This window comes from Streptomyces alboflavus (assembly GCF_000716675.1).
Lineage (GTDB): Bacteria > Actinomycetota > Actinomycetes > Streptomycetales > Streptomycetaceae > Streptomyces > Streptomyces alboflavus.
Window position 1 is genome coordinate 1 of record NZ_JNXT01000010.1, and the last position, 54,359, is coordinate 54,359.

Here is a 54,359-nt window from a genome sequence, read left to right on the forward strand (position 1 = left end):
CATCCAGCCCGTCCGACCCTTGACGACGAACCACGGAGCAGCGACCGGCGGCGACCTGTCCCACCCACCCGGAACCACCACCCCCCTCCCCCACCCCCTCCCAGCCCGTCCGGCGCTTGAGGACGAGGCCGTTCAGGCCGAAAGCGGGGGTCCAGGGGGCGGCAGCCCCCTGGTTACGGGAAGGGGCGGGATCGGGGAGCCCCCGGCAGGGCCCGCCCACCCGCCACGGATTCGGCACCCCCGACCGAAGGACCCGGCACGGACGGCGGCAACACAGCACCCCGGCGGCGCCCAGCGACGGCACACCACCAGAACACCACCCCCGCCAGCACACACAGCGTGAACGCGTCCTTGAAGGCCCGCTGCGGCAACGCCTCCACCCCCACCCACACGAACCCCGGCACCTGCGGCACCAGCGCCACCCAGAACCACGGCACCCGCACCAGGGAAGCCCCCGCCCCGAGCCCCCCGGCCAGCAGCAGCGGCAGCACGACCAGCAGATAGTGGTCGTACGAAGGCCGCGACACGAGAAACGCGGCCAGCATCAACGCGGCCGCGGTCTCGACGACCCGCCCCGCCCCGGGCTCACCACCCCCCGACCGAGCCCCCGCCCGAGCCCCCGCCCAAGGCCCAGGGGCCAGCCACCGCCGCCACGCACACCACACCCCCACACACGCACCCCCACCCGCAAGCACCGAGGCCACCACGGCGGGCACCCCCACCCGCGGCAGCACAGCGGCGGGCGACGCCTCGTAGAGACGCACGAACCGGTCCTCGCCCCGCAGCAGGAACGGCAGGGTCCGGGTGAAGAACGCCCCCGGATCCGGCAGGACGAGCGCGGCGAGCACCGACACGACCACCGGCACAAGCACCGCCACCCCCAGCGCCCGCCACTTCCGCGCGAAGACGAAGAGCAGCAGCACCGGCACGAGCAGCGGCTTCACGGCGACCGCCACCCCGATCACCGCCCCGGCCGTCCCCCACCGCCCCCGGCAGACGCACAGCAGCGCCACCGGCAGCGCGAGCGCGGACGCCACCGTCCAGTTGCCCAGCTCCACGAGGTGCACGAAGGGCGCGAAGCCCAGGACGAGCCCGAGAAGCCCGAGCACCGCGAACCGGCTGCGCAGGGCCACGCCACGGATCCGCAGCGCACAGAACCACCCGGAGGCCAGCGCCCCCACCACCCCCACGGGCACGACCACCCGCGCCACCTCCGGGAACACCGCCTGCGGCACCGCCGCGAGCACGGCCCCCGGCAGATAGAGGAAGTGCCGGTCGGCGTACGGCGAGCGCCCGTCCAGCCAGGCCTCCGCGGCCCGCACGACGATCGCGTTGTCCATGCCGCCGTCCGGCACCCGGTAGACGATCCGCAGCGCCGCCGCCCCGAGGACGATCCCGAGCACGGCCCACGCCCACCACCCGGCGGGCCGGGCCAGCCACCCGGCCGGACCAGAAAAGCCGCCACCATCCGATTTGCCCGAATCCATGCCGGTCAGGCTAGGGCGAGATCGGCCCACAGCCCCGGCTCAACATCCCCACCGCCCCGTCTAAGATGCGGCCCATGAGCTTTGGGCAAGGGGGACCCCAGTGGGGTCCGGGGGGCTCGCAGACCCCCGACTGGGCGGCGCTCGCCGAAGCGTCCGAGGCACGTGCCCGCCGCCGCAAGTGGCTGATGATCGGCGGCGGCGCGCTCGCCACGATCGGCGTCGCCGCGGCCGTCGCCGTCGCCGTCGTCTCCGCGAACAGCGACGACGCCACGGCCTCGAACAAGCCCGCGAGCGAGCTGCCCACCAGCGCGGACATCCCCGGCGCCAGCGACTCCCCCGAGCCGTCCTTCGAGGCGACCACGCCCCCGCCCCCGCCGGACCCGAAGGACTACATCTCCAGCGCGAAGAAGGACAAGGCCCCGCTGAGCCCGGAGTCCTTCTTCCCGGGCACGAAGCTGACCTCCGGCGAGCGCGTCTACAAGAAGGGCGCGACGGCGAGCACCAAGAAGTGCGCCTCCGTCGCCCAGCCGGTCCTTGCCAACGTCCTGACGAAGAACAAGTGCACCGAGGTGCTGCGCGCCACCTACGCCCGCAAGGGCATCGCGGTCACCGTCGGCGTCGCCGTCTTCGACACCGAGGCACAGGCCAAGAAGGTCAAGCGGCAGGCCGACAAGGGCCTGATCACGTCCCTGCCCGGCAAGGGCGTGTCCGGCTTCTGCCGTACGACGGTCTGCCGCGGCACGTACAACGCGTACGGCCGCTACGCGTACTTCACGACGACGGGCTTCCTGAACGGCAAGGACGTCACGGAGAAGGACCGCAAGGCGTACGAGGTCGGCGACGACCTCGCCCGCTTCACCTTCCACCAGATCAACCGCCGCGGCGAGGCCCAGGCCTCGGCGGCGGCGAACAACCCGGAGTAGCCCCGCCCGCCGCGCGGGCCCTCAGCAGCACCCCGCCGAGCCCGCGGCCCCGGGCAGCGTCCGCTTGTTCCGCGCCTGGACGCTCCGCTCCGCAAGCAGCTCGTCGGCCGGATAGCCGACCTCCTCGAGGGTCAGCCCGTGCGGCCGCACCACGTGCACGGCGGAGTCCCGCACCCCGGCGGCGAGCACCTTGCCCGGCCAGTCCGTCGGCCGGTGCCCGTCCCCCACGAACAGCATCGCGCCGACCAGCGACCGCACCATGTTGTGGCAGAAGGCGTCGGCCTTCACGGTCGCCTCGATGATCCCGTCCGGACGCCGCTCCCAGCGCAGCTCCTGGAGCGTACGGATGGTCGTCGCCCCCTCGCGCCGCTTGCAGTACGCGGCGAAGTCGTGCTCCCCGAGCAGCGCCTGTGCCGCCGTGTTCATGGCGTCGACGTCGAGCGTCCAGTCGTGCCACAGCACGTGCCCGCGCAGCAGCGGGTCGACGCCCCCGGGGTGATCGGTCACCCGGTACGCGTACCGCCGCCAGATCGCCGCGAACCGCGCGTTGAACCCGGCCGGCGCCTCCTCGACCTTCCACACCCGCACGTCGTGCGGCAGCCGCCCGGCGAGCCGCCGCAGCAGCTTCTCCCGGTGCTCGGCCCACAGCCCCTCCGGCAGGTCGACGTGCGCCACCTGCCCGCGCGCGTGCACCCCGCTGTCGGTCCGCCCGGCCACCGTCAGCTCGTACGTCTCCTTGGACCGCGTGACCGTACGCAGGGCGTCCTCGATCTCGCCCTGGACCGTCCGCTGCCCGTCGCGCTGCTTGGCCCACCCGGAGAAGTCCCGGCCGTCGTACGACAGGTCCAACCGCACCCGGACGAAACCGGGCTCCACTTCGTCACTCACACCGCAATCCTCTCAGGCATGCGAAAGCGGGCCCGCCCCGAAGGGCGGACCCGCTTCACGAAGGCTCAGCCTCAGGCGTCCTTCGACTCCTCGGCCGGGGCCTCGACAGCCTCGTCGGACTTGGCCTCGACGGCCTCGTCCTTCTTCAGGGCGTCTTCCTTGACGGCACGCTTGGTCGCCGCCTCGGCCTCACCGACAGCGTTCTGCTGCACGGTCAGGGCCTCCACCAGCTCGATGACGGCCATGGGCGCGTTGTCGCCACGGCGGTTACCGATCTTGGTGATGCGGGTGTAGCCACCCGGGCGGTTCTCGTAGCGCGGGCCGATCTCCGTGAAGAGCGTGTGCACGATGCTCTTGTCGGTGATGACCTGGAGGACCTGGCGGCGGTTGTGAAGGTCGCCCTTCTTCGCCTTGGTGACCAGACGCTCCGCGTAGGGACGCAGACGACGGGCCTTGGCCTCGGTGGTGGTGATGCGGCCGTGCTCGAAGAGCTGCTTGGCGAGGTTCGCCAGCAGAAGCTTCTCGTGCGCGGCGCTGCCGCCCAGACGGGCACCCTTGGCGGGCTTCGGCATGGTGTTTCTCCTTGTGATCTGCCCCGGCCGTATCAGGTACCGGGGTCAGTGGACCGAGCCCCGTAAGGGGCGCGGGGAACTGCGCGCGCAATCAAGACGCACGCGCAGCCAAAATCAATCCGCCAGTCCCGAGCTCTCAGTACTGCTCGGTCTCGACGAAGCCCGCGTCCGCGTCGTCGTCGGCGCCAAAGGCGTCCGCGGCGGCGGTCGGGTCGAAGCCGGGAGGCGAGTCCTTCAGCGCAAGACCCATCCCGTTGAGCTTCATCTTGACCTCGTCGATCGACTTCGCACCGAAGTTGCGAATGTCGAGCAGGTCCGCCTCGGAGCGGGCGACGAGCTCACCCACGGAGTGGATGCCCTCGCGCTTGAGGCAGTTGTACGACCGAACGGTGAGCTCGAGCTCCTCGATCGGCAGCGCCAGATCAGCGGCGAGCGCGGCGTCCGTCGGGGACGGACCCATGTCGATGCCCTCGGCGTCGATGTTGAGCTCGCGGGCCAGACCGAACAGCTCGACCAGCGTCTTGCCCGCGGACGCCATGGCGTCACGCGGCCGCATGGCCTGCTTGGTCTCGACGTCGACGATCAGCTTGTCGAAGTCGGTGCGCTGCTCGACTCGGGTGGCCTCGACCTTGTAGGTCACCTTGAGGACGGGCGAGTAGATCGAGTCGACCGGGATCCGGCCGATCTCCTGGCCGACCTGCTTGTTCTGCACGGCGGAGACGTAGCCGCGACCGCGCTCGACGGTCAGCTCCATCTCCAGCTTGCCCTTGCCGTTCAGCGTGGCGAGGACGAGGTCGGGGTTGTGCACCTCGACACCGGCCGGGGGCGCGATGTCGGCGGCGGTGACCAGACCCGGGCCCTGCTTGCGCAGGTACATCACGACCGGCTCGTCGTGCTCCGAGGAGACGACCAGCTGCTTGATGTTCAGGATGAGGTCGGTGACGTCTTCCTTGACGCCCGGCACGGTGGTGAACTCGTGCAGGACACCGTCGATGCGGATGGACGTGACCGCCGCACCCGGGATCGAGGAGAGCAGGGTCCGGCGCAGGGAGTTGCCGAGGGTGTAGCCGAAGCCCGGCTCCAGCGGCTCGATGACGAACCGGGAGCGGAACTCGTCGACGACCTCTTCGGTCAACGAGGGACGCTGAGCGATCAGCATGAAGTGATTCCTTCAGTCAGGGGCACCCACTATTTGATGCCCTGAGTAGTACAAGGGTACGGGCGGCACGGCTCCGGAGAGCCGTACCGCCCGAAAACCTAAGACAACCGTGCGTCAGACGCGGCGGCGCTTGGGCGGACGGCAGCCGTTGTGCGGCGTGGGGGTGACGTCCTGGATCGAGCCGACCTCGAGGCCCGTGGCCTGGAGGGAGCGGATCGCGGTCTCACGGCCGGAGCCGGGACCCTTGACGAAGACGTCGACCTTGCGCATGCCGTGCTCCTGCGCGCGACGGGCAGCCGACTCGGCGGCCATCTGCGCGGCGAACGGCGTGGACTTGCGCGAGCCCTTGAAGCCGACGTGGCCGGCGGAGGCCCAGGAGATCACGTTGCCGGTCGGGTCCGTGATGGACACGATCGTGTTGTTGAACGTGCTCTTGATGTGGGCGTGCCCGTGAGCGACGTTCTTCTTTTCCTTGCGGCGCACCTTCTTGGCAGCGCCCTGACGACCCTTGGGGGGCATCTATTACTCCTACGGGAGGTGGTCGGTCCTGCAGCGTCAGCTGTCGATAGACCGCTGAGCGAGGACTACTTCTTGCCCGGCTTCTTCTTGCCGGCGATGGCGCGACGCGGGCCCTTGCGGGTGCGAGCGTTGGTGCTGGTGCGCTGACCGCGGACGGGCAGGCCACGGCGGTGACGCAGACCCTGGTAGCAGCCGATCTCGACCTTGCGGCGGATGTCGGCCTGAATCTCGCGACGGAGGTCACCCTCGGTCTTGATGTTCTGGTCCACGTACTCGCGGATCTTGACCAGGTCCTCTTCGGACAGGTCGCGAACGCGGGTGTTGCGGTCGATACCAGTGGCGTCCAGCGTCTGCTGGGACAGCGTCCGGCCGATGCCGAACACGTAGGTGAGCGCGACCTCGATGCGCTTGTCGCGCGGGAGGTCAACGCCTTCAACGCGTGCCATTCATGGCTCCTGTTAATACTCGGAGGTCTTCAGCAGAACCGCTCCCAACCGCCGTTCCCCTCCGGGTGGAAATTCACCGGGAAGAGTCGGTACGAACTGGGTCCCCGGCCTCCGACCGGGGGTGTCGCCCTCCATTACCGCTGTGGACCTGAAGAGGGACGGGTCCTGCACATGTGCTGTTACGTGCGTCGCGCGAAAATCTGCGAGTGCAGTACGTGCGTCAGCCCTGGCGCTGCTTGTGGCGCGGGTTGTCGCAAATGATCATGACCCGGCCGTGACGGCGGATCACCCTGCACTTGTCGCAGATCTTCTTGACGCTCGGCTTGACCTTCATGGGTGTGAGGTTCTCCGGGTCAGTGCCACCACCCCGCCGGAGCGGAGTGCGGGCAAGATCTACTTGTACCGGTAGACGATCCGGCCACGCGTCAGGTCGTACGGAGACAGCTCCACCACGACCCGGTCGTCAGGGAGGATGCGGATGTAGTGCATGCGCATCTTGCCGCTGATGTGTGCCAGGACCTGGTGGCCGTTCTGGAGCTCCACCTTGAACATGGCGTTCGGAAGAGACTCGACGACAGTGCCTTCGATCTCGATGGCACCTTGCTTCTTGGCCACGCTTCGCCCTTCGAATCGACTACCTTGATCGACTCTGTGAGCGTTACGCAGACATGCGAATGCACGAGAGCCGACGCGTCAGTCTACGTCAGTGCACTCGGAAAGACGAATCGGGTATGACTGCCCGCCAACGAAGATCCTTAAGCAAGGGCACGGTCAGGGGGCCGACGCGACCGGCGAGCTCAGGCCAGCGGGTCCGGCGCCGCCGTGATCCCGTACTCCGCCAGCTTCGCCTTGCCGCCGTCGGGGGCCGTCAGCACCAGCGGGCCCTGCTCGGTCAGCGCGACGGAGTGCTCCCAGTGCGAGGACCAGGTGCCGTCCGTCGTGATGACCGTCCAGTCGTCCTCGAGGACCTCGGTCTTGGCGGTGCCGAGGGAGACCATCGGCTCGATGGCCAGGCACAGGCCGGGGACCAGCTTGGGGCCGCGGCCGCGGCGGCGCTCGACGTAGTTCAGGAGGTGCGGGTCCATGTGCATCTCGGTGCCGATGCCGTGGCCGCCGTAGTCCTCGACGATGCCGTACTTGCCGCGGGCCGGGCGGGGCTGGCGGCGGATGTAGGTCTCGATGGCGCGGGAGATGTCGACGAGCCGGTTGCCCTGCTTCATGGCCGCGATCCCGGCCCACATCGACTCCTCGGTCACCCGGGAGAGCTCGACGAGCTCGGGCGCGTGCCCACTGCCCACGAAGGCGGTGAAGGCCGCGTCGCCGTGCCAGCCGTCGATGATCGCGCCGGCGTCGATCGAGATGATGTCGCCGTCCTTGAGGACCACGTCCTCACTCGGGATGCCGTGGACGACGACCTCGTTCTTCGAGGTGCAGATGGTCGCGGGGAAGCCGCCGTACCCGAGGAAGTTCGACTTGGCGCCGTGCTCGGCGAGGACCTTGCGGGCCACGTCGTCCAGGTCCTTGGTGGTCGCACCCGGGACCGCGGCGGCACGCGTCGCCTGGTGGATGGCGGCGACGACAAGCCCCGCCGCCCGCATCTTCGCGATCTGCTCGGGAGTCTTGATCTGCACCATCGCGCTTCCGCTCTCCGTCTTCCTGCAACCGTTGGATACAACAACACTACGGCCGCGGCGCCCGGGACGGGCACCGCGGCCGAAGCGACGTACTGATGACTACTTGTCGCCCTTGAGGGCGTCCATCGCGCGCTTCGTGACCTCGTCCACCTTGCCGAGCGCGGAGATCGTGACGACCAGACCCTGGGTCCGGTAGTAGTCGATGATCGGCTCGGTCTGCGTGTGGTAGACCTCGAGGCGCTTGCGGACGGTGTCCTCGCTGTCGTCCTCGCGCTGGTACAGCTGGCCGCCGCAGACGTCACAGACGCCTTCCTGCTTCGGCTGGGAGTACGTCACGTGGAAGACGTGGCTGGAGTCCTTGCGGCAGATCCGACGGCCCGCGATCCGCTTGACGACCTCGTCCTCGGGGACCTCGAGGTCCAGGACGGCGTCGAGCTTCACGTCGTCGGCCTTGAGCGCCACGTCCAGCGCCTCGGCCTGCGACACGTTCCGCGGGAAGCCGTCGAGCAGGAAGCCGTTCTCCGCGTCGGGCTGCGCCATCCGGTCCTTGGCCATCCCGATGGTGACCTCGTCGGGGACCAGGTTGCCCGCGTCCATGTAGGACTTGGCCAGCTTGCCGAGCTCGGTCTGCTTACTGATGTTGGCCCTGAAGAGGTCGCCCGTGGAGATGTGCGGGATCGACAGGTTCTTGGCAAGGAACGCAGCCTGCGTTCCCTTGCCGGCACCGGGCGGCCCGACTAGGACGATACGCATCAGCGGAGGAACCCTTCGTAGTTGCGCTGCTGGAGCTGGCTCTCGATCTGCTTCACGGTCTCCAGACCCACACCCACGATGATGAGGATGCTTGTCCCGCCGAAGGGGAAGTTCTGGTTCGCGCCGAAGCCCACCAACGCCATCGTTGGCACAAGAGCGATCAGACCCAGATACAGCGAGCCCGGCCATGTGATCCGGTTGAGTACGTAACTCAGGTACTCAGCGGTCGGTCGGCCAGCCCGGATGCCCGGGATGAAGCCACCATACTTCTTCATGTTGTCCGCGACTTCCTCCGGGTTGAAGGAGATCGCCACGTAGAAGAAGGCGAAGAAGACGATCAGGACGAAGTAGGTGACGATGTAAATCGGGTGGTCACCCTTGGTCAGGTTCTGCTCGATCCACGTCTTCCAGCTCGACTGACCACCCGCGAACTGGGCGACCAGGGCCGGGATGTAGAGCAGTGACGAGGCGAAGATCACAGGGATGATGCCCGCCTGGTTGACCTTCAGCGGGATGTACGTCGACGTACCCCCGTAGGACCGGCGGCCGATCATGCGCTTCGCGTACTGCACCGGGATGCGCCGCTGTGCCTGCTCGACGAAGACGACCAGGCCGACCATGAACAGACCGACCAGGATCACAGTGCCGAACTCGATCCAGCCACCGGCCAGGTCGCCCGACTTCTTGATGCCCCACAGGGCGGCGGGGAAGGTCGCGGCGATCGAGATGAACATCAGGATCGACATGCCGTTGCCGATGCCGCGGTCGGTGATGAGCTCACCGAGCCACATCACACAGGCGGTGCCCGCGGTCATGGTGAGCACCATCGTGATGGTCACGAAGATCGACTGGTCGGGGACGATCTCGCTGGCGACCGGGCAGCCGCTGAACAGCGTGCCGGTGCGGGCGGTGGCGACGAGGCCGGTGCCCTGCAGGACGGCGAGCGCGATGGTCAGGTACCGCGTGTACTGCGTGATCTTGGCCGTACCGGCCTGGCCCTCCTTCTTGAGGGCTTCCAGACGCGGGATCACCACGGTCAACAGCTGCAGAATGATGCTCGCCGTGATGTACGGCATGATGCCGAGCGCGAAGATCGTGATCTGAAGAAGCGCGCCACCGCTGAACATATTGACCAGACCGAACAGGCCCTGGTTGGCATTGGCCGCATCGATACAGGTCTGGACGTTCTTGTAGTTGATGCCCGGAATCGGTACGTGCGTACCGAGCCGGTAGATCACGATGATGCCGAGCGTAAAGAGCAGCTTCTTGCGCAGGTCGGGCGTCTTGAACGCCCGGGCGAACGCGGTGAGCACGGTGCCTCCTGCGACCCCCGCGCTACTGCGTCAGAGGTGACGGTGGTGAGTCCGACGGATAAGTACGTAACTTGCAACGAGTCAAACAGGCAAGAACCGCACGCCCTGTCGCGAGGACAGACCGCGCGGAAAGTAACAGTGCACGCCACCTTACCGGCGACCGTGCCCCCCTTGGAACGACCAACCGGGGATGCCCCTTTTGTGGGGCATCCCCGGTCGGGATCGCTCAAGTCATCGAGACGCCTGGGAAATTCAGACGAGCTCGGTGACGGTACCGCCGGCGGCGGTGATCTTCTCCTTGGCGGAGCCGGAGACGGCGTCAACCGTCACCTGCAGCGCCACGGAGATCTCGCCCTGGCCGAGGACCTTGACAAGGCTGTTCTTGCGAACGGCGCCCTTGGCGACCAGGTCGGCCACCGTGACCTCGCCACCCTCGGGGTAGAGGGAGGCGAGCTTGTCCAGGTTGACGACCTGGAACTCGGTCTTGAACGGGTTCTTGAAGCCCTTGAGCTTCGGGAGACGCATGTGGAGGGGCATCTGCCCACCCTCGAAGCGCTCCGGAACCTGGTAACGGGCCTTGGTGCCCTTGGTACCACGACCGGCCGTCTTACCCTTCGACGCCTCACCACGACCGACACGGGTCTTCGCGGTCTTGGCACCGGGGGCGGGACGGAGGTTGTGGATCTTGAGCGGGTTGTTCTCCGCCATGATCAGTCGACCTCCTCGACCGTCACGAGGTGGCGGACGGTGTGCACCATGCCGCGGAACTCGGGACGATCCTCCTTGACGACCTGCGTGTTGATGCCCTTGAGACCAAGGGAGCGCAGGGTGTCGCGGTGGTTCTGCTTGCTACCGATGTACGACTTCGTCTGCGTGATCTTGAGCTGAGCCATGATTACGCACCCGCTCCCGCACGCGCACGCAGGAGAGCCGCGGGGGCGACGTCCTCGAGCGGCAGACCACGGCGAGCCGCGATCTCCTCGGGACGCTGCAGGCCCTTGAGGGCCGCCACGGTCGCGTGCACGATGTTGATCGCGTTGTCGGAGCCCAGGGACTTCGACAGGATGTCGTGAACGCCGGCGCACTCGAGCACGGCACGCACCGGGCCACCGGCGATAACACCGGTACCGGGGGAAGCAGGCTTCAGCAGGACGACGCCCGCGGCCTTCTCACCCTGGATGGGGTGCGGGATGGTGCCCTGGATACGGGGGACCTTGAAGAAGTGCTTCTTGGCCTCCTCAACACCCTTGGCGATGGCGGCCGGCACCTCCTTGGCCTTGCCGTAACCGACACCCACGGTGCCGTCACCGTCACCCACCACGACGAGCGCGGTGAAGCTGAAGCGACGACCACCCTTCACAACCTTGGCGACGCGGTTGATCGCGACAACGCGCTCAACGTATGCGGTCTTCTCGGCGGCGGCAGCGCCACCGTCACGGCCCTTCCGGTCCCGCCGCTCGCCGCCACCGGCACCGCTTCCACGGCGCTGGGGTCCAGCCATTGGATTACCTCTCTCTTTCCGCTAGCTACGGAAGCGGCTCAGAACTTGAGCCCGGCTTCGCGGGCGGCGTCCGCCAGGGCGGCGATGCGCCCGGCGTACTGGTTACCACCACGGTCGAACACGACAGTCTCGACGCCGGCGGCCTTGGCGCGCTCGGCGACCAGGGCGCCGACCTGCTTGGCCTGCGCGGACTTGTCGCCCTCGCCACCGCGGATCGAAGCGTCCAGGGTGGACGCCGACGCCAGGGTGTGACCCTTCACGTCGTCGATCACCTGGGCGACGATGTTGCGGTTGGAGCGCGTCACGACCAGGCGCGGACGCTCGGCCGTACCGGAGATGTGCTTCCGGATACGAATGTGACGGCGCTTGATGGCAGCACGCTTGTAAGCGTCGCCCTTAGCAATCTTGACACCGTATGCCATGGCTTACTTACCCGCCTTTCCGACCTTGCGGCGGATGACTTCGCCCTCGTACTTGACGCCCTTGGCCTTGTACGGGTCAGGCTTGCGCAGCTTGCGGATGTTGGCCGCAACCTCGCCGACCTTCTGCTTGTCGATGCCCTCGACCGAGAACTTGGTCGGCGACTCGACCTTGAACGAGATGCCCTCGGGCGCCTCGATCAGGATCGGGTGGCTGTAGCCGAGCGAGAACTCCAGGTTGGAGCCCTTCGCCAGGACGCGGTAACCGACACCGCTGATCTCGAGCTTCTTCACGTAACCCTGGGTCACACCGGTGATCATGTTCGCCACCAGCGTGCGGGACAGGCCGTGCAGGGCCTTGTTCTGACGCTCGTCGTTGGGACGGGTGACGTTCAGAACGCCGTCCTCGCCCTTAGCGATCTCGATCGGCGCGACAACGGTGTGGTTCAGGGTGCCCTTGGGGCCCTTCACCGAGACCGTCTGCCCGTCGATGGTGACGTCCACGCCGGCGGGAACCGTGATGGGGAGCTTGCCAATACGCGACATAGCTGTTTCCTCCGTTCCCTTCCGCTACCAGACGTAGGCGAGGACTTCCCCACCCACGCCCTTCTTGCCCGCCTGCTGGCCGGTGAGCAGACCGTGCGACGTGGAGATGATCGCCACGCCCAGGCCGCCGAGCACCTTCGGCAGGTTGGTGGACTTCGCGTACACGCGCAGACCCGGCTTCGAGATCCGCTTGATGCCCGCGATGGAGCGCTCACGGTTCGGACCGAACTTGAGCTCGAGAACGAGGTTCTTGCCGACCTCGGCGTCCTCGACCTTCCAGCCCGTGATGAAGCCCTCCTGCTGGAGGATCTCCGCGATGTGCGACTTGATCTTGCTGTGCGGCATCGCCACGGAGTCGTGGTACGCCGAGTTCGCGTTCCGCAGACGCGTAAGCATGTCTGCGATCGGATCAGTCATGGTCATGAATTGGCCTTCGGCCTCTCTCGCCGGGGTTTCCTGTATGCGCCATCCCTCTCCCCACTCAGTGGCGGGACGGGTGCGGCACGGGGACCTACGGCGTAGTAAGTCGTACGAGGGCGGCAGGCGCCCAACCACACAAGCCTAAGGCATGTGCGGTGGGCCACCCACCAACCTCATTGCTTACCGAGAGCCTCTGGTAATCCCTAATGTCCCAAGGACAGAGGGGAGTTACCAGGAGCTCTTGGTCACGCCCGGCAGCTCGCCACGGTGAGCCATCTCACGAAGGCACACGCGGCAGAGGCCGAACTTGCGGTACACGGAGTGCGGACGGCCGCAGCGCTGGCAGCGGGTGTACGCACGCACACCGAACTTGGGCTTACGAGCAGCCTTGGCAATCAGAGCCTTCTTCGCCATCTCGCTTACGCCTCCTTGAACGGGAAGCCGAGGTGACGGAGAAGGGCACGGCCCTCAGCGTCGTTGGTCGCCGTGGTCACCACGGTGATGTCCATACCCCGGACGCGGTCGATCTTGTCCTGGTCGATCTCGTGGAACATGACCTGCTCCGTGAGACCGAAGGTGTAGTTGCCACGGCCGTCGAACTGCTTGGGGGACAGGCCGCGGAAGTCGCGGATGCGCGGCAGCGCGAGCGACAGGGTGCGGTCCAGGAACTCCCACATGCGGTCGCCACGGAGCGTGACGTGGGCACCGATCGGCTGACCCTCGCGCAGCTTGAACTGCGCGATGGACTTCCGGGCCTTGGTGATGGCCGGCTTCTGACCGGTGATCGTGGTCAGGTCACGGACGGCACCGTCCATGAGCTTGGAGTCACGGGCGGCGTCGCCGACACCCATGTTGACCACGATCTTGACGAGGCCGGGAACCTGCATGACGTTCTCGTACTTGAACTCGTCACGCAGCTTGCCCGCGATCTCCTCGCGGTACTTCGTCTTGAGACGCGGAGTCGTGGTGGTAGCCATCAGATGTCCTCACCCGTCCGCTTGGCAACGCGGATCTTGTTGCCCTCGTCGTCGAAGCGGTAACCGACACGCGTGACGACCTTGTTGCCGTCCTTCTCCACGACCAGCTGGACGTTGGAGACGTGGACGGGGGCCTCGGTGGTCACGATGCCGCCGGCCTGCGAACCGCTGGCGGTCGGGCCGGCCTTCGTGTGCTTCTTGACCCGGTTGACACCCTCGACCAGGACGCGCTCGTCGCGCGGGTAAGCGGCAATGACCTTGCCCTGCTTGCCCTTGTCCTTACCGGTGATGACCTGGACCAGGTCGCCCTTCTTGATCTTCATGCTTACAGCACCTCCGGCGCGAGCGAGATGATCTTCATGAACTTCTTCTCGCGCAGCTCACGGCCGACCGGGCCGAAGATGCGGGTGCCGCGAGGGTCGCCGTCGTTCTTCAGAATGACGGCGGCGTTCTCGTCGAAGCGGATGTACGAGCCGTCCGGACGGCGGCGCTCCTTGACGGTGCGAACGATGACCGCCTTGACGACGTCACCCTTCTTCACGTTGCCACCGGGGATTGCGTCCTTGACGGTGGCGACGATGACGTCACCGATGCCCGCGTAGCGGCGACCCGAGCCACCGAGAACACGGATGGTGAGGATTTCCTTCGCACCCGTGTTGTCGGCGACGCGAAGTCGCGACTCCTGCTGGATCACGTCTATCTCCTGTTTGTCTGCCGGTTCCCGGCAGGGGCTTCACTCTTACGAGGTCGGCCCCTGCCGAGCCTGGCGGAACTGATCCGAGGGGAAACCCCCTCGGACGGAACTATGGAATTCCCTTGCGGGAATTACCTACTTGGCCTTCTCGAGGATCTCGACGACGCGCCAGCGCTTGGTCGCCGACAGCGGACGCGTCTCCATCAGGAGGACGCGGTCGCCGACGCCGGCAGCGTTCTGCTCGTCGTGCGCCTTGAGCTTGTTCGTACGACGGATGACCTTGCCGTACAGCGCGTGCTTGACGCGGTCCTCGACGGCGACGACGACGGTCTTGTCCATCTTGTCGCTGACGACCAGACCCTCACGGGTCTTGCGGAAGCCGCGCGCGGCCTTCGTCTCTTCAGTCACGTTGCTCTCGCTCATCAGGCGCTCTCCACCGTCTCGATGCCCAGCTCGCGCTCACGCATCAGGGTGTAGATCCGCGCGATGTCCTTACGGACGGCCTTCAGCCGACCGTGGTTCTCGAGCTGACCCGTCGCCGCCTGGAAGCGGAGGTTGAACAGCTCTTCCTTGGCCTCGCGGAGCTTGTTGAGGAGCTCCTCGTTGCCCAGCTCGCGCAGCTCGGACGCCTTGGTACCGGCCGACATCACGCTTCACCTGCCTCGCGCTTGACGATCCGGCACTTCATCGGCAGCTTGTGGGCCGCACGAGTCAGAGCCTCACGGGCGATCTTCTCGTTGGGGTAGGACAGCTCGAACATGACCCGACCCGGGTGCACGTTCGCGACCCACCACTCGGGCGAACCCTTACCGGAACCCATGCGGGTCTCGGCGGGCTTCTTCGTCAGCGGGCGGTCCGGGTAGATGTTGATCCAGACCTTGCCGCCACGCTTGATGTGGCGGGTCATCGCGATACGAGCCGCCTCGATCTGGCGGTTGGTCACGTACGCCGGAGTCATGGCCTGGATGCCGTACTCGCCGAACGCAACCGTCGTACCACCCTTGGCCATACCGCGGCGCTTGGGGTGGTGCTGCTTGCGGTGCTTGACCCTACGGGGGATCAGCATTTCGGTCAGGCCTCCGTTCCGGTGCTCTCAGCCGGAGCGGCAGCGGCGGCGGGAGCCTCGGCCTTGGGGGCCTCGACAGCCGGCGCGGACTGCTGCTGCGGCTTGCGACCGCGACCGCCACGCTCGCCACCGCGGCCACCACGGGCCGGGCGGTCGTTGCCACCACGGGCCGGGCGGTTGCCGGCGCGGGCAGCGGCGTTCTCGGCGCGGACCTCGGCGATGTTCTTGACGTCGCCCTTGTAGATCCAGACCTTCACGCCGATGCGGCCGAAGGTCGTCTTGGCCTCGAAGAAGCCGTAGTCCACGTTCGCGCGGAGCGTGTGCAGGGGCACACGGCCCTCGCGGTAGAACTCCGAGCGGGACATCTCGGCGCCGCCGAGACGGCCACCGCACTGGATCTTGATGCCCTTGGCGCCCGCCTTCATCGCCGACTGCATGCTCTTGCGCATGGCACGACGGAAGGAGACACGGGAGGACAGCTGCTCCGCGACGGCCTGGGCCACGAGCTGAGCGTCCGTCTCGGGGTTCTTGACCTCGAGGATGTTCAGCTGGACCTGCTTGCCCGTGAGCTTCTCGAGGTCACCGCGGATGCGGTCGGCCTCGGCGCCACGGCGGCCGATGACGATGCCGGGACGGGCGGTGTGGATGTCCACACGCACGCGGTCACGGGTGCGCTCGATCTCCACCTTCGAGATGCCGGCGCGCTCCATGCCGGACGTCATCATCCGACGGATGGCGACGTCTTCCTTGACGTAGTCCTTGTACAGCTTGTCGGCGTACCAACGCGACTTGAAGTCGGTCGTGACACCGAGCCGGAACCCGTGCGGGTTTACCTTCTGGCCCATTACCGGGTTCCTTCCTTGCTGCTGACGACCACGGTGATGTGGCTGGTCCGCTTACGGATCCGGTAGGCACGGCCCTGGGCGCGCGGACGGAACCGCTTCAGGGTCGGGCCCTCATCGACGAACGCCTCGCTGATGAACAGCGACGAGGCGTCCGTGTGGTCGTAGTTGTGTGCAGCGTTGGCGATGGCGCTGTCCAGCACCTTGCCAACCGGCACGCTCGCGGCCTGCGGGGCGAAACGCAGGACCGCCTGAGCCTCCGTGGCGTCCATGCCACGGATGAGGTCCACCACGCGGCGGGCCTTCATGGGCGTGACGCGGATGTACCGCGCCTGGGCCCTGGCTTCCATGGTTGTCCCTTCGGTGTTAGTCACAGTCGTTCACACCCCGCTTAGCGGCGCTTCGACTTGCGGTCGTCCTTGACGTGGCCGCGGAAGGTGCGGGTCGGCGAGAACTCGCCGAGCTTGTGGCCGACCATCGACTCGGTGACGAACACCGGGATGTGGGTCTTGCCGTTGTGCACCGCGAGCGTGTGGCCAAGCATGGCCGGCACGATCATCGAGCGTCGGGACCAGGTCTTGATGACGTTTTTGGTGCCTGCTTCGTTCTGGGCGTCCACCTTCTTGATCAGGTGGTCGTCGACGAAGGGCCCCTTCTTCAGACTACGAGGCATCTCAACCCGTCCTTAGCGCTTCTTGTTCGTCTTGCGGCGGCGGACGATGTACTTGTTGCTCGCCTTGTTGCGATCACGAGTACGCATTTCCTTCTTGCCCCAGGGCGACACCGGGTGACGACCACCCGAGGTCTTGCCCTCGCCACCACCGTGGGGGTGGTCAACCGGGTTCATGACGACACCACGCACGGTCGGGCGGACGCCCTTCCAGCGCATGCGGCCGGCCTTGCCCCAGTTGATGTTCGACTGCTCGGCGTTGCCGACCTCGCCGACCGTGGCGCGGCAGCGCACGTCGACCAGGCGGATCTCACCGGACGGCATACGAAGGTGGGCCATCGAGCCCTCCTTCGCCAGCAGCTGCACGGAGGCACCCGCGGAGCGGGCGAACTTGGCGCCGCCGCCCGGACGGAGCTCGATCGCGTGGATCGTGGTACCGACCGGGATGTTGCGGAGCGCGAGGTTGTTGCCGGGCTTGATGTCGGCGCCAGGGCCGTTCTCAATCCGGTCACCCTGCGACAGGCCGCGCGGAGCGATGATGTAGCGCTTCTCGCCGTCTGCGTAGTGCAGCAGCGCGATGCGCGCGGTGCGGTTCGGGTCGTACTCGATGTGCGCGACCTTCGCCGGCACGCCGTCCTTGTCGTGACGACGGAAGTCGATCACGCGGTAGGCGCGCTTGTGTCCGCCACCCTGGTGGCGAACGGTCACACGACCGGCGTTGTTACGGCCGCCCTTGCTGTGCAGCGGGCGGACCAGCGACTTCTCCGGCGTGGACCGCGTGACCTCGACGAAGTCGGCGACGGAGGAGCCACGGCGGCCCGGCGTCGTCGGCTTGTACTTGCGGATTCCCATTTCTCAGTCCTCGTCCGATATTCGGACCAGGGCGCTCCGTTAGGAGGCCTGGCCGAAGATGTCGATACGGTCGCCCTCAGCGAGGGTCACGATCGCGCGCTTGGAGTCGGCACGCTTGCCGAAACCGGTGCGGGTGCGCTTGCGCTTGCCCTGGCGGTTGAGCGTGTTGACGCCGGTGACCTTGACCGAGAAGACCGCCTCGACGGCCTGCTTGATCTGGGTCTTGTTGGCGCCCGGCGCGACGACGAAGGTGTACTTGCCCTCGTCGAGCAGCGCGTAGCTCTTCTCCGAGACGACCGGCTTGATGAGGACGTCACGGGGGTCCGTGAAGCTCTTGCTCAGCGGCGTCTCAACGGTGTTCTTGCCCTCGGCGGCGTGGCGACGCGCCTTGGCGACGCGCGCGGCCTTGGCGGCCTTGGCCGCCTTCGAGGCGATAGCGGGGTGACGGATAGCCATCAGGCCTCGCTCCCTTCGGTGTCAGCGGCCTTGGGGCCAGACACGAAGGACTCCAGCGCGGCCTGGGTGAAGACCACGTCGTCCGAGACGAGAACGTCGTACGTGTTGAGCTGGCCCGGCTCCAGGATGTGGACCTGGGGCAGGTTGCGGGCGGACAGCAGCGCTGCCTCGTCCGAGCGCTCGATGACCAGGAGCACGTTCTTGCGCTCGCTGATCTTGCCGAGCAGGCTCTTCGCGGCCTTGGTGGAAGGCGTCTCGCCCTCGATCACGCCGGAGACGACGTGGATGCGAGCGTTGCGGGCCCGGTCGGTGAGGGCGTGGCGCAGGGCCGCGGCCTTCATCTTCTTCGGGGTCCGCTGCGAGTAGTCACGCGGCACGGGGCCGTGGACGACGCCACCGCCGGCGAACTGCGGAGCGCGGGTCGAGCCCTGACGGGCGCGGCCGGTGCCCTTCTGGCGGTACGGCTTCTTGCCACCACCGCGGACTTCGCCACGGGTCTTGGTCTTGTGCGTGCCCTGACGGGCAGCGGCCAGCTGGGCGACAACGACCTGGTGGATCAGCGGGATGCTGACCTTCTCGACGTCGAAGATCTCCGCGGGGAGCTCGACGGTCCCGGCCTTGTCGCCTGCCGGCGAAAGGATGTCAATGGTGCTCATCGGTTCCTCAAGCCCCCTTGGCCGCGGTACGGACCAGGACGAGGCCGCCGTTCGGACCGGGAACCGCTCCCTTGATGAGGAGCAGGCCCTTCTCCGCGTCAACGGCGTGAACGGTCAGGTTCTGGGTGGTGACCCGCTCGTTGCCCATGCGGCCCGCCATGCGGAGGCCCTTGAACACACGGCCCGGGGTGGCGCAGCCACCGATGGAACCGGGCGAGCGGTGCTTGCGCTGGGTGCCGTGGCTGGAGCCGAGGCCACCGAAGTTGTGGCGCTTCATGACACCGGCGAAGCCCTTGCCCTTGCTCTTGCCGGTCACGTCGACCTTGACGCCGGACTCGAAGGTCTCAGCGGTCAGCTCCTGGCCGAGGGTGTACTCGCTGGCGTCAGCGGTACGGATCTCGACGAGGTGACGACGGGGGGTCACGTCGGCCTTGGCGAAGTGGCCCTTGAGGGGCTTGTTCACCTTGCGCGGGTCGATCTCGCCGAAGGCGATCTGGACCGACTCGTAGCCGTCGGAGTCATTCGTACGGACCTGGGTAACGACGCAGGGCCCGGCCTTGACCACGGTCACCGGGACGACACGGTTGTTCTCGTCCCAGACCTGGGTCATGCCGAGCTTCTCGCCCAGGATGCCCTTGATCTGCTTGGTCATCTCTCCAGCGCCCTTCAGAGCTTGATCTCGATGTCGACGCCGGCCGGAAGGTCCAGGCGCATCAGCGAGTCAACGGTCTTGGGCGTCGGGTCGAGGATGTCGATCAGGCGCTTGTGCGTGCGCATCTCGAAGTGCTCGCGAGAGTCCTTGTACTTGTGCGGCGACTTGATGACGCAGTACACGTTCTTCTCAGTGGGCAGCGGCACCGGGCCCGCGACCGACGCACCAGTGCGGGTCACCGTCTCGACGATCTTCTTCGCCGAGGAGTCGATGACCTCGTGGTCGTAGGCCTTGAGCCGGATGCGGATCTTCTGTCCCGCCATGGCTACTTAGTAGTCCTTTGTCTCGAACGCTCTGGCCCCCGGAAGGCCCTGTTTTCTACTTCCATCCGACCCACGCGGTCGGGCGTGTCGCAGTCCCGCTCACACAGATCTCCCGAAGGATTTCCCTGCTAGGGGCTGCGGCCCAGCTGACCGCGGGTCCGGGGGAAGAAACCCACCGGGCGCCTGGCCGAGCCACCTTGCCGCACTTCCCGGAAGATTCCCGTACGTCCGCCACAGTGCTGCCTGACGACAGATATGGCGACGAGTACCGTGGGACTCGCTTCCAGTCCTCCCGGCGGGAGGCGCGCAGCATCGGCACTCAACCGAGCAACCTGAACAGTGTGCCATACGTGGGACGACGAAGGCCAATCGAGCCGCTTGTCAAGCGGCGCGCCCGCCCCGCACTCCCCCGGACACGACAAGAGGCCCCACCCGCCGTAATGGCGAGTGGGGCCTCTTGCTGCGCTCAGTTCAGAGCAGCCGGGTCGCCCCGACCAACAAGCAAGGAGTACTTACTTAGTGATCTTGGTGACCTGGCCGGCGCCGACGGTCCGGCCACCCTCACGGATGGCGAACTTCAGGCCCTCCTCCATGGCGACGGGCTGGATGAGCTCCACCTTCATCTCGGTGTTGTCACCCGGCATGACCATCTCGGTGCCCTCGGGGAGGGTCACGACGCCGGTCACGTCCGTCGTACGGAAGTAGAACTGCGGGCGGTAGTTGTTGAAGAACGGGGTGTGGCGGCCACCCTCGTCCTTCGACAGGATGTAGGCCTGGGCCTCGAACTCGGTGTGCGGCGTGACCGAACCGGGCTTGATGATGACCTGGCCGCGCTCGACGTCCTCGCGCTTGATGCCACGGAGGAGCAGACCGACGTTCTCACCGGCCTGGCCCTCGTCGAGCAGCTTGCGGAACATCTCGATGCCGGTGACCGTGGTGGTGGTCTTCTCGGTCTTGATGCCGATGATGTCGACGGTCTCGTTGACCTTCAGGACACCACGCTCGATACGACCGGTGACGACGGTGCCACGACCGGTGATCGTGAAGACGTCCTCGATCGGCATCAGGAACGGCTTGTCGACGTCACGCTCGGGCTGCGGGATGGACTCGTCGACGGCCTTCATCAGGTCGAGGACGGACTTGCCCCACTCGGCGTCGCCCTCGAGCGCCTTGAGCGCCGAGACCTTGACGACCGGGACGTCGTCGCCCGGGAACTCGTACTCGGAGAGCAGCTCACGGACCTCGAGCTCGACGAGCTCCAGGATCTCCTCGTCGTCCACCATGTCGGCCTTGTTCAGGGCGACGACGATGTACGGAACGCCGACCTGGCGGGCCAGGAGCACGTGCTCCTTGGTCTGCGGCATCGGGCCGTCGGTGGCCGCGACCACGAGGATGGCGCCGTCCATCTGCGCCGCACCCGTGATCATGTTCTTGATGTAGTCGGCGTGACCGGGGCAGTCGACGTGAGCGTAGTGACGCGCCTCGGTCTGGTACTCGACGTGCGCGATGGAGATCGTGATACCGCGCTGGCGCTCCTCGGGAGCCTTGTCGATCTGGTCGAAGGCCGAGGCCTCGTTCAGGTCGGGGTACGCGTCGTGCAGCACCTTGGTAATGGCGGCCGTGAGGGTCGTCTTACCGTGGTCGATGTGACCGATGGTGCCGATGTTGACGTGCGGCTTAGTCCGCTCGAACTTCGCCTTCGCCACTGGGGTCCTCCTGTGGAGTGGTTCTGTACGCCTTACTTCATCGGCGCCAGGTGATCTTTGCTGGGGTGCCCGGGGCCCGGGCCATTCCGTCCCGGTAGGGGCTGGAATGACCCGGATGCTCCGGAGTCAAGCCTAAAGCGTGTACTCGGGTGAGTTACTCGCCCTTGGCCTTCGCGATGATCTCCTCGGCGACGTTCCGCGGAACCTCGGCGTAGGAGTCGAACTGCATCGAGTAGCTTGCGCGACCCGACGTCTTGCTGCGGAGGTCTCCGACGTAGCCGAACATCTCCGAGAGGGGCACGAGGCCCTTCACGACGCGAGCGCCGCTGCGCTCCTCCATGGCCTGGATCTGGCCACGGCGGGAGTTGATGTCGCCGATGACGTCGCCCATGTAGTCCTCGGGCGTGGTGACCTCGACGGCCATCATCGGCTCGAGCAGCACGGGCTTGGCCTGCCGCGCGGCCTCCTTGAAGGCCTGCGAACCGGCGATCTTGAAGGCGAGCTCGGAGGAGTCGACCTCGTGGTAGGCGCCGTCGATGAGCGTGACGCGGACGCCCGTCATCTCGTAGCCCGCCAGGATGCCGAACTGCATGGCCTCCTGCGCACCGGCGTCCACCGACGGGATGTACTCCCGCGGGATGCGGCCACCGGTGACCTTGTTCACGAACTCGTACGACGCGTCGCCGTCGAGGATCGGCTCGATCGCGATCTGCACCTTGGCGAACTGACCGGTACCACCGGTCTGCTTCTTGTGGGTGTAGTCCACGCGCTCGACGGCCCGACGGATCGTCTCGCGGTACGCGACCTGCGGCTTGCCGACGTTCGCCTCGACGCGGAACTCGCGCTTCATGCGGTCGACGAGCACCTCGAGGTGAAGCTCGCCCATACCACCGATGATGGTCTGGCCGGTCTCCTCGTCCGAGTGAACCTGGAAGGAGGGGTCCTCCTCCGAGAGACGCTGGATGGCGACACCCAGCTTCTCCTGGTCACCCTTGGACTTCGGCTCGATGGCGACCTGGATGACCGGGGCCGGGAAGTCCATGGACTCCAGGATGACCGGGGCCTTGTCGTCACAGAGCGTCTCGCCCGTGGTGGTCTGCTTCAGACCCATGACGGCGACGATGTCACCGGCGCCCACCGACTCGATCTCCTCACGCTTGTTCGCGTGCATGCGGTAGATCTTGCCGATGCGCTCCTTCTTGCCCTTCACGGAGTTCAGCACCGCGGTGCCGGAGTCCAGGCGACCGGAGTAGATCCGGACGAAGGTGAGCTTGCCGAGGTGCGGGTCGCTCGCGATCTTGAACGCGAGGGCCGACAGCGGCTCGTCGTCGGACGGCTTGCGCTTGACGACCTGCTCCGGGTCCTTGACGTCGTGGCCCTCGATGGCCTCGACGTCCAGGGGGGAGGGCAGGTAGCGCACGACGGCGTCGAGCAGGGGCTGGACGCCCTTGTTCTTGAACGCGGTGCCACAGAAGACCGGGGTCACCGTGGTGTCCCCGCCCTTGCCGGAGGCGATGGTGATGCGACGGATGGCCGCGTACAGCTGCTCCTCGGTGGGCTCCTGGCCCTCCAGGTACAGCTCCATCATCTGCTCGTCGTTCTCGGCGACGGCCTCGAGCAGCTTGCCGCGGTACTCCTCGGCAGCCTCGGTGTGCGTCTCCGGGATGTCGACGATGTCGTAGGCCTCGCCCATCTTGGTCTCGGCGGACCAGACGAAGGCCTTCATCGTGACGAGGTCGACGACGCCCTTGAAGTCAGCCTCCGCGCCGATGGGCAGCTGCATGACGATCGGGGTCGCACCGAGGCGGTCGACGATCATGTCGACGCAGCGGTGGAACTCGGCACCCGTGCGGTCGAGCTTGTTGACGAAGCAGATGCGCGGGACGCCGTAGCGGTCCGCCTGACGCCACACGGTCTCGGACTGGGGCTCAACGCCGGCGACACCGTCGAACACCGTGACAGCACCGTCGAGCACGCGGAGCGAACGCTCCACCTCGACCGTGAAGTCGACGTGCCCGGGGGTGTCAATGATGTTGATCGTGTGGTCGACGTCGTTCAGCGGCCAGTGACAGGTGGTGGCAGCAGAGGTGATCGTGATGCCACGCTCCTGCTCCTGCTCCATCCAGTCCATCGTGGCGGCGCCGTCGTGGACCTCACCGATCTTGTACGAGACACCGGTGTAGAACAGGATCCGCTCGGTGGTCGTCGTCTTGCCCGCGTCGATGTGAGCCATGATGCCGATGTTGCGCACCTTGGCCAGGTCAAGTGAAGTGGTAGCCATATCGGCTCAGTCTTCTCTCGGTCTCGATGTGGGTAGCGACTACCAGCGGTAGTGCGCGAAGGCCTTGTTGGACTCGGCCATCTTGTGGGTGTCCTCGCGCTTCTTCACAGCGGCACCGAGGCCGTTGGAGGCGTCGAGGAGCTCGTTGAGCAGACGCTCGGTCATGGTCTTCTCGCGACGGGCGCGGGAGTAACCCACCAGCCAGCGCAGGGCCAGCGTGTTGGCGCGACCGGGCTTGACCTCGATCGGCACCTGGTAGGTGGCGCCACCGACGCGGCGGGACTTGACCTCGAGGGTCGGCTTGATGTTCTCGAGCGCGCGCTTCAGCGTGATGACCGGGTCGTTGCCCGTCTTCTCACGCAGACCCTCCATGGCGCCGTAGACGATGCGCTCGGCGGTGGAGCGCTTGCCGTTCAGCAGCACCTTGTTGATGAGGGAGGTCACCAGAGGAGAGCCGTAGACCGGGTCGATGATGACCGGGCGCTTCGGGGCGGGGCCCTTACGAGGCATTCTTACTTCTCCTTCTTGGCGCCGTAGCGGCTGCGGGCCTGCTTGCGGTTCTTGACACCCTGGGTGTCGAGGGAACCCCGGATGATCTTGTAGCGAACACCGGGCAGGTCCTTCACACGGCCGCCGCGCACGAGCACGATGGAGTGCTCCTGCAGGTTGTGTCCCTCACCCGGAATGTAAGCAGTGACCTCGATCCCGCTGGTCAGACGCACACGCGCGACCTTACGCAGGGCCGAGTTCGGCTTCTTCGGGGTGGTCGTGAACACACGCGTGCAGACGCCACGACGCTGAGGGGAACCCTCGAGTGCGGGCGTCTTGTTCTTCTCGACCTTGTCCTGCCGGCCCTTGCGGACCAGCTGCTGGATCGTAGGCACTACTTCTCCGGTTTCTGTGTGCCGAATAGTAAAGCTAACCTGGAACGTCGCCGACCCACGCGGTCGGGTGTGTCGAATGCTGCAGACTCCCGCTGAAGGCGGAGAGAGCGCAGATTGCGGTGGCCGGTATCGAACTCGCCGTGCGGCTGAAGACACGCACACGAGCCCGGGCACACCCCAGGCACAAGGTCTGAGCGTACCTACCTCATTGGCTGCGGTCAAAACAAATACCCCGGACCCCGGACACGCCGGGGTCACCTCGCGCCCCAGGTGCGCGAGTGCCCCCTTTGTGCTGTTGGTCGGCCTTGCGGCCCCCGTCAGCCCGAAGCCGCCGAAACGATCAGCAGCAACAGCAGTGCCCACCCCACGATCGCCAGCCAGCCCAGGGCCAGGCCCGCGACCGCCTGGCCGTCGCCCTGCTCGTGGGTCTGGCGGATCTCGGCGCGGGCCATGTGGCCGAGGATGACCGCGGGCACGGCCGAGGCGCCGAACGTGAAGAACGTCGCAATCCCGCACACCATCGCCGCGGTGGCCTTGCCGTTCGTGGGCGCCGCGGGCATGAAGGTGGGCGGGACCACCATCGGGGCCTGCTGGAAGGCGGCCGGGCCCTGGGGCAGGTCGGCGACGAGGAGGCTGAGGTCCCCCACCGTGCGGGCCTGGTACGCGCGCTCGACCCGGCGCTCGTACTCCTCCTTCTGCAGCCGCCCCTCGGCGAAGCCCGCGCGCAGCACGTCGACGGCGCGCTCACGGTCGGAGTGGGCGGCCAGCATCGACGGCTGGCCCTGCGCAGGGCGCATGGCGGGCAGTCCCTGGTGAGGCGGCCCCTGGTGAGACGGCCCCTGATGGGGCGGCCACGCCCCCGGCTGCCACGACGGATCCGTCATGCATGCCTCCCCCGCACGTTGTGTGCCCTCCATGATGCGCCAACGCGCCGCGGGGCGGCCACCCGACCTTCGTCGGACGACCGCCCCGCGGTGGTGCGCTGCGCGCTCTTACTGGTTGTACGGACCGTAGTCGTAGTCCTCCAGCGGCACGGCCTGACCCGAACCCGTCCCGAAGGGCGAGTAGTCGATGTCGTCGTAGCCGACGGCCGAGTACATCGCGGCCTTGGCCTCCTCGGTCGGCTCGACCCGGATGTTGCGGTAGCGGGACAGGCCCGTACCGGCCGGGATGAGCTTACCGATGATGACGTTCTCCTTGAGGCCGATGAGGCTGTCGGACTTGGCGTTGATCGCCGCATCCGTCAGGACTCGGGTCGTCTCCTGGAAGGAGGCGGCCGACAGCCAGGACTCCGTCGCCAGCGAGGCCTTGGTGATACCCATCAGCTGCGGACGGCCGGAGGCGGGGTGACCGCCCTCGGTGACCACACGACGGTTCTCGGTCTCGAACTTCGAGCGCTCCACGAGCTCGCCGGGCAGCAGCTCGGCGTCGCCGGACTCGATGATCGTCACGCGGCGCAGCATCTGCCGGATGATGATCTCGATGTGCTTGTCGTGGATCGACACGCCCTGCGAGTTGTAGACCTTCTGGACCTCTCCGACCAGGTGGACCTGGACGGCGCGCTGGCCGAGGATCCGGAGCACGTCGTGCGGGTTGGTGGCACCCACGGTGAGCTTCTGGCCCACCTCGACGTGGTCGCCCTCGCCCACCAGGAGACGGGCACGCTTCGAGATCGGGAACGCCGTCTCGTCGCTGCCGTCGTCCGGGGTGACGACGAGCTTCTTGGTCTTCTCGGTCTCCTCGATGCGGACGCGGCCCGCGGCCTCGGAGATCGGGGCGACACCCTTCGGCGTACGAGCCTCGAAGAGCTCGACGACACGGGGCAGACCCTGGGTGATGTCGTCACCGGCCACACCACCGGTGTGGAAGGTACGCATCGTCAGCTGCGTGCCGGGCTCACCGATGGACTGGGCGGCGATGATGCCGACCGCCTCACCGATGTCGACCAGCTTGCCGGTGGCGAGCGAGCGGCCGTAGCAGAAGGCACAGGTGCCGACCGCGGACTCACAGGTCAGGACCGAGCGGGTCTTGACCTCCTCGACGCCGTTGGCGACCAGGGCGTCGATGAGCACGTCACCGAGGTCGACGTTGGCCGGCGCGATGACCTTGCCGTCGATGACGACGTCCTCGGCCAGCATGCGGGCGTACACGGACGTCTCGACGTTCTCCGTCTTGCGGAGCACGCCGTCCTCGCCACGGACCGCGATCTTCAGCTTCAGACCGCGCTCGGTGCCACAGTCCTCCTCGCGAATGATGACGTCCTGGGAGACGTCGACCAGACGACGGGTGAGGTAACCGGAGTCGGCGGTACGAAGGGCGGTGTCCGCGAGACCCTTACGGGCACCGTGCGTGGAGATGAAGTACTCCAGCACGGACAGGCCCTCACGGAAGGACGCCTTAATGGGACGCGGGATGGTCTCGTTCTTCGCGTTCGACACCAGACCACGCATACCGGCGATCTGCCGCATCTGCATCATGTTTCCTCGGGCACCCGAGTCAACCATCATGAAGATGGGGTTGGTCTTGGGGAAGTTCGCGTTCATCGCCTCGGCGACCTCGTTGGTCGCCTTGGTCCAGATCGCGATGAGCTCCTGCGTGCGCTCTTCCTTGGTGATCAGACCGCGCTCGTACTGCTTCTGGACCTTCTCGTCCTGCGCCTCGTAGCCCGCGACGATCGCCTTCTTGGCCTCGGGGACCACGACGTCGGAGATGGCCACGGTGACACCGGAACGGGTAGCCCAGTAGAAGCCCGCCGCCTTCAGGTTGTCGAGCGTCGCCGCCACGATGACCTTGGGGTAGCGCTCGGCCAGGTCGTTGACGATCTCGGAGAGCTGCTTCTTGCCCACCGAGTAGTCGACGAACGGGTAGTCCTCGGGCAGCAGCTCGTTGAAGAGCGCGCGGCCCAGGGTCGTGCGCAGCCGGAAGCTGTCGCCCTGCTGGTACGCGCCGCCGAGGGCGTCGTCGCCGTCCTCGTCGACCGGCGGGGTCCAGCCGCGGGGCGGGAAGGTGCCCACCGGGAAGCGGATGTCGACCTTCGCCTGGAGCGAGAGCTCCTTGGCGTCGAACGCCATGATCGCCTCGGCCGTGGAGCCGAAGGACCGGCCCTCGCCCTTGACCTCGCGCTCCTCTTCGTCCGTGGTGAGGAAGAAGAGGCCGAGCACCATGTCCTGGGTGGGCATGGTGACGGGGCGGCCGTCGGCGGGCTTGAGGATGTTGTTCGAGGACAGCATCAGGATGCGGGCCTCGGCCTGCGCCTCCGCGGAGAGCGGCAGGTGCACGGCCATCTGGTCACCGTCGAAGTCCGCGTTGAACGCGGTGCAGACGAGTGGGTGGATCTGGATGGCCTTGCCCTCGACCAGCTGCGGCTCGAAGGCCTGGATGCCGAGGCGGTGCAGCGTGGGCGCACGGTTCAGGAGAACCGGGTGCTCGGCGATGACCTCTTCGAGGACGTCGTACACGACCGTGCGGCCGCGCTCGACCATCCGCTTGGCGCTCTTGATGTTCTGCGCGTGGTTCAGGTCGACCAGGCGCTTCATCACGAACGGCTTGAAGAGCTCGAGCGCCATCGCCTTCGGCAGACCGCACTGGTGCAGCTTCAGCTGCGGACCGACGACGATCACGGAACGCGCGGAGTAGTCCACACGCTTGCCGAGGAGGTTCTGACGGAAGCGGCCCTGCTTGCCCTTGAGCATGTCGGACAGCGACTTCAGCGGACGGTTGCCGGGGCCCGTGACCGGGCGACCACGACGGCCGTTGTCGAAGAGCGCGTCGACGGCCTCCTGGAGCATGCGCTTCTCGTTGTTCACGATGATCTCGGGCGCACCGAGGTCGAGAAGGCGCTTCAGGCGGTTGTTGCGGTTGATCACGCGGCGGTACAGGTCGTTCAGGTCGGAGGTCGCGAAGCGGCCACCGTCCAGCTGCACCATCGGACGCAGGTCCGGCGGGATGACCGGCACGCAGTCCAGAACCATGCCCTTGGGGCTGTTGCTGGTCTGCAGGAACGCGGAGACGACCTTGAGGCGCTTGAGCGCACGGGTCTTCTTCTGGCCCTTGCCGGTGCGGATGATCTCGCGGAGGCGCTCGGCCTCCTCGTCGAGGTCGAAGGACTCCAGGCGCTTCTGCAGCGCCGCGGCACCCATCGAGCCGTCGAAGTACGTGCCGAAGCGGTCACGCAGCTCGCGGTAGAGCAGCTCGTCGCCCTCGAGGTCCTGGACCTTGAGGTTCTTGAAGCGGTTCCACACCTCGTCGAGACGGTCGATCTCGCGCTGCGCACGGTCGCGCAGCTGCTTCATCTCGCGCTCGGCACCTTCGCGCACCTTGCGGCGCACGTCGGCCTTGGCGCCCTCGGCCTCCAGCTCGGCCAGGTCGGTCTCGAGCTTCTTGGCGCGGGCCTCGAGGTCCGCGTCGCGGCGGTTCTCGATCTGCTGGCGCTCCACGGAGACATGCGCCTCCAGGGAGGGCAGGTCGCGGGTGCGGCGCTCCTCGTCCACGAACGTGATCATGTACGCGGCGAAGTAGATGACCTTCTCGAGGTCCTTCGGCGCGAGGTCGAGGAGGTAGCCGAGGCGCGACGGGACGCCCTTGAAGTACCAGATGTGCGTGACGGGCGCGGCCAGCTCGATGTGGCCCATCCGCTCACGGCGCACCTTGGCGCGAGTGACCTCGACGCCGCAGCGCTCACAGATGATGCCCTTGAAGCGGACGCGCTTGTACTTGCCGCAGTAGCACTCCCAGTCCCGGGTCGGACCGAAGATCTTCTCGCAGAAGAGTCCGTCCTTTTCGGGCTTGAGGGTGCGGTAGTTGATGGTCTCGGGCTTCTTGACCTCGCCGTGGCTCCACTGACGGATGTCGTCAGCGGTGGCCAGACCGATCCGGAGCTCATCGAAGAAGTTGACGTCGAGCACTATGCGTCAATCCCTCTCAGGGTTGTAAGTCTTAGGGGTCTGAAACGGGGGTCCTGGGGCCGGCGGGCTCATCTCTGAGCCCGCCGGACTCCCGTCAGACCTCTTCGACGCTGCTCGGCTCGCGCCGGGACAGGTCGATACCGAGCTCCTCCGCCGCGCGGAAGACGTCCTCATCCGTGTCGCGCATCTCGATGGACATGCCGTCCGAGGACAGCACCTCCACGTTGAGGCAGAGCGACTGCATTTCCTTGATGAGCACCTTGAAGGACTCGGGAATGCCGGGCTCGGGGATGTTCTCGCCCTTGACGATGGCCTCGTAGACCTTCACGCGGCCGGTCACGTCGTCGGACTTGATCGTCAGCAGCTCCTGGAGGGCGTAGGCGGCGCCGTATGCCTCAAGGGCCCACACCTCCATCTCTCCGAAGCGCTGTCCACCGAACTGCGCCTTACCACCCAGCGGCTGCTGGGTGATCATCGAGTACGGACCGGTCGACCGGGCGTGCAGCTTGTCGTCGACCAGGTGGTGCAGCTTGAGGATGTACATGTACCCGACCGAGATCGGGTCCGGGAACGGCTCGCCGGAGCGGCCGTCGAACAGACGCGCCTTGCCGGAGGGGAGCACCATGCGCTCGCCGTCGCGGTTCGGGATCGTGTGCTGGAGCAGACCGGCCAGCTCGCCCTCGCGGGCACCGTCGAAGACCGGGGTCGCGACGTTCGTGCCCGGGGCGACCGAGTCGGCGCCGATCGCCTGCAGGCGCTGTGCCCACTCGTCCCCGAGGCCGGAGACGTCCCAGCCGCGGCTGGCGAGCCAGCCGAGGTGGATCTCCAGGACCTGTCCCGGGTTCATTCGGGACGGGACACCCAGCGGGTTGAGGATGATGTCGACCGGAGTTCCGTCCTCGAGGAACGGCATGTCCTCGATGGGCAGGATCTTCGAGATGACGCCCTTGTTGCCGTGACGGCCGGCGAGCTTGTCACCGTCCGTGATCTTGCGCTTCTGCGCCACGTAGACACGAACCAGCTGGTTCACGCCCGGCGGCAGCTCGTCGCCCTCTTCACGGTCGAAGACGCGGACGCCGATGACCTTGCCGATCTCGCCGTGCGGGACCTTCAGGGAGGTGTCACGGACCTCGCGGGCCTTCTCACCGAAGATCGCGCGGAGCAGGCGCTCCTCCGGCGTCAGCTCGGTCTCACCCTTGGGCGTGACCTTGCCGACGAGGATGTCGCCGGCGACGACCTCGGCACCGATACGGATGATGCCGCGCTCGTCGAGGTCGGCGAGGACCTCCTCGGAGACGTTCGGGATGTCCCGGGTGATCTCCTCCGGGCCGAGCTTGGTGTCACGGGCGTCGACCTCGTGCTCCTCGATGTGGATCGAGGAGAGGACGTCGTCCTGCACGAGGCGCTGCGACAGGATGATCGCGTCCTCGTAGTTGTGACCCTCCCACGGCATGAACGCCACGAGCAGGTTCTTGCCGAGGGCCATCTCGCCCTCTTCGGTGGCCGGACCGTCGGCGAGGACCTGGCCCTCGATGACGCGGGCACCCTCCTCGACGACGACCTTCTGGTTCACCGAGGTGCCCTGGTTGGACCGGGAGAACTTCGCGACGCGGTACGTGGTGTACGTGCCGTCGTCGTTGGTGACGGTGACGTAGTCCGCGGAGACCTCCTGGACCACACCCGCCTTCTCGGCCTTGATCACGTCACCGGCGTCGACCGCGCAGCGGTACTCCATGCCGGTGCCGACGAGGGGGGCCTCGGCGGTGATCAGCGGCACGGCCTGACGCATCATGTTCGCGCCCATGAGGGCACGGTTGGCGTCGTCGTGCTCGAGGAAGGGGATCATGGCCGTCGCGACCGACACCATCTGGCGCGGCGAGACGTCCATGTAGTCCACGTCGGAACCGGCGACGTAGTCGACCTCGCCACCACGGCGGCGGACCAGGACGCGGTTCTCGGCGAACCGGAGGTCATCGGTCAGCGGCGCGTTGGCCTGGGCGATGACGAACCGGTCCTCCTCGTCGGCGGTCAGGTAGTCCACCTCGTCGGTGACCTGGTCGTCGACGACCTTGCGGTACGGCGTCTCGACGAAGCCGAAGGCGTTCACACGGCCGTAGGAGGCCAGCGAACCGATCAGACCGATGTTCGGGCCTTCGGGCGTCTCGATCGGGCACATGCGGCCGTAGTGAGACGGGTGCACGTCACGGACCTCGAAGCCGGCCCGCTCACGGGAGAGACCACCCGGGCCAAGAGCCGACAGACGGCGCTTGTGGGTGAGACCCGACAGCGGGTTGTTCTGGTCCATGAACTGCGACAGCTGGCTGGTGCCGAAGAACTCCTTGATGGAGGCGACGACCGGCCGGATGTTGATCAGCGTCTGCGGCGTGATCGCCTCGACGTCCTGCGTCGTCATGCGCTCACGCACGACGCGCTCCATACGAGCCAGACCCGTGCGGACCTGGTTCTGGATGAGCTCGCCGACGTTGCGCAGGCGGCGGTTGCCGAAGTGGTCGATGTCGTCGGTCTCGACGACGATGCCCACACCGCTGTCACCGACGGTCTCGGTCTCACCGGCGTGCAGCTTCACCAGGTACTTGATCGAGGCGATGATGTCCTCGACCGTCAGGACGCCCGCGTCGAGCGGCGCGTCCGCACCCAGCTTCTTGTTGACCTTGTAGCGGCCGACCTTCGCGAGGTCGTAGCGCTTCGGGTTGAAGTAGAGGTTCTCGAGCAGCGTCTGCGCGGCCTCGCGGGTCGGCGGCTCGCCCGGACGGAGCTTGCGGTAGATGTCGAGCAGCGCGTCGTCCTGGCCCTGGGTGTGGTCCTTCTCCAGGGTGGCGCGCATGGACTCGTACTCGCCGAACTCCTCGAGGATCTGCTCGGTGGTCCAGCCGAGAGCCTTCAGGAGGACGGTGACCGACTGCTTGCGCTTGCGGTCGATGCGGACACCGACCATGTCGCGCTTGTCGATCTCCATCTCGAGCCAGGCACCCCGGGACGGGATGATCTTGGCGGAGAAGATGTCCTTGTCGGACGTCTTGTCGATGGAGGAGTCGAAGTAGACGCCGGGCGAACGGACCAGCTGCGACACCACGACACGCTCGGTGCCGTTGATGACGAAGGTGCCCTTGTTCGTCATGAGCGGGAAGTCGCCCATGAAGACCGTCTGGGACTTGATCTCACCGGTCTCGTTGTTGGTGAACTCGGCGGTGACGAAGAGCGGGGCGGCGAACGTGAAGTCGCGCTCCTTGCACTCGTCGATGGAGTTCTTCGGAGGCTCGAAACGGTGGTCGCGGAAGGTCAGCGACATCGACCCGGAGAAGTCCTCGATCGGGGAGATCTCCTCGAAGATCTCCTCCAGACCGGACTTGGTGGGGACGTCCTGTCCGCTTTCCAGAGCCGCCTCGACACGAGCCTTCCACGCGTCGTTGCCGAGCAGCCAGTCAAAGCTTTCGGTCTGCAGCGCAAGAAGGTTCGGAACCTCGAGGGGCTCCTTGATCTTTGCAAAGGAGATGCGCAGCGGGGCGGTGCTGGCGCCGTTGTTCGTATTCGCGGTCGAGGCAGTGCGCGAGGCGGCCAAGAGGGGGTCCTTCCGAGGGCTCGGACTCACTACGCGCGTACCGGTCCCAAGCTGGCAGAGAGACAGAAATCCCAGGTCAGGGTGGTTTCAGTCCACGGTGCTCAAGCATGGGCATGCCCCTGGTGACGGGCAGGAGGCAGCTAACAGGCAGCGCAAAGGGTCAGTGTAGCCACCTGGCCCACTGATGTCCAGTCCCGGTTTTTGGAGACCCTCGTTGTTCTCAACACCTGCGGCAAGCCACGTCCTCAACGCACATCGATACTGCCCTCTTCGTCGCCGATCCATGCCTCGGATGCGGATCGTTGTGACGACGCGTCCTGAGAATTGCGCGCTGCGTGCGGTTCGTCAAGGCCCCCCATGCCCGGACGAGGCCTGGCGTCGTCGCCGTCACGGCCTGTCGCCAGGCACAACGAAGATCACCATACTCGCCGCGACCGACAGTGCAAGGCAGCCGCCGCACGCGTGCCCGGGAACGCCGAAAGGCGACCACCCACATGGGTGATCGCCGTTCGGTGTGTGTGCGTTACAGCCCGGGGGCCGCGAGCACACGGAAGAGTCAGAAGACTCGCGCCACGCGCCCGTGGGCGCGCGGCGAGGTGTTACTTGACCTCGACGGAGGCGCCGGCGCCCTTGAGGGCCTCGGCGGCCTTCTCCGCGGCGTCCTTGGCGACCTTCTCGAGGACCGGCTTCGGGGTGCCGTCGACGAGGTCCTTGGCCTCCTTCAGACCCAGGGAGGTCAGCTCGCGCACGACCTTGATGACCTGGATCTTCTTGTCGCCGGCGCCGGTGAGGATGACGTCGAACTCGTCCTGCTCCTCGGCGGCCTCGGCGGCGGCGCCACCAGCGGCACCACCGGCGACGACGACCGGCGCGGCAGCGGCGGCGGTGACGTCGAACTTCTCCTCGAAGGCCTTCACGAACTCGGAGAGCTCGATGAGGGTCATCTCTTCGAACTGGGCAAGCAGGTCGTCCTGGCTGAGCTTCGCCATGATGGCGGTCCTTCCACTAATTCGGCGGGTGCCGGATGTACATGAGAGGCGGGCTGTACTAGTGGCCCGCATACGACCGTCGCCTCAGGCGGCGGTCACTGTGCGAGCCGAATTACTCGGCACCGCCCTGCTCGGCCTGCTTGGCGCGAAGCGCGTCCACGGTGCGGACGAGCTTCGACGGGAGCGCCTGGAAGACAGAGGCAGCCTGGGACTGCTTGCCCTTCATGGCACCCGCCAGCTTGCTGAGCAGAACCTCGCGGGACTCGAGGTCCGCAAGCTTCTTGATCTCGTCGGCGGTCAGCGCCTTGCCGTCAAGGACACCGCCCTTGATGACGAGAGAGGGGTTGTCCTTGGCGAAGTCACGAAGACCCTTCGCCGCCTCGACCGGGTCACCGGTCACGAAGGCGACAGCCGTCGAGCCCTTGAGGTGCTCGTCCAGCTGGATCCCGGCCTCGTTGGCCGCGATCTTGGTCAGCGTGTTCTTCACCACACGGTACTGAGCGTTCTCGCCGAGAGAACGGCGAAGCTCCTTGAGCTGCGCCACGGACAGTCCGGTGTAAGAAGTGACAACAGCAGCGTTGGAGTCGCGCAGCTTCTGCGTGATCTCCTCGACGGCTGCGACCTTGTCGGACGTCGCCATGAGCCTCGGCCTCCTTCCGGGGTGATGATCCTCGACTGACCTTTCGATCAGCCACGTGTCGCCGGACCGCCTGAATCAGGCACACAGGAAGGGGTTCTGCACAAAACGAAACGCCCCGGCGCAGGCGCACGGGGCGTGAGCTCGACCTGACGGAGAACCGTCCGGGAGCACTTCCACAGTCACCTACGCGGGTCGTCCGCAGCTTCAGCGGATCCTTCGGCCACCGCACCCTCTTGCGAGCACACGGCAACGACCAGCGGTCTTTGGCTTCTGTGGAAGCGTACGCGAACGGATCCGCGTCAGGCAAATCGGGTCGGTCCGGGCCGGCCGGGGATCAGCCCTGGGCGCCCTTCATCTCCTTGGCGATGTCCATGACCTGGCTCGCCGGCGGGGCCGTGATGGTCACCTTCTTGTTGTAGTCGATGAAGGTGATGGTCATGTCGAGGGGTCCCTTGTCGCCCTTGCCGCGGGCGCGGAACTGCTTGGTGTGGTCCTCGCCGTCGATCCACATGTCCATCGTGAGCTTCTCGACGCCCATGTCCTCGTACTGCTTGAAGCTCTTCTCGCGGCGCTTCTTGGTGGCCGCGTCCTCGTCCTTCATGAGCTCGCGCAGCCGGTCCATCGTGACCGTGCCCGTGTAGCGGGTGGTCTCGACGCCCTCGACCTTCTCGGTGCCGACCTTCTTCAGGTCGTCGGAGCCGGTGAGGAGCGTGGACTGGTCGGCCGGGTTGTTGTCCGCCTGGGCGGAGAGCGAGGTGCCGCCGGGCTTGTCCGTGCCCTTGCCCAGGCCCTTGGCGGGGAACTTGATCCAGCTCTTGCCGTCCATCTCCTTGGCGGCTTCCTTGCCGCCGCCGAGGTAGAGGCCGCCGCCGACGAGCCGGATCTCCGCCTTCTGCGGGACGCCCTTGTCGGTCGCGCTCATCTCCATCCGCATGGCGAGCGGCTTGGTGCTCATGGCCGCCTCGGCCTTGACCCGGCCGTCGCCCGGGACCTTGCCGTCCATGCGGAAGGTGAACGAGGTCAGGTCCTCGCTCTTGGCCGCGGCCTTCTTCACGGCCGCCGCGGGTGCCATGTCGCCCCCCGCCTTGTCGGACTTCTCCGACCCGCAGCTGACCGCACCACCCGCGAGCAGCACGGCGGCGAGCGCGGCGCCCGCGGTTCTCTTGCGTCCCGTACGTACGGAAATGCTCATGACCCCACCCCTAGGAACATTTGGTTCATTTATTGCCCGGCCGAGATTACCCGAAGGTAGGCGGGGCCTTCCTCCGGGTTCTTCGGCGGCCGGGCTCACCTGCGGCGGGGCGGGGCCGGAGCGGTCCTACATGCTCGGCTGCTGGTTCATCAGGTCCTTGAAGTCCGCCGTGTCGTCGGCAGGGGGCTCCTCGGCGGAGACCTCGGTGCCGTAGTCGCTGTAGTACGCGGTGGCGGAGAGCCGGCCGGTCTTCATCTCGCCGCGCTCGGTCTTCTTCACGAGCAGGTTCTCGTCGTTGACCCAGATGTCGATGGTCTCCGTCGTGATCCCGGCCTGCTCCAACTGCTTCTTCATGTCGGCGAGTTGGGACTCGCTCAGGCCGGAGCTCTGCTCCGCGAGCTCGGCGACGTTCACGGTGCCGGAGTAGTGCGTGGTGTCCACGCCGCGCACCTTCTCCTCGCCGACCTTCTTCACGTCACCGGAGGCGAGCAGCATCTTCACCGACTGGTGCGGCGTGCTGTTCTGCATCGCGTCCTTCATGTACGCGCCCGAGCCGCCGCCTATCCGCTCCAGGTCGTCGTAGGCGTACTTCACCCAGTGCTTGCCGCCGGCCTGGGCGGCGAACTGCTCGCCCATCTTCGCGTAGTAGGCCTCGGGCAGATAGCGGGCCTCCATCGAGGTCGTGCCGGCCCGGCGCATCGTCTCCGCCATCTGGCCACCGGTGTACGTGATGGTCATGTTGCCGGTGAGGCCGTCGGCCCAGCCGAGGGCACCCTCGGCCTTCATCGACATCACGGAGCCCATGGTGGTCTCGGACTCCACCTTGGCCGAATCCGCCTTGTCGGTGGTGTTCTCGATGGTCCGGAGCGCGGCGATGGGGCTCACGCCCAGGCCGCCCTTGCCGGACCCCTTGGCCTTGTCGGAGTCCCCCGAGTCGTCCGAGGAGCCGCAGGCCGCGACCCCGCCGGTCAGGGCCACCGCGGCCGCGACCGCCAGCGCCAGGCGTCGCGCAGTCGTGCTGTTCATGTCGTCCCACCCCTTGCGTCCATGGAGAGCCAGCACGCTAGCGCAGCCCGCTCGTCCGCGTGTCTCCCCGAGTCCATCTCCGTACGCGGTCCGTGCGCCGCACCGCGCGCACCGGCACCGCCCGTCCCCGGGCGTGTACCCGAAAAACGGGACGGGCCCCGCACCGGAAATGGTTGCGGGGCCCGTCACAATCGCGCCAGGCGCGGCTGCCGTCAGATTCAGACGGCGGCCGGGTCCTCCTCGACGAGGAGGTTGCGGGTGCGGTTGGAGTCCAGCGGGATGCCGGGGCCCATCGTCGTGGTGACGGCGGCCTTCTTGATGTAGCGACCCTTGGCGGCCGACGGCTTCAGACGGAGGATCTCCTCCAGGGCCGCGGCGTAGTTCTCCACCAGCTTGGTGTCGTCGAAGGACACCTTGCCGATGATGAAGTGCAGGTTCGAGTGCTTGTCGACGCGGAACTCGATCTTGCCGCCCTTGATGTCGTTGACAGCCTTCACGACGTCGGGGGTGACGGTGCCGGTCTTCGGGTTCGGCATCAGACCACGCGGACCGAGCACGCGGCCGAGGCGGCCGACCTTGCCCATGAGGTCCGGGGTGGCGACGACGGCGTCGAAGTCCAGGCGGCCCTTCGCGACCTCGTCGATCAGCTCGTCGGCGCCGACGATGTCGGCCCCAGCGGCTTCCGCGGCCGCAGCACGGTCACCGGTCGCGAAGACCAGGACCCGGGCGGTCTTGCCGGTGCCGTGCGGGAGGTTCACGGTGCCACGGACCATCTGGTCGGCCTTGCGCGGGTCGACGCCCAGACGCATGGCGACCTCGACGGTGCCGTCGAACTTGGTCGCGGAGGTCTCCTTGGCGAGACGGACGGCCTCGAGCGGGGCGTACAGCTTCTCCCGGTCGATCTTGGCGTCCGCAGCGCGGAGAGTCTTGCTGCGCTTCACTTCTACTCCTGAGGTTCAGGTTTGGAGTTCGTGGTCCGGGCCAGCGCCTGGCCCTGCCACTTCAGGTCACGGTGCCGACTGTGCGGCTCCGTCGGGAGCTGTGATCAGCCCTCGACCGTGATGCCCATGGAACGGGCGGTGCCGGCGATGATCTTCGACGCGGCGTCCAGGTCGTTCGCGTTGAGGTCGGGCATCTTGGTGGTGGCGATCTCGCGGACCTGCGCCTGAGTGATCTTGGCGACCTTGGTCTTGTGCGGCTCGCCGGAGCCCTTCTCCACGCCCGCGGCCTTGAGGATCATCTTGGCGGCCGGCGGCGTCTTGGTGATGAAGGTGAAGGAACGGTCCTCGTAGACCGTGATCTCCACCGGGATCACCCAGCCACGCTGCGACTCGGTCGCGGCGTTGTACGCCTTGCAGAACTCCATGATGTTCACGCCGTGCTGGCCCAGCGCGGGGCCGACCGGCGGCGCCGGGTTGGCGGCACCGGCCTGGATCTGGAGCTTGATGAGCCCCGTGACCTTCTTCTTCTTGGGAGGCATTGCTCTCTCCGGGTCCTAGTGAGAGTGTTGAGCCGCATCCGTGGCGATGATCATCGATAGTCGCGATCATCCGGATGGAGGCATACCGCACTACGATAACGGGTATCTCGGCGGGGCCCAAACCAGTACCTGGACAGACCTCGGGCCCCACCCCTCGCGGAGCGGGGCCCACGGCCCTCGGCACCCGGCTGCGACCACCGGGCAGCGGGTGCGCTCAGCAGCGCTTGGATGTCATGGCGTGGCCCGGCAGCGGGTCCCCGGGGGCGCGCAGCTCACCGATCGCCGCGGTGCACTCCGCTGCGGTGTCGGCGGGCAGCGACCAGAACTCCTGGACGTTGGTGTCGTTCCACCAGTCCTGACCGACGACCTCGTCCCGGGCGTAGCTGTACACGCCAGTGCTGACGTCGTAGTCCTTGACCTTGTCGCGGAAGCTCTTCCACACCCAGACGTAGCCATAGTTCTTCTTGCACCTGGGCGAGTAGAACTGCTTCACCGACGCGGCGTGCGCTCCCTTCCGGTCGATGTACGCGGTGGTGCCGATCTGGTAGGCGTCGGAACAGACCCCGGCCGCCTGGGCCTTGAGGCTCCGCGGGTTGCCGTCGGCCGAGGGCGCGGTCGACTGGGGCGCGGCCTTTCTGGCGTCGGGCGCGGGCGCGGGTCCTGTTCCGGCCAGCGCCGAGCCGGCGCCGAGCAGGACGAAGGCGCAGGCGGAGGCAGCAATCGCAGTCTTGCGGGCACGCATCAGGTGGTCCCCCTTGCTCGTCGGTGCAGGAACCCGGCCGCTATACCCGCACAGAGCACCACAAATCGCCGCTCATGGTGACAGGGATCCCCATAAGCGTGCTGAGGTGTCGTGGAGGAAGGGACCGGGCTTTTCCGTCTACAAGTGAGACAGCCCGGGGCACCCGATGGTTGTGGCGTGGAACACATTTGTTCGCCAAGGCCCACGACAAAGCCCCCGACCAGCGGTTTCCCGCCGGTCAGGGGCTCTGCGCGAAGATCTTCGAGCTAGTTCTTCTGGATCTGGTCGAAGCTCAGCTCGACCGGGGTCTCGCGGCCGAAGATCTCGACGAGGCCCTTGACCTTCTTCGAGTCGGCGTTGATCTCGTTGATCGTGGCCTGCAGCGTGGCGAACGGGCCGTCGGTGACGGTGACCGAGTCGCCGACCTCGAAGTCCAGGACCTGGACCTCGACCTTGCGGGCCGGAGCCGGCTTGCCCTCGGCCTCGGCGGCCTCGCGGGCGGCCTTCTCCTCGGCCTCCGGGGCGAGCATCTTGACGATCTCGTCCAGCGTCAGCGGGTACGGGTCGTAGGCGTTGCCGACGAAGCCGGTGACACCGGGGGTGTTGCGGACGACGCCCCAGGACTCGTTCGTCAGGTCCATGCGCACCAGGACGTAGCCCGGGAGCTTGTTCTGGCGGATGGTCTTGCGCTCGCCGTTCTTGATCTGGGCGACCTCTTCCTGCGGCACCTCGGCCTGGAAGATGAAGTCCTCGACGTTGAGCGAGACGGCGCGCTGCTCGAGGTTGGTCTTCACGCGGTTCTCGTAACCGGCGTAGGTGTGGATGACGTACCACTCGCCGGGCAGGCCGCGGAGTTCCTCGCGCAGGGCGGCGATGGGGTCGACCGGCTCGGCGGGCTCTTCGGCGACGGCGTCCTCGTCGGACTCCTCGTCGGCGACGGCCTCGGCCGCGTCGGCGTCCTCGTCGGTCTCGGCGACGTCGATGCCACCGGCCGCCGCTTCCTCGTCGGACTCCACGTGCAGAGCCGCCTCCTCGGCGGGCTCGCCCGCGGCGACGTCGGCAGCCTCGGCCTGGTCCGGGTCCTCGGCGTCCGCCGCCTCGACGATGTCGAGCTGGTCCTCCACGGACTCCGCCTGCTCTGCGCGCGGCTCGACGGCGTCGTTCAGGTTCGGGTCAGACACGGTGGCTGCTTCTTCCTGGATACATGGGGGTGGAACACGCGAAAGGGGCGCCTGGTGCGGCGCCCTTCGCTCTCGGCTCAGCCGAAGATGTACTTGATGAGGTTGCTGAACCCATAGTCAATCACGGTCACAAGGCCGATCATGATGACGACGAAGACGATCACGACTGTGGTGTACGTCGTGAGCTGGCTGCGCGTCGGCCAGACGACCTTGCGGAGCTCGGCAACGATCTGGCGGTAGAAGAGCGCCAGCCTGGCCAGCGGACCCTTCTTCCCTCGCTTGCCGCCCTTGCGCGCCTTCTTCTTGGAGTCCGGCGCCTCGTCCTGGGCATCAGGCATGTCGATGGAGCCCACGGCGTCCGTCACTCGTCTCACCTGATTCCGGGTCGTGGCCGTGCCGCGCCCGGTTGAGCCGCACGGCGGTGCATTGCAGTACGTACATGCGCACACATCCTGGCGAAGGTGTGTGTAGCAGGGCCGGAGGGACTTGAACCCCCAACCGCTGGTTTTGGAGACCAGTGCTCTACCAATTGAGCTACGACCCTTTGATTTCCCCCAACCTACAGCATCCGACCATGTGCACCGAGTGCTCTTGGAAGGTGCGGCCGGTGAGGGCCAACGACCAGTGAGTGTACGTGGTCCTGGGCCCCCCGTCGAACACGATGATCCGGCTCCGGATCGGGACGGTCCGCCAAACCCGTGTGTCGGGGCCGTTTCGGGTCTGGAACGATGGGCGCATGAGCGCTGTCACTCCTCCCACCGAGCGCCGGGTCTCCGCCCGAGTCGGCGCGATCTCCGAGTCCGCGACCCTCGCCGTCGACGCCAAGGCCAAGGCCCTCAAGGCCGCCGGGCGCCCGGTGATCGGTTTCGGCGCGGGCGAGCCGGACTTCCCGACCCCGGACTACATCGTCGAAGCGGCCGTCGAGGCCTGCAAGAACCCGAAGTACCACCGCTACACGCCCGCGGGCGGCCTGCCCGAGCTGAAGGCCGCGATCGCCGCGAAGACGCTGCGCGACTCCGGGTACGAGCCCGAGGTCTCCGAGATCCTGGTGACCAACGGCGGCAAGCAGGCCATCTACGAGGCGTTCGCCGCGATCCTCGACCCGGGCGACGAGGTCATCGTGCCCGCGCCGTACTGGACGACGTACCCGGAGTCGATCCGCCTCGCGGGCGGCGTCCCCGTGGACGTCGTCGCCGACGAGACCACCGGCTACCGCGTCTCCGTGGAGCAGCTGGAGGCCGCGCGCACCGAGAACACGAAGGTCGTGCTCTTCGTGTCCCCGTCGAACCCGACCGGCGCCGTCTACAGCCGTGAGGACGCGGAGGCCATCGGCCGCTGGGCCCTGGAGCACGGCCTGTGGGTCATGACGGACGAGATCTACGAGCACCTCGTCTACGGAGACGCGGCCACGCGCGGGAGCGCAGATCGACACAGCACGTCCCTGCCCTCCCTGCTGCCCGAGCTGCGCGACAAGTGCGTGGTCGTCAACGGCGTCGCGAAGACGTACGCCATGACCGGCTGGCGCGTGGGGTGGATCATCGGCCCGAAGGACGTGGTCAAGGCCGCGACGAACCTCCAGTCGCACGCCACGTCCAACGTCTCCAACGTCGCGCAGGCCGCCGCCATCGCCGCCGTCTCCGGTGACCTGACGGCCGTGGACAAGATGCGCGAGGCCTTCGACCGGCGCCGCCGCACGATCGTGCGGATGCTGAACGAGATCGACGGCGTGGTGTGCCCGGAGCCCGAGGGCGCGTTCTACGTCTACCCCTCGGTGAAGGCGCTCATCGGCAAGGAGATCCGCGGCAAGCGCCCGCAGGACTCCGTCGATCTTGCCGCGCTCATCCTGGAGGAGGTCGAGGTCGCGGTGGTCCCGGGCGAGGCCTTCGGGACGCCGGGCTACCTGCGGCTCTCGTACGCCCTCGGTGACGAGGACCTGGTCGAGGGTGTCTCGCGGATCCAGAAGCTGCTGGCGGAGGCCCGCGACTGACACGTATGTCCGGACGAGAAACGGACCACCGCATCACATGATGCGGTGGTCCGTTTCTTTGTTCAGGCGCGTACCCCATGGGAAAAAGCGGCTTCCGGGACGTGGGGTGCGTACGGCAAGATCCTGGAATGGAGCGCGTACGAGACGTAAGAGAGCTGCCGAAGGCCCATCTGCACCTGCACTTCACCGGGTCGATGCGGCCCTCGACGCTGCTTGAGCTCGCCGACAAGTACGGGGTCCATCTGCCGGAGGCCCTGACCGGGGGGACGCCGCCGAAGCTGCGGGCGACCGACGAGCGGGGCTGGTTCCGCTTCCAGCGGCTCTACGACATGGCGCGGTCCTGTCTGCGCGAGCCCGAGGACATCCAGCGCCTGGTGCGGGAGGCGGCCGAGGAGGACATCAGGGACGGGTCGGGGTGGCTGGAGATCCAGGTCGACCCGACGTCGTACGCGCCGCGGCTCGGCGGGCTCATCCCGGCCCTGGAGATCATCCTGGACGCCGTCGACACGGCCTCGCGCGAGACCGGGCTCGGGATGCGCGTCCTGGTCGCCGCGAACCGCATGAAGCACCCCTTGGACGCGCGCACGCTGGCCCGGCTCGCGGTGCGGTTGGCCGACCGGGGCGTCGTCGGCTTCGGGCTCTCCAACGACGAACGGCGCGGCATGGCGCGGGACTTCGACCGCGCCTTCGCCATCGCCCGTGACGGCGGCCTGCTCGCGGCCCCGCACGGCGGCGAGCTGAACGGGCCCGCCTCGGTGCGGGACTGCCTCGACGACCTGCACGCGCGGCGCATCGGGCACGGCGTGCGGGCGGCCGAGGACCCGCGGCTGTTGAAGCGGCTCGCGGAGCGGGGCGTGACCTGCGAGGTGTGCCCGGCGTCCAACGTGGCCCTCGGGGTCTACGAGAAGCCCGAGGACGTGCCCCTGCGGACGCTGTACGACGCCGGGGTGCCGATGGCGCTCGGCGCCGACGACCCGCTGCTCTTCGGCTCGCGCCTGGCCGCGCAGTACGAGATCGCGCGCGCCCACCACGGCTTCGACGACACCGAACTGGCCGAGCTCGCGCGGCAGTCGGTGCGCGGGTCGGCGGCGCCCGCGGACGTGCAGGAGAAGCTGCTGGCCGGGGTCGAGGAGTGGCTGGCGTCCTGACGTGTCCCCCGGGGCCTGCGAGCCCCACAGGCTCCGGAGGCTTCGGGCGCCCTACAGGCTGACGCCCACCGTCACCGGCTCGTTGACCAGCGTGATGCCGAAGGCGTCCCGGACGCCCGCGACGACCTCGCGGGCCAGGGCGAGGAGGTCCTCCGTGGTGGCGTCGCCGCGGTTGGTGAGGGCCAGGGTGTGCTTGGTGGAGATGCGGGCCGGGCCCTGGCCGTAGCCCTTGGTGAAGCCGGCCTTGTCGATGAGCCAGGCCGCGGAGGTCTTCACGCGGCCGTCGCCCGCCGGGTACGCGGGCGGCGCGACGTCCGGGCCGAGCCGCTCGGCCACGCGCGCGTGGAAGACGGCGAACTGCTCGTCGGTGAGGATCGGGTTGGTGAAGAACGACCCGGCCGACCAGCTGTCGTGGTCCTCGGGGTCGAGCACCATGCCTTTGGCCGCGCGCAGCTTCAGGACGGTCTCGCGGGCCACGGCGGCGGGCACCCGGTCCCCGGCCTCGACGCCGAGCGTGCGGGCCGTCTCCGGGTAGGCGATCGGGGCGCTCATCCCGCCCGCGTCCTCCAGCTGGAAGCGGACGCGCAGGACGACGAAGCGGTCGGGTTCGGCCTTGAAGCGGCTGTGGCGGTAAGAGAAGTCACAGTCCGCGTTCGCGATGGTGACGGTCTCGCGGTCCTTGCGGTCGTACGCGATCACTTCGGTGATCGTCGAGGAGACCTCCTGGCCGTACGCGCCCACGTTCTGGATCGGCGTCGCGCCCGCGGAGCCGGGGATACCGGCCAGGCACTCGATGCCCGCGAGGCCCGCGTCGACAGTGCGCGCCACGGCGTCCGTCCAGACCTCACCGGCCGCGAGCTCCAGGCGGGTGCCGTCCAGGGCGAAGCCGGTGGTGGCGATGCGCAGGGCGGTGCCGTCGAAGCCCTTGTCACCGATGACGAGGTTCGACCCGCCGCCGACGATCAGCAGCGGGGTCCCGGAGTCGTCGGCTTCGCGGACGGCGGCGACCACCTCGGCGTCGGTCGTCGCGGTGATCAGCCGAGCGGCGGGCCCACCGAGCCGAAAGGTGGTGAGCGGGGCAAGGGGGGCGTCGTGAAGTACCTGCACGCCCCCCAGGGTACGGCCGACACAACAATGGCCTGCGGGCACGCCCCTGGGACACCCAAGCGCCGGACGGGGCGATGAAGCCCGTCCGGCGCTTGAGGACGAGGCAGTCAAAGCCCGTCCGGCGTTTGAGGACGAGGCCCGAAGGGCCAACAGGGGGGAGAGGGGCGCAGCCCCATAGGGCCCCCGTCACACAGACACAGGCACCCGCTCCTCAGCCGAGGCCACCGAGGCACCCCCGCCGGCGCTCCCCCGCCGGGGATGCAGGCCCGCGGCGACAGCCCCAAGAGCGACCACCCCGGCCCCCACCCACAGGGCAGGCTCCAGCCCGTCCACGAACGCCCGCGGCGACTCGTACCCGCCCTGCGAGGAGAAGACCGAGGCCATCAGGGCGACACCGAGCGCCCCGCCCACCTCCCGCAGCGCGTTGTTCGCGCCGGAGGCGATGCCCTGCTCGGACGGCCGGACGCTGGCCATGACCAGGGCGGCGGCCGGGGCGAAGTACAGGGCCATGCCGACGCCGCTGATGATCAGGGCGGGCAGCTGGGCGGCGTAGGACACGTCGGGCGACAGGACGACCGCGAACCAGCCGAGGCCGATGGCCTGGAGGGCGAGCCCCGCGGTGACGATGGGGCGGCCGCCGACGCGGTCGGAGAGGTAGCCCGCGATCGGCGCGACGATCATCGGCATGCCGGTCCAGGGCAGCATCCGCAGCCCCGCCTCGGTCGGCGAGTAGTGGAGCACCCCTTGGAGGAATTGGCTGAGCAGGAAGATCGAGCCGAACATGCCGACGAACATGAACAGGCTGGCCGCGTTGATCGCGGAGAACGCGCGGCTGCGGAAGAGCCGCATCGGCAGCATCGGGTTCTTGGCGCGGATGCCGTGGCGCACGAAGCCGGCGAGCAGCACGGCACCGGCGATCAGGCCGGTCAGGACGGGGGCGCTGGTCCAGCCGTCGATGTTGCCGCGGATCAAGGCGTAGACGATGCCGAAGAGGCCGCCGCTGGCGAGCAGGGTGCCGGTGAAGTCGAGCGGGGCGCCGGTGCCGTACGACTCCGAGAGGCGCATCCGGGCGAGGGGCAGCAGGGCGAGACCCAGCGGGACGTTCAGCCAGAAGATCCACTGCCAGGAGACGTGCTCGGTGAGCGCGCCCCCGATGAGCGGCCCGCTGGCGACCGCGAGGCCGTTGACGGCGCCCCAGATCCCGAACGCCATGCCGCGCTTGGCCGCCGGTACGGCGGCCGTGAGCAGCGTCAGGGTGAGCGGCATCATGATCGCGGAGCCGACTCCCTGTATCGCGCGGGCGGCGATCAGTTCGTTGATGCCGGGGGCGAGGGCCGCCGCGGCGGAGGCGGCGGTGAAGATCGAGAGGCCGACGCCGAAGAGCTTGCGGCGCCCGAACCTGTCCCCCAGGGCCGCGCCGAACATCAGCAGCACGGCGAAGGTGAGGGTGTAGGCGCTCACCGTCCATTCGAGGTCTTCCAGGTGGCCGCCCAGGTCCTCGCGAATGGAGGGCAGTGCGGTGGTGACGACGAGGTTGTCGAGAGCCGCCATGAAGCCGGCGACGCTGGTGATGACGAGGGCCCAGACGGTTCCCCCGCGGGACCCTGCTTGCTGTGACATGTCTCCCCCGGACGGTGAGTGTCGGATGTCAGGTTAGTAATTGATGACTAACTTTCGCGGGCATGACGAGGCGCGAGCCTCGCACCGCGACTACGTGCCTACTGGGGCTGCTGCGACCACCACGGCCGCTACGGCTGCGTGGACTTCTCCTGGGGCTGGGCCGACATGTAGAAGCCCTCCCAGACCCTGTGGTCGGCGGGGAACTTCAGGGCCGACAGGACGTTGACGAGCATTCCGTAGGCCATGAACGTCGTCGTCTCGTTCACATCCGCCCCGAGCGGCAGATGCGCGGCCTCCCAGATCTCCATCCAGCCGGCGCGCACCATCTCGCCGAACTCGTGGTCCCCGGCGGCGTCGGCGGCCGCCACGGCCACGTACGTCTGGAGCTGCATCTGGAGCTTGTCGGGGTCGTCCGCGATGAGCTGCGAGTACGCGACGGCCATGGCGTGCAGGGCCTCCTCGCCGTGCAGTCCCTCGCTCGCCTTCTCGAAGACCTTGCGGGTGTCCTCCAGGCAGCGCGCCGACGCCGCCAGGAAGATCGCCTTCTTGCCCGGGAAGAGCCGGAAGAGATAGGGCTGCGAGACTCCGACGCGCTTGGCGATCGCCTCGGTCGACGTCCCGTGATACCCACCACGGGCGAATTCGCTCATCGCCGCGCGGATGACGCTCTCGCGCCTCTCCTCTGCGCTCATCCTGACCATGCAGCTAAGTTAGTGCCTAATCACTAACTTAGTCAAGGGGTGCTCTCCGAAGGCGAGCGGGGCACGAGTCGGCGAGGCATGAGTAACCGGCGAGGTAAGAGGCATGAGTAAGGGGCGCCCGCAATGGCGGACGCCCCTTACTACGGACCGGACCACTGGCCTGTGGCCGCCCCTCAGGCCAGCCGTACGACCGCCCGGGACATGCCGAGCACCTTCTGGTCGCCGCTCTTGGCCAGGAGGTCGACCCGCACCTGCTGGTCGTCGAGGAGCGCGGCGACCTTCGCGCTGACCTCGATGGTGGCGCCCTTGTCGTCGTTCGGGACCACGACGGGCTTGGTGAAGCGCACGCCGTACTCGACGACGGCGGCCGGGTCGCCCGCCCAGTCCGTCACGACGCGGATGGCCTCGGCCATCGTGAACATGCCGTGCGCGATGACGTCGGGCAGCCCGACCTCGACCGCGAACTTCTCGTTCCAGTGGATCGGGTTGAAGTCACCGGAGGCGCCCGCGTACCGCACGAGGGTGGCGCGGGTCACCGGGAAGGTCTGGGCCGGGAGTTCGGTGCCGACCTCGACGTCGGCGTATGCGATCTTCGCGGTCATGGTCAGGCCCCCTCTGCGGCGGGCTCGGCCGCGCGTGCGACGAGCTTGGTCCAGGCGGTCACGACGTGCTCTCCGGCGGCGTCGTGGACCTCGCCGCGGATGTCCAGGATGTCGTTGCCGGCGAGCGACTTGATGTTCTCGATGGTGGAGGTCACCGTCAGCCGGTCACCCGCGTACACGGGGCGCGTGTACGCGAACTTCTGGTCGCCGTGCACGACTCGGCTGTAGTCGAGACCCAGCTGCGGGTCCTCGATGACCAGGCCCGCCGCCTTGAAGGTGATCGCGAACACAAAGGTCGGCGGGGCGAGCACGTCGGGGTGGCCGAGCGCCTTGGCGGCTTCCGGGTCGGCGTACGCGGGATTGGCGTCACCCACCGCGACCGCGAATTCGCGGATCTTCTCGCGGCCGACCTCGTAGGGGTCGGTGGGCGGATAGGACCGCCCCACGAAGGACTGGTCGAGCGCCATGGCTCGGCACCTCCTGGCAGCTGGGTTCTCTTGAGGGACCGGACGGCCGCCGCTGGGACGGATCAGGTCCGGAAACGCCTCGAGGCCGCCCCCGAGTGATCGGGGGCGGCCTCGAGTACTAGCCTGTTTTTATCGCGTTTCGCGGTGCGCGGTGTGCGAGTTGCAACGCGGGCAGTGCTTCTTCATCTCCAGTCGGTCCGGGTTGTTACGCCGGTTCTTCTTGGTGATGTAGTTCCGCTCCTTGCACTCCACGCAGGCCAGCGTGATCTTCGGGCGGACGTCGGTGGCAGCCACGTGAGTGCTCCTTGACGGACGGATGGACGGATGAACGCATAAAAGAGTAGCCGATCGAAGGACCGACCCCACAATCGGCTACTGAAGGGTAGCGGTGACCGGACTTGAACCGGTGACACAGCGATTATGAGCCGCTTGCTCTACCGACTGAGCTACACCGCTGCGATGCGCTTCGGCCCCTCGCCCGAGAGCGAGGAACCTTCACACATCAGAGCCCCAATGCGGAATCGAACCGCAGACCTTCTCCTTACCATGGAGACGCTCTACCGACTGAGCTATTGGGGCGAGCGATGAAGACATTACACGCTCGCCCGCCGATCGCCCAAATCCGTTTCGCCAGGGCCGTCCGGGGGCATGGCAGCGCCCCTCAAAAGGCCTTCTCACCCGCCCCACCAGGGATCACCAGGCCCTCGCACCACAGCAGTACGACTATTGCGCTCCTCCGCGAAGCGGGCTCCCCGCCGTCCTAGGCTCGACCCGCGCTGCGTGATCTTGCGTGCCTCGACGCCGCCGTCCACGCGCGCCCTCGGGTCGCGTCCCGGCACGCCTCGAGCCGCCTGCAGCCGCCCCCGAGCACCAGGAGCGCGATGCCTGACAGCCAGCCGCAGCAGCCCTCTTCGCCCGACTCCCCCGGCCCCGGGGAGTCGCCCGGCTCCCGGGACGCCCGCGCCCCCCAGAGCGCTGCGGGCTCCCCGCCACCGTCGCCCGCCCCGGGCCCGTCACCCGCCCCGTCACCCGCCGCACCGCCCTCCACCGCGCCTTCCCCCTCCGCGCTGCTGCTCTGTGGGGCGCGCCTGACGGACGGCAGGACCGTGGACGTACGGCTCGGTGAGGGCCGTATCGAGGCCGTCGGCACGGCGGGCAGCCTGGCCGCGCACGGCGGGCGCGTGGACCTGAGCGGCCATCTCCTGCTGCCCGCGGCGGCGGAGCCCCACGCGCACAGCGACACGGCCCTCAGCGCCCTCACGGAGGGCCCCGTCCCCGGGGACGTCCAGGACGTGCAGCGGCGTGCCACCGAGGCGGCCCTGCTGCAGCTCGGGCACGGGGCGACGGCGCTGCGCTCGCACGTGCGGATCGGTGACGTCCAGGGCCTGGACTCGCTGCACGCGGTCCTCCAGGCGCGGCGCTCGCTGCGGGGGCTCGTCGACCTCTCCGTAGTGGCGGTGCCGCGCCTGCTGACCGGGGTGGCGGGCGCCGACGGGATGGCGATGCTGCGGGACGCGGTGCGGATGGGCGCCTCCGTAGTGGGCGGTTGTCCGGATCTGGACCCCGATCCGACGGGGTACGCGGAGGCGGTGCTCGGCCTCGCGGCGGAGCACGGCTGCGCGGTCGACCTGCATACGGACGGCGGGGATCCGGCTCGTCTCGCACGGCTCGCGGCGGCGGCAGGAGGGTTGCGGCCGGGGGTGGCGATCGGGCCGTGCGGCGGGCTCGGGCGGCTGCCCTCCGACGTGGCGGCGCGGACCGCGGAGCAGCTGGCGGCGGCCGGCGTGACGGTGGTGTGCCTGCCGCAGGGCGACTGCGGCGGGGCCGGGCACGGGGCGCGGGCGGGGGCCGCGCACGCGGGGGTGGCGGACGGCGGAGCGGTCCCGGTGCGGCTGTTGCGGGCCGCCGGGGTGCGGGTCGCGGCGGGCAGCGGGGCGCTGCGGGACATGGCGAACCCGGTGGGCCGCGGGGATCCGCTGGAGGCGGCGTACCTCCTCGCGTCCCGGCAGGGGCTGCGCCCCGAGGAGGCCTACGACGCGGTGAGTTCGGCGGCGCGGGCGGCGATGGGGCTGGCCGAGGTCAGGGTGGAGGCGGGGTTCCCCGCGGAGCTCCTCGCGGTGCGCGGCGACACCCTCGCCGGGGCGCTGTCGCTGGCGTACAGCCGCGTGGTGGTGCACAGGGGGCGCGTGGTGGCGCGGACCAGCGCGGTGCGGGAGTACTGCGACTCGGCGGCCGCGGTGGCGCTGGATCTGCCGCGGCAGGGGCGGGGGAAGGGGGGCGGGGTGGTCTCGTGAGGGGACGTACGCCTCCCGGGCGTGGGCCGTACGGCATGTGGCCTGGTGACGGGCGTTCCGGCCGCGATCACGTGCGGGCTGCCGTACGGTCGGGAGCATGCGCATTGTCATCGCTGGAGGTCATGGTCAGATCGCGCTGCGGCTGGAGCGACTGCTCGCCGCGCGCGGTGACGAAGCCGCAGGGCTCATCCGCAACCCCGCGCACGAGGCCGATCTCCGGGACGCCGGCGCCGAACCGGTGCTGTGCGACCTGGAGTCGGCGTCCGTGGAGGAGGTCGCCCGGCATCTGGAGGGCGCGGACGCCGCGGTGTTCGCGGCGGGCGCGGGGCCCGGCAGCGGGGCGGACCGCAAGAACACGGTGGACCGTGACGCCGCCGTCCTGTTCGCGGACGCCGCGGAGCGGGCCGGGGCGCGTCGGTACATCGTGGTGTCGTCGATGGGCGCGGATCCCGACCACCCCGGCGACGAGATCTTCGACGCCTATCTGCGGGCCAAGGGCGAGGCCGACGCGTACGTACGCGGCCGTGCCGCCCTGGACTGGACGGTCCTGCGTCCCGGCATGCTGACGGACGACGCGGGCACGGGCCTCGTGCGTCTGGAGGCGTCGACCGGCCGGGGCCCGATCCCGCGCGACGACGTGGCGGCGGTGCTCGCGGAGCTCCTGGAGACCCCGGCGACGGCGGGGCTCACTCTCGAACTCGTCAGCGGCTCGACGCCGGTGTCGGTGGCGGCGAAGGCGGTCGCGGGCAACTGACGGGTGCCGCTGTCCGGTGACGGGTGCCGCTGTCCTGTCCGGTGACGGGTGCCGCTGTCCTGTCCGGGCGTCAGAACAGCGGCAGCTGCCCCGGGAACTCCGGCACCACGTACCCGTCGAGCGCGGGCTGCGCGGCGCCGAGCTGGGCGTGCTGCCGGGACCCGGGGCACGAGACGAGATCCCCGGCGCCACGCGGCCCCGGCGGATCGTGGCGGGCGAACCTGCCGCCCACGACCGCGATTTCTCGACGGCACACCGGGCAGTGTCTGCGACGGGACGAGCTGGACGACGACATACGTCCCAGTGTGCCCACGCCGGAGCCGGACCTGCGGGAACCGACCCCTGGACCGGGAAACGAACCGGCCCCTGAGTACCTCCTCTGAGTGCCTCTGAGCCCAGGAAACGAGAAGACCCCCTCCGCTTGCTTCTCAGCAAGACGGAGAGGGTCTCCTTCATGTGGCGGCGCCAGGATTCGAACCTGGGAAGGCGAAGCCGGCAGATTTACAGTCTGCTCCCTTTGGCCGCTCGGGCACACCGCCAGGGATTGCCGCCTGGGGCTGTCCGCTCTCGCGGTGCTCCGTGGCAACGACGTAAACGATACCTGATGACCGGGGGTGCTTCGCCACCCGATTGATCGGCACCCGGAGGGGAGGCAGTGGCTAGGCTTTACGGATGCGGTCGGCGACTAGAAGGCCGTGTACCCGCTGAGTACGCAGACCCCGATACAAGGAGCCACAGGACATGGCCGACTCCAGTTTCGACATCGTCTCGAAGGTCGAGCGGCAGGAGGTCGACAACGCCCTCAACCAGACGGGCAAGGAGATCTCACAGCGCTACGACTTCAAGAACGTCGGTGCTTCGATCTCCTGGTCCGGCGAGAAGATCTTGATGGAGGCCAACTCGGAGGACCGGGTCAACGCGATCCTCGACGTCTTCCAGTCCAAGCTGATCAAGCGTGGCATCTCCCTGAAGGCGCTGGACGCGGGCGAGCCGCAGCTGTCCGGTAAGGAGTACAAGATCTTCGCCACGATCCAGGAGGGCATCTCCCAGGAGAACGCGAAGAAGGTGGCGAAGATCATTCGCGACGAGGGCCCGAAGGGCGTCAAGGCGCAGGTCCAGGGCGAGGAGCTGCGGGTCAGCTCCAAGAGCCGTGACGACCTGCAGGCCGTGCAGGCGCTCCTGAAGGGCCAGGACTTCGACTTCGCGCTGCAGTTCGTGAACTACCGGTAATCAACCGGTCTGACCTGCACGGACGTTGCTACGCAGACTTCACAGGGCACAACGGGGGCACATCGCCGAGGACAGCCTCGACGGCGGCCCGCGTTGTGCCCTCGTCTCGCCCGCTGCGGGGTCGACGTACGTCCGCGGTCGAGGTCCGCCTTGACGGTGGCCGCGCGGTCTCGGCGTCGGCCTTCTTGTCGAAGTTCTCCTTGCGCTGCTTGCCGCTCGCGTCACACCGACGGACCTGCCTGCCGCCCGTGCGACCGGTCGAACCTCCACTCACGCGCGCGAGGCTGACGCGCCCACACCTCACGCCCTGATCGGCCCCCGGTGCGCGGCCCACGACCGGGCGGCGGCCGTGAGCGCAGCGCGGTGCGGCAGCGGGGCTGCGCGCTCCATGTCCGCCCACGCGGCAAGCACGGTGCGCGCGAACGCCCCGACGTCGGACGGGTCGGCTTGGCGGTAGGCGGGCACCTGCCGGGCGACGGCCTCGGCCTGCTCGGGGGTGTGGCCGGAGGAGATGAGGCGCAGGACGGCGAACGCCGTGTCGGCCCACGCGGGCGCAGGGCAGGCAAGTGCCCAGTCCAGCAACCGCAGTCGGTCGTCGGCGGTCACCAGCATGTTCAGCGGGGACAGGTCCGTATGGGCAAGGGAGCGTCCTTGCAGCCCGGCCGGGATGCCGTCGGGCAGGAAGTCGACCCACCGTGTGTGCAGCGGCTTCTTCCGCAAGGTCTCGGGCCACGGCACCTCGGACACGGCGGTGAGCGTACGGACGAGCGAGGTGACGTCGGGCGAGCCGGGTGAGAGGTCAGGGTGGCGGCCGTCGACGTACTCGTAGCCGATGAGCAGCCACCCGGCGGCCTCGACGTCCCACAGCACCCGGGGTGCGAGCGGAGCGTGCAGTGTCGCCTGCGCCTCATGCCGGTACACCCACGCCGACGGGTCGTCGAGCCGCGTGCCCTTCACGAACTGTCGCCCCGAGCGGGTGTGCACCGTGCAGGCGAGGCGGGACATCACCCCGTGGCTGGCCGTCTCGGCCCGCGCGACCGGCCCCGTGTGACGCTCGGCGGCACGGCGTACAGCCGACGGCAGGTCATGCCATGAGGTGCGGTCCACCCTGCGTTCCCCTCTTCGGTCACGTCAGACGAACGGGACCGGTCTCCGGTCCGGCCACAGAGTGGCACAGACCGGAGACCGGCGTGGGGGCGTGCCGAGCGTCAGACCGGCTTCGGACTGTTCGGGCTGTCGCTGCACCCGGCGTGGCACTGCGTACAGTCCGCGAGTTTCAGCTCGGGCCAGAACTCCATGTCGAGTTCGTACCCGGCGAGCGTGATCGCGTCCACAGTGCGCTCACGCAGGGCCTTGCCGCCGCCGTGCTCGCTCTTGTCGAGGAAGCCCGGCTGGTGGTGGACGAACGCACCGAACGTCTGCGCGCAGAAGTCCTGATACGCCTTGGTGTGGAGCAGGAAGGCGTGCCAGAAGTCGTCCACCAGGGGCGAGGGGCTGAGCAGCTTGTCGCTGTGAGCACTCGCCGCGACGAACGCGAGCATCTGTCCGACGCCCCGGTCTGCCTTCTCCTCGGTCAGGTCGGGGAACCTGCCGCGCATGTTGGCCACGAGGGTCGCCCGCAGCTCGGCGCTGATCAGCCTCCGCGCGTCGATCGTGGCGCGCTCTTGGATGGTGGTCACGTTCCTTGCCTCCTTGAGTCGGTGGTGCAACGGACGTGTGGGTGGTGCGCGACTGCGGCCAGGCGCTACGGCGCGCGCCACAGCCGCCCTCGCCCACCGCAGGGCTGTCCGGTCACGCGGCGGGCGGGGAGTCCTATGGCGTCATGCAAGCGGGGAGTCGGGCGCGGAGAGCGCGGCGCGTGTCGCGCGTTCACTGCTCAGCCGCTTCCCGTTGCGCTGATCGATGAGGCGGCCGACCTGGTGGGCCCAGACCTCCATCTGATCAGGGGTGAGGATGAGCGTCGCCTCGCCGGCTCCGCCGTCCTCGTAGTGGACCTGGACAGGCAGGGACCCTTGTTGTGCCCGCGAGTCGTAGACCGCGTCCCGTCGTATCGGTGTGACGTGGGTGGCCCGGGCG

General features: G+C 67.9%; 64 protein-coding genes and 4 tRNA genes (1 of these 68 running past the window's edge). 6 read left to right on the top strand and 62 right to left on the bottom strand.

The genetic code is table 11. The features are described from left to right. Positions 1–173: 173 nt before the first annotated feature. Positions 174–1,487, bottom strand: a complete 1,314-nt coding sequence (locus tag OO63_RS09960; RefSeq protein ID WP_051810720.1) for a glycosyltransferase 87 family protein — start codon at positions 1,485–1,487, stop codon at positions 174–176. A 74-nt stretch (positions 1,488–1,561) separates the two neighbouring features. Between OO63_RS09960 and OO63_RS09965 the strand changes: the two genes are divergently transcribed. Then, the gene (locus OO63_RS09965) at positions 1,562–2,410 is read left to right on the top strand and encodes a hypothetical protein (RefSeq protein ID WP_030359007.1); all 849 of its coding nucleotides are present in this window, start codon (positions 1,562–1,564) and stop codon (positions 2,408–2,410) included. A gap of 21 nt (positions 2,411–2,431) precedes the next feature. On the opposite strand, the gene truA is transcribed toward OO63_RS09965, so the two are convergent. The 48 genes from truA to OO63_RS10205 form a co-directional block, all read right to left on the bottom strand. Then, complete coding sequence (gene truA / locus OO63_RS09970) at positions 2,432–3,298, bottom strand: tRNA pseudouridine(38-40) synthase TruA (RefSeq protein ID WP_030359008.1); 867 nt, start codon at positions 3,296–3,298, stop codon at positions 2,432–2,434. 71 nt (positions 3,299–3,369) lie between these two features. Then, positions 3,370–3,870: a 50S ribosomal protein L17 gene (gene rplQ / locus OO63_RS09975; protein WP_030359009.1), complete on the bottom strand. Its 501-nt coding sequence runs from the start codon at positions 3,868–3,870 to the stop codon at positions 3,370–3,372. A gap of 136 nt (positions 3,871–4,006) precedes the next feature. Next, positions 4,007–5,029, bottom strand: coding sequence for a DNA-directed RNA polymerase subunit alpha (locus tag OO63_RS09980; protein WP_016645160.1), 1,023 nt, complete (start codon positions 5,027–5,029; stop codon positions 4,007–4,009). A 114-nt stretch (positions 5,030–5,143) separates the two neighbouring features. Beyond that, positions 5,144–5,548: a 30S ribosomal protein S11 gene (gene rpsK / locus OO63_RS09985; protein ID WP_003948617.1), complete on the bottom strand. Its 405-nt coding sequence runs from the start codon at positions 5,546–5,548 to the stop codon at positions 5,144–5,146. Between the two features lie 65 nt (positions 5,549–5,613). After that, positions 5,614–5,994 (bottom strand): 30S ribosomal protein S13, encoded by a 381-nt coding sequence (gene rpsM / locus OO63_RS09990; protein WP_030359010.1) that lies wholly within the window; start codon positions 5,992–5,994, stop codon positions 5,614–5,616. A 220-nt stretch (positions 5,995–6,214) separates the two neighbouring features. Further along, positions 6,215–6,328 carry a 50S ribosomal protein L36 gene (gene rpmJ / locus OO63_RS09995; protein WP_003948619.1) on the bottom strand — a complete coding sequence of 38 codons (114 nt, stop codon included), beginning with the start codon at positions 6,326–6,328 and terminating at the stop codon, positions 6,215–6,217. Positions 6,329–6,387: 59 nt separating this feature from the next. After that, entirely contained in the window at positions 6,388–6,609 is a 222-nt protein-coding gene (infA, locus tag OO63_RS10000; protein ID WP_003948620.1) for a translation initiation factor IF-1, read from the bottom strand. Between the two features lie 182 nt (positions 6,610–6,791). Beyond that, positions 6,792–7,628: a type I methionyl aminopeptidase gene (map, locus tag OO63_RS10005; protein ID WP_030359011.1), complete on the bottom strand. Its 837-nt coding sequence runs from the start codon at positions 7,626–7,628 to the stop codon at positions 6,792–6,794. A 99-nt stretch (positions 7,629–7,727) separates the two neighbouring features. Next, positions 7,728–8,381 (bottom strand): adenylate kinase, encoded by a 654-nt coding sequence (locus OO63_RS10010; protein ID WP_030359012.1) that lies wholly within the window; start codon positions 8,379–8,381, stop codon positions 7,728–7,730. After that, positions 8,381–9,694 carry a preprotein translocase subunit SecY gene (secY, locus tag OO63_RS10015; RefSeq protein ID WP_030359013.1) on the bottom strand — a complete coding sequence of 438 codons (1,314 nt, stop codon included), beginning with the start codon at positions 9,692–9,694 and terminating at the stop codon, positions 8,381–8,383. Before secY ends, OO63_RS10010 begins: the two co-directional genes overlap by 1 nt. Before the next feature lie 252 nt (positions 9,695–9,946). Then, complete coding sequence (gene rplO / locus OO63_RS10020) at positions 9,947–10,402, bottom strand: 50S ribosomal protein L15 (RefSeq protein WP_030359014.1); 456 nt, start codon at positions 10,400–10,402, stop codon at positions 9,947–9,949. Between the two features lie 2 nt (positions 10,403–10,404). Further along, positions 10,405–10,587, bottom strand: coding sequence for a 50S ribosomal protein L30 (gene rpmD, locus OO63_RS10025; protein WP_005481207.1), 183 nt, complete (start codon positions 10,585–10,587; stop codon positions 10,405–10,407). 2 nt (positions 10,588–10,589) lie between these two features. Then, a complete protein-coding gene (rpsE, locus tag OO63_RS10030; RefSeq protein ID WP_005313527.1) occupies positions 10,590–11,195 on the bottom strand; it encodes a 30S ribosomal protein S5 in 606 nt (201 codons plus the stop codon). 38 nt (positions 11,196–11,233) lie between these two features. Next, complete coding sequence (rplR, locus tag OO63_RS10035) at positions 11,234–11,617, bottom strand: 50S ribosomal protein L18 (protein ID WP_030359015.1); 384 nt, start codon at positions 11,615–11,617, stop codon at positions 11,234–11,236. Positions 11,618–11,620: 3 nt separating this feature from the next. Beyond that, the gene (rplF, locus tag OO63_RS10040; RefSeq protein ID WP_030359016.1) at positions 11,621–12,160 is read right to left on the bottom strand and encodes a 50S ribosomal protein L6; all 540 of its coding nucleotides are present in this window, start codon (positions 12,158–12,160) and stop codon (positions 11,621–11,623) included. A gap of 24 nt (positions 12,161–12,184) precedes the next feature. Continuing rightward, the gene (gene rpsH, locus OO63_RS10045; protein ID WP_030359017.1) at positions 12,185–12,583 is read right to left on the bottom strand and encodes a 30S ribosomal protein S8; all 399 of its coding nucleotides are present in this window, start codon (positions 12,581–12,583) and stop codon (positions 12,185–12,187) included. A gap of 225 nt (positions 12,584–12,808) precedes the next feature. Beyond that, entirely contained in the window at positions 12,809–12,994 is a 186-nt protein-coding gene (locus OO63_RS10050; RefSeq protein WP_003956452.1) for a type Z 30S ribosomal protein S14, read from the bottom strand. 5 nt (positions 12,995–12,999) lie between these two features. After that, complete coding sequence (gene rplE / locus OO63_RS10055; protein WP_030359018.1) at positions 13,000–13,557, bottom strand: 50S ribosomal protein L5; 558 nt, start codon at positions 13,555–13,557, stop codon at positions 13,000–13,002. Next, positions 13,557–13,880, bottom strand: a complete 324-nt coding sequence (rplX, locus tag OO63_RS10060; RefSeq protein WP_016645174.1) for a 50S ribosomal protein L24 — start codon at positions 13,878–13,880, stop codon at positions 13,557–13,559. Before rplX ends, rplE begins: the two co-directional genes overlap by 1 nt. A gap of 2 nt (positions 13,881–13,882) precedes the next feature. Continuing rightward, positions 13,883–14,251: a 50S ribosomal protein L14 gene (gene rplN, locus OO63_RS10065; protein WP_003974257.1), complete on the bottom strand. Its 369-nt coding sequence runs from the start codon at positions 14,249–14,251 to the stop codon at positions 13,883–13,885. Positions 14,252–14,386: 135 nt separating this feature from the next. Continuing rightward, positions 14,387–14,674: a 30S ribosomal protein S17 gene (gene rpsQ, locus OO63_RS10070; RefSeq protein ID WP_030039759.1), complete on the bottom strand. Its 288-nt coding sequence runs from the start codon at positions 14,672–14,674 to the stop codon at positions 14,387–14,389. Next, positions 14,674–14,898 carry a 50S ribosomal protein L29 gene (rpmC, locus tag OO63_RS10075; protein ID WP_010036720.1) on the bottom strand — a complete coding sequence of 75 codons (225 nt, stop codon included), beginning with the start codon at positions 14,896–14,898 and terminating at the stop codon, positions 14,674–14,676. Before rpmC ends, rpsQ begins: the two co-directional genes overlap by 1 nt. Further along, positions 14,898–15,317, bottom strand: a complete 420-nt coding sequence (gene rplP, locus OO63_RS10080; RefSeq protein ID WP_005313579.1) for a 50S ribosomal protein L16 — start codon at positions 15,315–15,317, stop codon at positions 14,898–14,900. The genes rpmC and rplP overlap by 1 nt, the downstream gene beginning before the upstream one ends. A 5-nt stretch (positions 15,318–15,322) precedes the next feature. Next, positions 15,323–16,162, bottom strand: a complete 840-nt coding sequence (rpsC, locus tag OO63_RS10085; RefSeq protein WP_030359019.1) for a 30S ribosomal protein S3 — start codon at positions 16,160–16,162, stop codon at positions 15,323–15,325. Next, positions 16,162–16,509: a 50S ribosomal protein L22 gene (gene rplV, locus OO63_RS10090; RefSeq protein ID WP_030359020.1), complete on the bottom strand. Its 348-nt coding sequence runs from the start codon at positions 16,507–16,509 to the stop codon at positions 16,162–16,164. Before rplV ends, rpsC begins: the two co-directional genes overlap by 1 nt. A gap of 41 nt (positions 16,510–16,550) precedes the next feature. Beyond that, positions 16,551–16,832, bottom strand: coding sequence for a 30S ribosomal protein S19 (rpsS, locus tag OO63_RS10095; RefSeq protein ID WP_003992359.1), 282 nt, complete (start codon positions 16,830–16,832; stop codon positions 16,551–16,553). A 12-nt stretch (positions 16,833–16,844) separates the two neighbouring features. Next, complete coding sequence (gene rplB / locus OO63_RS10100) at positions 16,845–17,681, bottom strand: 50S ribosomal protein L2 (protein ID WP_016645178.1); 837 nt, start codon at positions 17,679–17,681, stop codon at positions 16,845–16,847. Positions 17,682–17,720: 39 nt separating this feature from the next. Further along, positions 17,721–18,137, bottom strand: a complete 417-nt coding sequence (gene rplW, locus OO63_RS10105; RefSeq protein ID WP_030359021.1) for a 50S ribosomal protein L23 — start codon at positions 18,135–18,137, stop codon at positions 17,721–17,723. Then, the gene (rplD, locus tag OO63_RS10110) at positions 18,137–18,793 is read right to left on the bottom strand and encodes a 50S ribosomal protein L4 (protein WP_030359022.1); all 657 of its coding nucleotides are present in this window, start codon (positions 18,791–18,793) and stop codon (positions 18,137–18,139) included. Before rplD ends, rplW begins: the two co-directional genes overlap by 1 nt. Positions 18,794–18,800: 7 nt before the next feature. Continuing rightward, positions 18,801–19,445: a 50S ribosomal protein L3 gene (rplC, locus tag OO63_RS10115; protein WP_030359023.1), complete on the bottom strand. Its 645-nt coding sequence runs from the start codon at positions 19,443–19,445 to the stop codon at positions 18,801–18,803. A gap of 14 nt (positions 19,446–19,459) precedes the next feature. Then, positions 19,460–19,768: a 30S ribosomal protein S10 gene (gene rpsJ / locus OO63_RS10120; protein ID WP_003948644.1), complete on the bottom strand. Its 309-nt coding sequence runs from the start codon at positions 19,766–19,768 to the stop codon at positions 19,460–19,462. A 512-nt stretch (positions 19,769–20,280) separates the two neighbouring features. Then, complete coding sequence (gene tuf / locus OO63_RS10125; protein WP_030359024.1) at positions 20,281–21,474, bottom strand: elongation factor Tu; 1,194 nt, start codon at positions 21,472–21,474, stop codon at positions 20,281–20,283. 154 nt (positions 21,475–21,628) lie between these two features. After that, the gene (gene fusA, locus OO63_RS10130; protein WP_030359025.1) at positions 21,629–23,755 is read right to left on the bottom strand and encodes an elongation factor G; all 2,127 of its coding nucleotides are present in this window, start codon (positions 23,753–23,755) and stop codon (positions 21,629–21,631) included. A 39-nt stretch (positions 23,756–23,794) separates the two neighbouring features. Further along, a complete protein-coding gene (rpsG, locus tag OO63_RS10135) occupies positions 23,795–24,265 on the bottom strand; it encodes a 30S ribosomal protein S7 (RefSeq protein WP_003974303.1) in 471 nt (156 codons plus the stop codon). 2 nt (positions 24,266–24,267) lie between these two features. Then, on the bottom strand, positions 24,268–24,639 hold the full coding sequence (gene rpsL, locus OO63_RS10140; RefSeq protein WP_003948652.1) for a 30S ribosomal protein S12: 372 nt from the start codon (positions 24,637–24,639) through the stop codon (positions 24,268–24,270). A 317-nt stretch (positions 24,640–24,956) separates the two neighbouring features. Then, complete coding sequence (locus tag OO63_RS10145) at positions 24,957–25,523, bottom strand: DUF1707 and DUF4190 domain-containing protein (protein WP_199819498.1); 567 nt, start codon at positions 25,521–25,523, stop codon at positions 24,957–24,959. Positions 25,524–25,631: 108 nt separating this feature from the next. Beyond that, positions 25,632–29,543, bottom strand: a complete 3,912-nt coding sequence (locus OO63_RS10150) for a DNA-directed RNA polymerase subunit beta' (protein WP_030359027.1) — start codon at positions 29,541–29,543, stop codon at positions 25,632–25,634. A 94-nt stretch (positions 29,544–29,637) separates the two neighbouring features. Beyond that, positions 29,638–33,123 (bottom strand): DNA-directed RNA polymerase subunit beta, encoded by a 3,486-nt coding sequence (gene rpoB / locus OO63_RS10155; RefSeq protein WP_033263996.1) that lies wholly within the window; start codon positions 33,121–33,123, stop codon positions 29,638–29,640. 599 nt (positions 33,124–33,722) lie between these two features. Next, positions 33,723–34,112 (bottom strand): 50S ribosomal protein L7/L12, encoded by a 390-nt coding sequence (gene rplL, locus OO63_RS10160; RefSeq protein WP_016645187.1) that lies wholly within the window; start codon positions 34,110–34,112, stop codon positions 33,723–33,725. Between the two features lie 112 nt (positions 34,113–34,224). Next, complete coding sequence (gene rplJ / locus OO63_RS10165) at positions 34,225–34,752, bottom strand: 50S ribosomal protein L10 (protein WP_030359029.1); 528 nt, start codon at positions 34,750–34,752, stop codon at positions 34,225–34,227. Positions 34,753–35,086: 334 nt separating this feature from the next. Further along, positions 35,087–35,944, bottom strand: coding sequence for an SCO4651 family lipoprotein (locus tag OO63_RS10170; RefSeq protein ID WP_030359030.1), 858 nt, complete (start codon positions 35,942–35,944; stop codon positions 35,087–35,089). A gap of 126 nt (positions 35,945–36,070) precedes the next feature. Further along, positions 36,071–36,970: an SCO4651 family lipoprotein gene (locus OO63_RS10175; RefSeq protein WP_030359031.1), complete on the bottom strand. Its 900-nt coding sequence runs from the start codon at positions 36,968–36,970 to the stop codon at positions 36,071–36,073. A 218-nt stretch (positions 36,971–37,188) separates the two neighbouring features. Continuing rightward, the gene (gene rplA / locus OO63_RS10180) at positions 37,189–37,911 is read right to left on the bottom strand and encodes a 50S ribosomal protein L1 (protein ID WP_030359032.1); all 723 of its coding nucleotides are present in this window, start codon (positions 37,909–37,911) and stop codon (positions 37,189–37,191) included. Positions 37,912–38,015: 104 nt separating this feature from the next. After that, on the bottom strand, positions 38,016–38,450 hold the full coding sequence (gene rplK, locus OO63_RS10185) for a 50S ribosomal protein L11 (RefSeq protein ID WP_030359033.1): 435 nt from the start codon (positions 38,448–38,450) through the stop codon (positions 38,016–38,018). A gap of 214 nt (positions 38,451–38,664) precedes the next feature. Further along, a complete protein-coding gene (locus tag OO63_RS10190; protein ID WP_030359034.1) occupies positions 38,665–39,192 on the bottom strand; it encodes a hypothetical protein in 528 nt (175 codons plus the stop codon). 266 nt (positions 39,193–39,458) lie between these two features. Next, on the bottom strand, positions 39,459–40,373 hold the full coding sequence (nusG, locus tag OO63_RS10195; protein ID WP_030359035.1) for a transcription termination/antitermination protein NusG: 915 nt from the start codon (positions 40,371–40,373) through the stop codon (positions 39,459–39,461). 77 nt (positions 40,374–40,450) lie between these two features. Beyond that, complete coding sequence (gene secE, locus OO63_RS10200; protein ID WP_030359036.1) at positions 40,451–40,738, bottom strand: preprotein translocase subunit SecE; 288 nt, start codon at positions 40,736–40,738, stop codon at positions 40,451–40,453. Between the two features lie 106 nt (positions 40,739–40,844). Next, positions 40,845–40,917: transfer RNA gene (locus OO63_RS10205), tRNA-Trp, on the bottom strand. 192 nt (positions 40,918–41,109) lie between these two features. On the opposite strand from OO63_RS10205, the gene OO63_RS10210 reads away from it, so the two are divergent. Both OO63_RS10210 and OO63_RS10215 read left to right on the top strand, forming a co-directional pair. Then, complete coding sequence (locus OO63_RS10210; protein WP_030359038.1) at positions 41,110–42,360, top strand: pyridoxal phosphate-dependent aminotransferase; 1,251 nt, start codon at positions 41,110–41,112, stop codon at positions 42,358–42,360. Positions 42,361–42,488: 128 nt separating this feature from the next. Continuing rightward, positions 42,489–43,508, top strand: a complete 1,020-nt coding sequence (locus OO63_RS10215; protein ID WP_030359039.1) for an adenosine deaminase — start codon at positions 42,489–42,491, stop codon at positions 43,506–43,508. A gap of 51 nt (positions 43,509–43,559) precedes the next feature. On the opposite strand, the gene OO63_RS10220 is transcribed toward OO63_RS10215, so the two are convergent. The 8 genes from OO63_RS10220 to OO63_RS10255 all read right to left on the bottom strand — a co-directional run bounded on the left by OO63_RS10220 (position 43,560) and on the right by OO63_RS10255 (position 48,584). After that, positions 43,560–44,615, bottom strand: a complete 1,056-nt coding sequence (locus OO63_RS10220; protein ID WP_030359040.1) for a UDP-N-acetylmuramate dehydrogenase — start codon at positions 44,613–44,615, stop codon at positions 43,560–43,562. A 186-nt stretch (positions 44,616–44,801) separates the two neighbouring features. After that, on the bottom strand, positions 44,802–46,235 hold the full coding sequence (locus OO63_RS10225; RefSeq protein ID WP_030359041.1) for a DHA2 family efflux MFS transporter permease subunit: 1,434 nt from the start codon (positions 46,233–46,235) through the stop codon (positions 44,802–44,804). Positions 46,236–46,363: 128 nt separating this feature from the next. Next, positions 46,364–46,936, bottom strand: coding sequence for a TetR/AcrR family transcriptional regulator (locus tag OO63_RS10230; RefSeq protein ID WP_030359042.1), 573 nt, complete (start codon positions 46,934–46,936; stop codon positions 46,364–46,366). A 173-nt stretch (positions 46,937–47,109) separates the two neighbouring features. Further along, positions 47,110–47,538 (bottom strand): MaoC family dehydratase, encoded by a 429-nt coding sequence (locus OO63_RS10235; protein ID WP_030359043.1) that lies wholly within the window; start codon positions 47,536–47,538, stop codon positions 47,110–47,112. Positions 47,539–47,540: 2 nt separating this feature from the next. Beyond that, positions 47,541–48,005, bottom strand: a complete 465-nt coding sequence (locus tag OO63_RS10240; RefSeq protein WP_030359044.1) for a MaoC family dehydratase N-terminal domain-containing protein — start codon at positions 48,003–48,005, stop codon at positions 47,541–47,543. A 129-nt stretch (positions 48,006–48,134) separates the two neighbouring features. Beyond that, entirely contained in the window at positions 48,135–48,299 is a 165-nt protein-coding gene (rpmG, locus tag OO63_RS10245; protein WP_003956487.1) for a 50S ribosomal protein L33, read from the bottom strand. Between the two features lie 89 nt (positions 48,300–48,388). Continuing rightward, positions 48,389–48,461: transfer RNA gene (locus OO63_RS10250), tRNA-Met, on the bottom strand. A 50-nt stretch (positions 48,462–48,511) separates the two neighbouring features. Continuing rightward, positions 48,512–48,584: transfer RNA gene (locus OO63_RS10255), tRNA-Thr, on the bottom strand. A gap of 302 nt (positions 48,585–48,886) precedes the next feature. Here OO63_RS10255 and OO63_RS10260 point away from each other — a divergent pair. Both OO63_RS10260 and OO63_RS10265 read left to right on the top strand, forming a co-directional pair. After that, entirely contained in the window at positions 48,887–50,299 is a 1,413-nt protein-coding gene (locus OO63_RS10260; RefSeq protein ID WP_030359045.1) for an amidohydrolase family protein, read from the top strand. Positions 50,300–50,396: 97 nt separating this feature from the next. After that, positions 50,397–51,053, top strand: a complete 657-nt coding sequence (locus OO63_RS10265) for an SDR family oxidoreductase (protein ID WP_030359046.1) — start codon at positions 50,397–50,399, stop codon at positions 51,051–51,053. A 70-nt stretch (positions 51,054–51,123) separates the two neighbouring features. Here the strand turns inward: OO63_RS10265 and OO63_RS10270 are convergent, their stop codons facing one another. Further along, positions 51,124–51,348, bottom strand: a complete 225-nt coding sequence (locus OO63_RS10270) for a hypothetical protein (RefSeq protein WP_033263997.1) — start codon at positions 51,346–51,348, stop codon at positions 51,124–51,126. 162 nt (positions 51,349–51,510) lie between these two features. After that, a tRNA-Tyr gene (locus OO63_RS10275) sits at positions 51,511–51,592 on the bottom strand. Between the two features lie 202 nt (positions 51,593–51,794). Between OO63_RS10275 and OO63_RS10280 the strand changes: the two genes are divergently transcribed. Beyond that, positions 51,795–52,283 carry a YajQ family cyclic di-GMP-binding protein gene (locus OO63_RS10280; RefSeq protein WP_030359047.1) on the top strand — a complete coding sequence of 163 codons (489 nt, stop codon included), beginning with the start codon at positions 51,795–51,797 and terminating at the stop codon, positions 52,281–52,283. A gap of 300 nt (positions 52,284–52,583) precedes the next feature. Here the strand turns inward: OO63_RS10280 and OO63_RS10285 are convergent, their stop codons facing one another. From OO63_RS10285 to OO63_RS46700, 3 genes are all read right to left on the bottom strand, one after another. After that, the gene (locus OO63_RS10285; protein WP_051810721.1) at positions 52,584–53,390 is read right to left on the bottom strand and encodes a phosphotransferase; all 807 of its coding nucleotides are present in this window, start codon (positions 53,388–53,390) and stop codon (positions 52,584–52,586) included. Between the two features lie 101 nt (positions 53,391–53,491). After that, positions 53,492–53,962 (bottom strand): glycine-rich domain-containing protein, encoded by a 471-nt coding sequence (locus OO63_RS10290; RefSeq protein WP_030359049.1) that lies wholly within the window; start codon positions 53,960–53,962, stop codon positions 53,492–53,494. A 141-nt stretch (positions 53,963–54,103) separates the two neighbouring features. After that, a protein-coding gene (locus OO63_RS46700; protein WP_234311206.1) for a hypothetical protein crosses the window boundary here: on the bottom strand, positions 54,104–54,359 show its 3' portion. Its footprint extends 230 nt past the window's final position; the window shows 256 of its 486 coding nt (coding positions 231–486); its start codon lies off the right edge, out of view; it ends in the stop codon at positions 54,104–54,106.

Excerpts from the sequence above, each read along its gene's own strand:
- OO63_RS09960 (WP_051810720.1), bottom strand. The coding sequence starts at position 1,487 with ATGGATTCGGGCAAATCGGATGGTGGCGGCTTTTCTGGTCCGGCCGGG.
- OO63_RS09965 (WP_030359007.1), top strand. The coding sequence starts at position 1,562 with ATGAGCTTTGGGCAAGGGGGACCCCAGTGGGGTCCGGGGGGCTCGCAG.
- rplQ (WP_030359009.1), bottom strand. The coding sequence starts at position 3,870 with ATGCCGAAGCCCGCCAAGGGTGCCCGTCTGGGCGGCAGCGCCGCGCAC.
- OO63_RS09980 (WP_016645160.1), bottom strand. The coding sequence starts at position 5,029 with ATGCTGATCGCTCAGCGTCCCTCGTTGACCGAAGAGGTCGTCGACGAG.
- rpsK (WP_003948617.1), bottom strand. The coding sequence starts at position 5,548 with ATGCCCCCCAAGGGTCGTCAGGGCGCTGCCAAGAAGGTGCGCCGCAAG.
- rpsM (WP_030359010.1), bottom strand. The coding sequence starts at position 5,994 with ATGGCACGCGTTGAAGGCGTTGACCTCCCGCGCGACAAGCGCATCGAG.
- rpmJ (WP_003948619.1), bottom strand. The coding sequence starts at position 6,328 with ATGAAGGTCAAGCCGAGCGTCAAGAAGATCTGCGACAAGTGCAGGGTG.
- map (WP_030359011.1), bottom strand. The coding sequence starts at position 7,628 with ATGGTGCAGATCAAGACTCCCGAGCAGATCGCGAAGATGCGGGCGGCG.
- OO63_RS10010 (WP_030359012.1), bottom strand. The coding sequence starts at position 8,381 with ATGCGTATCGTCCTAGTCGGGCCGCCCGGTGCCGGCAAGGGAACGCAG.
- rplO (WP_030359014.1), bottom strand. The coding sequence starts at position 10,402 with ATGGCGGAGAACAACCCGCTCAAGATCCACAACCTCCGTCCCGCCCCC.
- rpmD (WP_005481207.1), bottom strand. The coding sequence starts at position 10,587 with ATGGCTCAGCTCAAGATCACGCAGACGAAGTCGTACATCGGTAGCAAG.
- rpsE (WP_005313527.1), bottom strand. The coding sequence starts at position 11,195 with ATGGCTGGACCCCAGCGCCGTGGAAGCGGTGCCGGTGGCGGCGAGCGG.
- rplR (WP_030359015.1), bottom strand. The coding sequence starts at position 11,617 with ATGGCATACGGTGTCAAGATTGCTAAGGGCGACGCTTACAAGCGTGCT.
- rplF (WP_030359016.1), bottom strand. The coding sequence starts at position 12,160 with ATGTCGCGTATTGGCAAGCTCCCCATCACGGTTCCCGCCGGCGTGGAC.
- rpsH (WP_030359017.1), bottom strand. The coding sequence starts at position 12,583 with ATGACCATGACTGATCCGATCGCAGACATGCTTACGCGTCTGCGGAAC.
- OO63_RS10050 (WP_003956452.1), bottom strand. The coding sequence starts at position 12,994 with ATGGCGAAGAAGGCTCTGATTGCCAAGGCTGCTCGTAAGCCCAAGTTC.
- rplE (WP_030359018.1), bottom strand. The coding sequence starts at position 13,557 with ATGGCTACCACCACGACTCCGCGTCTCAAGACGAAGTACCGCGAGGAG.
- rplX (WP_016645174.1), bottom strand. The coding sequence starts at position 13,880 with ATGAAGATCAAGAAGGGCGACCTGGTCCAGGTCATCACCGGTAAGGAC.
- rpsQ (WP_030039759.1), bottom strand. The coding sequence starts at position 14,674 with ATGAGCGAGAGCAACGTGACTGAAGAGACGAAGGCCGCGCGCGGCTTC.
- rpmC (WP_010036720.1), bottom strand. The coding sequence starts at position 14,898 with ATGTCGGCCGGTACCAAGGCGTCCGAGCTGCGCGAGCTGGGCAACGAG.
- rplP (WP_005313579.1), bottom strand. The coding sequence starts at position 15,317 with ATGCTGATCCCCCGTAGGGTCAAGCACCGCAAGCAGCACCACCCCAAG.
- rpsC (WP_030359019.1), bottom strand. The coding sequence starts at position 16,162 with ATGGGCCAGAAGGTAAACCCGCACGGGTTCCGGCTCGGTGTCACGACC.
- rplV (WP_030359020.1), bottom strand. The coding sequence starts at position 16,509 with ATGGAAGCCAGGGCCCAGGCGCGGTACATCCGCGTCACGCCCATGAAG.
- rpsS (WP_003992359.1), bottom strand. The coding sequence starts at position 16,832 with ATGCCTCGTAGTCTGAAGAAGGGGCCCTTCGTCGACGACCACCTGATC.
- rplB (WP_016645178.1), bottom strand. The coding sequence starts at position 17,681 with ATGGGAATCCGCAAGTACAAGCCGACGACGCCGGGCCGCCGTGGCTCC.
- rplW (WP_030359021.1), bottom strand. The coding sequence starts at position 18,137 with ATGGCTATCCGTCACCCCGCTATCGCCTCGAAGGCGGCCAAGGCCGCC.
- rplD (WP_030359022.1), bottom strand. The coding sequence starts at position 18,793 with ATGAGCACCATTGACATCCTTTCGCCGGCAGGCGACAAGGCCGGGACC.
- rplC (WP_030359023.1), bottom strand. The coding sequence starts at position 19,445 with ATGACCAAGCAGATCAAGGGCATCCTGGGCGAGAAGCTCGGCATGACC.
- rpsJ (WP_003948644.1), bottom strand. The coding sequence starts at position 19,768 with ATGGCGGGACAGAAGATCCGCATCCGGCTCAAGGCCTACGACCACGAG.
- fusA (WP_030359025.1), bottom strand. The coding sequence starts at position 23,755 with ATGGCTACCACTTCACTTGACCTGGCCAAGGTGCGCAACATCGGCATC.
- rpsG (WP_003974303.1), bottom strand. The coding sequence starts at position 24,265 with ATGCCTCGTAAGGGCCCCGCCCCGAAGCGCCCGGTCATCATCGACCCG.
- OO63_RS10145 (WP_199819498.1), bottom strand. The coding sequence starts at position 25,523 with ATGACGGATCCGTCGTGGCAGCCGGGGGCGTGGCCGCCCCATCAGGGG.
- rplL (WP_016645187.1), bottom strand. The coding sequence starts at position 34,112 with ATGGCGAAGCTCAGCCAGGACGACCTGCTTGCCCAGTTCGAAGAGATG.
- rplJ (WP_030359029.1), bottom strand. The coding sequence starts at position 34,752 with ATGGCGACGTCCGACAAGGTCGCAGCCGTCGAGGAGATCACGCAGAAG.
- OO63_RS10170 (WP_030359030.1), bottom strand. The coding sequence starts at position 35,944 with ATGAGCATTTCCGTACGTACGGGACGCAAGAGAACCGCGGGCGCCGCG.
- OO63_RS10175 (WP_030359031.1), bottom strand. The coding sequence starts at position 36,970 with ATGAACAGCACGACTGCGCGACGCCTGGCGCTGGCGGTCGCGGCCGCG.
- rplK (WP_030359033.1), bottom strand. The coding sequence starts at position 38,450 with ATGCCTCCCAAGAAGAAGAAGGTCACGGGGCTCATCAAGCTCCAGATC.
- OO63_RS10190 (WP_030359034.1), bottom strand. The coding sequence starts at position 39,192 with ATGCGTGCCCGCAAGACTGCGATTGCTGCCTCCGCCTGCGCCTTCGTC.
- OO63_RS10210 (WP_030359038.1), top strand. The coding sequence starts at position 41,110 with ATGAGCGCTGTCACTCCTCCCACCGAGCGCCGGGTCTCCGCCCGAGTC.
- OO63_RS10215 (WP_030359039.1), top strand. The coding sequence starts at position 42,489 with ATGGAGCGCGTACGAGACGTAAGAGAGCTGCCGAAGGCCCATCTGCAC.
- OO63_RS10225 (WP_030359041.1), bottom strand. The coding sequence starts at position 46,235 with ATGTCACAGCAAGCAGGGTCCCGCGGGGGAACCGTCTGGGCCCTCGTC.
- OO63_RS10230 (WP_030359042.1), bottom strand. The coding sequence starts at position 46,936 with ATGGTCAGGATGAGCGCAGAGGAGAGGCGCGAGAGCGTCATCCGCGCG.
- OO63_RS10235 (WP_030359043.1), bottom strand. The coding sequence starts at position 47,538 with ATGACCGCGAAGATCGCATACGCCGACGTCGAGGTCGGCACCGAACTC.
- OO63_RS10240 (WP_030359044.1), bottom strand. The coding sequence starts at position 48,005 with ATGGCGCTCGACCAGTCCTTCGTGGGGCGGTCCTATCCGCCCACCGAC.
- OO63_RS10260 (WP_030359045.1), top strand. The coding sequence starts at position 48,887 with ATGCCTGACAGCCAGCCGCAGCAGCCCTCTTCGCCCGACTCCCCCGGC.
- OO63_RS10265 (WP_030359046.1), top strand. The coding sequence starts at position 50,397 with ATGCGCATTGTCATCGCTGGAGGTCATGGTCAGATCGCGCTGCGGCTG.
- OO63_RS10270 (WP_033263997.1), bottom strand. The coding sequence starts at position 51,348 with ATGTCGTCGTCCAGCTCGTCCCGTCGCAGACACTGCCCGGTGTGCCGT.
- OO63_RS10280 (WP_030359047.1), top strand. The coding sequence starts at position 51,795 with ATGGCCGACTCCAGTTTCGACATCGTCTCGAAGGTCGAGCGGCAGGAG.